We start from the raw sequence: 57671 nt of genomic DNA on the forward strand, positions 1-57671 counted from the left end.
TTACCGCGAGATTCAATAGGAACCCCGACCGCTCCCGGCCGGGAGGACATCACCCGACGGTGACGACCGGCTCGCCCGTACCGGACCCTTCGCCCATCTCCTCGGCGATGCGCATGGCCTCCTCGATGAGGGTTTCCACGATCTGATGTTCCGGGACGGTCTTGATGACCTGGCCCTTCACGAAGATCTGGCCCTTGCCGTTACCCGAGGCGACGCCCAGGTCGGCCTCACGAGCCTCACCCGGACCGTTGACGACACAACCCATCACGGCCACGCGCAACGGCACCTCGAGTCCGTCGAGTCCGGCGGTGACCTCGTTGGCCAGGGTGTAGACGTCGACCTGCGCGCGCCCGCAGGACGGGCAGGACACGATCTCGAGTTTGCGCGGACGCAGATTCAGCGACTGCAGAATCTGATCGCCGACCTTGACCTCCTCGGCGGGCGGCGCGGACAGCGAGACGCGGATGGTGTCGCCGATCCCCTCGCTCAACAGCGCGCCGAACGCCACCGCCGACTTGATGGTGCCCTGGAAGGCCGGACCCGCCTCGGTGACGCCCAGGTGCAGCGGATAGTCGCTCTGCGCGGCCAACTGCCGGTACGCCTCGACCATGACCACCGGATCGTTGTGCTTGACCGAGATCTTGATATCGCCGAAGCCGTGCTCCTCGAACAGCGAGGCTTCCCACAGCGCCGATTCGACCAGCGCTTCGGGGGTGGCCTTGCCGTACTTCTCCAGCATCCGCTTGTCGAGCGAACCGGCGTTGACGCCGATGCGGATCGGGATACCCGCGGCGCCGGCCGCCTTGGCGACCTCCCCGACGCGGCCGTCGAATTCCTTGATGTTGCCCGGATTCACCCGCACCGCAGCACATCCCGCGTCGATGGCGGCGAAGATGTAGCGCGGCTGGAAGTGGATGTCGGCGATCACCGGGATCTTGGATTTGCTGGCGATGGTGGCCAGCGCGTCGGCATCTTCCTGCCGGGGGCACGCCACGCGCACGATATCGCAGCCCGAAGCGGTGAGCTGCGCGATCTGCTGGAGGGTGGCGTTGATGTCGTGGGTTTTGGTGGTGGTCATGGACTGCACCGAGATGGGGTGATCGCTCCCCACCCCCACAGTGCCGACCATCAGCTGGCGCGTTTTGCGTCGCGGTGACAGGACCGCCGCTGGTGCGGCGGGCATACCCAATGCGATGGCACTGGTCACGTTCGGCTGCCTACTTTCCATATCTGCTCCACCGGATCTTTCGCCGAGTCTAGTGCTGCCGGATTGGCGGGCGCTGTGTGAGCCTCGATGCAGGGCAGGCTGGAAGGGCCCGCGGCAGGGATTGAGCCGTACAGGAAGGTATTCGGTGCGCTGCGACGCTTGGTTCTGTGCAACAGGTTTCACATCAGACGCGCCAGCGGGCCCGATTCGGGCCGCGGCGGCGGTGTGACCGATAACACACCCCAGCGCTCGACGGCGGTTCAGCCCAGATGGTGGAACGCTGCCCCGGTAGGGATCAGCAGGTGGGGTGCCCCTACCGGTCGAACCCACCCTCCGCGAGGCGATCGGTGAACACATCCCACTCCGCCGAACCGAAGATCAGTGCTGGACCGGCGGGATTCTTCGAGTCTCGGACGCCGACCTTGCCGCCGTTCAAATGGGCCACCTCGACGCATTCTCCGCCGCTCACGCTTCGGCTGCTCTTGAACCACCGCGCACCCGATAGATCGACGATCATGATCCGTACTCCTTCTGTCTCGCCTCGATGAGACTGCGAGTGTCGTTCTCGCTCAAGGCTACTCGCTCGATATCGGCCCGAGTGGCGCGATATATTTCGATCTCGGCAGGCTTGTCCAGGTAGAGCGCACCAGCAGAGTTCTCGATATAGATGACCGGCGACTCCGTGAGAGCAGGATTCGGATGCTCCGGAAATTCCAGGAAGACAAAGTCTTTGCTGTGCAGACCGAGGTGCACCGGAGCACTGAATGGAACGGTTCTGACTGAAACATTCGGGAGCCGAGCGATCTCGAGGAGATGTCGCATCTGCTGGACCATGACATCTTTGCCGCCGACGTTTTGACGCAGCGCCGATTCGTTCACGAGGGCTTTCAAGGTAAAGCTCGGATCGGCAACCCTTTCCTGCCGTTTCGCGAGTAGCCCGAGTTCACTCTCGATGTCCACCGGCTGCCCCTGCAGTTCCCACAGCGCTCGCCGGTACTCCGGAATCTGAAGCAACCCAGGCAGAATCGCCGACTGCCAGGTCGAATAACTGCAGGCTTCGGCCTCGAGACCGATATACAGCTCTACCCAGGCCGTAAACCCGCCCGCGAAGGACTGCCACCACCCATCCTTGCGCGACTCCGTCGCCAACCACAGCAGAATCCGTCGATCCTCATCGACGACCCCGTACAGGTCACACAGCAGATTGACGGTCACACGCTTGATCTCGCTACTGCGGCCGGTTTCCAACCGCCACAACGTCTGCGAGCCCATCTCGCATGCTCGGGCAGCGTGGGTCCGGCTCATCTTCCGCTCTTCGCGGAACTCACGCAGACGACGGCCGAGCACGCGGCGCGGCAGGGTGCTGTTGCTCAATCGAACGGACACTGGGAAACACCAACCTTTCATTTGCGGGACCACCGTCGTACGCGACGTACAGATTCATTCCATTTCAAATGGAATGCTCCGAACGTTCCAAACCATGTGGAGTGATTTCGTTCCCGGGCGAAATCCAACGGCGGCTCCCAACCGTACCCGTTCGGTGATTTACTGGCATACGTACGCGGCCATCGGATCTCACCGCTCAGTGGTCTATTTCGCCGATGCCACAACGTTTTTCCGCATTGCGCTTTTCCGCACCGACACCCGATCCATCGAGCAAAGAAACGGAAGATGCTGCACTACACCAGAACCGGCGACACCATCGTCATCCCGTCGCAAGTGCGCGAACACGCCGGACCCGACCTCGCACACGACCGGACGCAGCGCCACCTGGTCCACCGAATCAACCGGCGTCTCGCCCGAAAGTCGCACGGCCAGGGTGATGCCCGATGAACCCGATGTCCGCCTGGGACGAACTGTCGAGCATCGTCACCGTCCTCACCGGCTGCGCGGTGGCCCTGCTCGCCCTCGGCTGCCTGTGGCCGAACCCCCGCCCCACCCTGCAACCCCGTCGCCCACGCCACCCCCACGGCCCTACCCCACGACCTCGTCACCCACACCAACCCCACGGCCCCACCCCGTCGTCCTGCAGCCCACCCCCGAAACCGTTCACCCTCACCACCGCCCACCGCGACATGCAACTCCACCGCGACCACACCTGCGCCCGCAAACGCGCCGCCTTCGCCGCCCTGGTGGCCGCCGGCCACATCACCCCCGACTCCTACCGCCCCTGGCGCCACCCATGACCAACCGAGACGAACCACCGACCACCCCAACACAATTCCCCCCACTCCTGATCCGAGCAATCGCCCTCACCGCCCGAGCCACCACCCAGGGGTACCGCCTCGTCCGCCAAAACCCCACCCCCTACAAATGGCAACTACTCGACATCACCGACAACACTCCCATCCACACCGCAGATACCCTCGAGGAGATCGAAACCTGGCTCGACACATAGCCATCGCCGAACCGCAACCGCCGATGGATCTGTCGATCACGTCAGGTGCTCTGCCTGCTCGGGTCGTCGATCACCCAGGCGGCGATCTGCACGCGGGAGTTGAATCCGAGCTTGGCGAGAATGTGTTCGACGTGGCCCTGCGCTGTGCGTTGGGATATCACGAGTTTCGCGGCGATCTGCTTGTTGCTCAGGCCCTGAGCGACCAGGTCGGCGACCTGTCGCTCCCGATTGGTCAGGAGCTCGGAGGGGCGAGAGGTCGCGGTGGCGCTGTCTTTTCCGACCGCGAAGGCGAGTGCGGCATCCATGCCCATCGACTGACCGCGCCGAAACGCACCGGCGAATTTCCGATTGCCGAGCGCGCGACGTGCTGTCTCCCCGCATTCCCGGTGAAGAGGCGACATATCCGGAGAGATGATCGTGGCGCTGTTCCCCGCCGGCCAGATGGTGTCGGTGGCGCCCATCAGCACCGCGGCCCGTTCGGGATCGATATCCGCCACGATCCATGCCAAGGATTGAAGCACGAAAGAGGCACTGACCGGGCTGTTCAACTCGTTGCACAGACCCAGTGCGGTCTGGATCAATTGCTGTGCGCGGTCCCGATCGCCCTGCTGCCACGCTGCTACACCCATTCCGCGCAGCGCGGCACAGCGATAGGCCAGCTCGCCGGACGCTTCGGTGACAGCGAGTAGTTGTCGGGAGAATTCCTCCGCCCGTTCCCGGTCACCGTGCACCTCAGAGGCCCATCCGAGGTAGGTCAAGGCGCTGATGAACAGTCCGGATTCCTGGTGCGAGCGCATTCGCCGCACCGCGCTTTCGAGCGACGAGCATGCGCTGGCGGCGTCGCCGCTCAGGAGTGCGAAGGTGCCCTCGGCGTGATCGAGGTAAGCCTGGATCACGGGACTCCGGTCCCGTTCCGCGAGCGACTGCACCTCCGCCAGAGAAGCTTCAGCGGTACGGAAATCCCCGTGCGCGGCGGCGAGTTGGAGGTCGACCCAGAGCGCCGGTACACGATCGGGTATCGACCGGGCCTCGGGACACGCCAGCGCACGCTCGATCCACGATCGGCCTTCGCCGTACAGCCCACCGAAGAACCAGAACCCGTGCAGTGCGGCAGCAATCTGCAGGGCCGCGTGCGCCGACTCCGTGGTCCGATCGCCGATGAAGAATTCGAGTGCTTCGCGAAGGCTCGGCTTCTCCCTGCCGAGGCGGGCGAGCCAGTACGGTTGCCGGCTGCTGAGCCACTCGGCTTCGGCCTCCAGGGCGAGCTCTCGATACCATTCCGCGTGCCGTCGCCGCAGCTCCTGGTATTCACCGGATTCCTGCAACTTCTCCCGACCGTATTCGCGCAGGGTTTCGAGCATCCGGAAACGTACTGCGGTACCGACCTCCTCCCGGACCAGAATCGACTTGTCCACCAGCGACGACAGCACATCGAGCACGTCCTCCGGTGTCAGCGCGGCGCCGGACACCTGCGTGGCTGCGGTGAGTCCGAAAGACCCGGCGAAGATCGTCAGACGGGCCCACAGCTGTTGCTCCGCCGCCGTACACAGGTCGTAACTCCAGTCGATACAGGACCGCAGAGCCTGCTGCCGCGTGGGCGCGGCCCGGCTTCCGTGGGTCAGCAACGAGTAGCGGTCATCGAGGTGCCGCAGGATCTGCGTCGGCGACATCGAACGCAGGCGAGCCGCCGCCAGCTCGATCGCGAGCGGTAAACCGTCGAGTCGGGCACAGATCTGCGCTATCGCCGACTGGTTTCGCTCGTCGAGCTGGAATCCCGGCAGGGCTGCGACGGCGCGGTCGGTGAACAGAGTCACGGCGTCGAAACGGGGTATCCGCTGGGGAGTATGTTCCCGGTCCTGGTCCGGAATCGTCAATGGCGGCACCTGGACCACCGATTCTCCGGCGATGTTCAGCGCCTCGCGGCTCGTGGCGAGGATCCGCAGATCCGGGCAACTGCGCAGCAGGGTGTCGGCCAGTTTCGCTGTCGCATCCACCAGGTGCTCGCAATTGTCCAAGATCAGCAGCGTCTCGCGAGTGGCCAAGAACCGCATCACCACCTGGAGCAGCGATGCTCCCGGGACATCTCGGAGGCCGAGCACGGCTGCGATCGCGTCGACCAGGAGTGCCGGGTCGGATAGCTCGGCGAGTTCCACCAGCCATGTTCCATCGGCGAAGTCGCGTTGTTGGGCCGAGGCGGCCCGCAACGCCAAACGTGTCTTCCCGACACCCCCGATGCCGGTCAGTGTCACCAGCCTGGACGACGACAGGAGGTTCTTGACCTCTGCCATCTCGCTGCGCCGATTGATGAAACTGGTCAACTCCGACGGCAGATTGCCGCGGCCCCGGCCGCTTCCCGGCTCGCCCGGGGTCGCCGGATACTGCGACGGAACGGGAGTTTCCCGAACGTCGGCCTTCCGGCCCGGCTCGGTGGGCAGCGCCATGGCATCCACCGGGAATCCGTGACGCTGCTGAATCCGGCGCAGGGCGCTGCCGAAGGCGGTGGCGGTCGGGCGGGCGGTGCGGTCGCGGCTCATCGCCGCCGCCACGAGTGACACCACGTCATCGGTCAGGCCGCTGACCCGCAGATCCGGTACCGGCTCGGTGGTGATCCGCAAGAACTGCGTCATCACGTTCTCGCCCTCGCGGCGCTCGAACGGCGCGTGGCCGGTCAAGGCGCTGAACAGCGTCGCGCCCAGCCCGTACACATCCGAGGCAGGGCCCGGTGTGTCACCTTCGAGAACCTCCGGGGCGGTGTACGCCGGTGATCCCGTCAGGGTGCCCGCGGCTGTGCGGAAACCGCCGGTGATGTGCGCGATGCCGAAGTCCGTCAGGGCCGGTTCGCCGTATTCGGTGAGCAGGATATTCCCCGGCTTGACGTCACGGTGCACGATGCCGAGACGGTGAGCGCTCTCGAGCGCTCCGGCGATCTTGACCCCGATCGACAGCGTTCGCTCCAAGGAGAGCGGTCCGTGCTCACGGAGCCACACCTCCAAGGAGTCCGCCGAGTGGAACGGCATGACCAGGTACGGTCTGCCGCCGGCGGTGGTGCCGACCTCGAGGACCGTCACGATGTTCGGATGCCCGGTCAAGCGACCCATTGCCCGTTGTTCGCGCAGGAAGCGCGCTCTGCTGTCGGGGTCCAGGTCATCGGTCGACACCTTCACCGCGACCGTCCGGTCCAGCGCCGCCTGCCAGCAGCGGTACACCACGCCGAATCCGCCGCGGCCGACCTCCACCGCGTCCTCGAAACCTGCAGCTTCCAACTCCGCCGTGAGAGGTGTGACAACCTCACGACGGGTATGGAGAGAGTCGTCGTCACTCATCGGCCACTGGGACATCCGGCGGGTTCGTAGACAGTGGGCATCCTTTGCTGATCGTTCGCCGTGTCCACTTTATCGCCTGAAATCGGGGTTTCGGCCCGGATCGCGTGATCGTGCTGAACCGCGGATGCCGCGCTGCCGAGCACCAGGCAGGTGCTGTGCGCGCGCATTGTCACAGCCGTGGTCGTGCCGGACACGTTCACGCATCGCCCGGCAGTCCGCACGCAACGCGGAGTCTGCGGACCTTCCTGCATTCAGGCTTCGAAAGTCGTTGTCGTACAAGGGAATCATCCGTTCCGTCGGTGTCCGTAGGATGGCGAGGTGGACGTCTACCGTGCGGTGCAGACCAGACAGTCGATTCAGGCATTCACCGAGGAGCCGGTGGATCGGGCGGTCCTGGAGCGGGTGCTCGGGGCGGCGGCTCGGTCACCATCCGGGGGCAACCTGCAGCCGTGGCACATCTATGTGCTCAGCGGTGATCCGTTGGCGGAGTTGAAGAAACGGGTCGGCCGGCGGATCGCGGCGGGTGATTCCGGGGACGAGCGGGAGTTCGCGGTCTACCCGCCCGATCTGGCCTCGCCGTATCGGGAGCGCATTGCCGACATGGGTGCGCGCCGGTACGGCGCGATCGGCATCGCCCGCGACGACGCCGCCGGACGCGCCCGTGTCAGAGCCGAGAACTGGAACTGCTTCGGCGCATCCACCGCCCTGTTCTGCTACCTGGACCGCGACATGCCCGCCCCGCAATGGGCCGACGCGGGCATGTACCTGCAGACTGTGATGCTGCTACTGCGTCAGGAGGGGCTGCACAGCTGCGCCCAGATCGCCTGGTCCGAATACCACCGCGCCGTGGCCGAGACGATCGCGCCGCCACCGCAGCGAATCCTGTTCTGCGGCATGTCCATCGGCCATCCCGACCCCGAAGTCCCGCACCCGCACAGCATCCGGGCCCCGCTCTCCGAAACCGTGACGTTCCTCGACTGAGCGTCGGGTGATCCGCAATTGTTCCGAGAGGAGGGTGGCGGCGCTGCCCTCGGTCGGCTGATCAGCATCCTGGAGCCTCGACTCGGCGCCGACCGCATCCGTCTCATCGTCTGGTCCGACAACTGACGCGTGGTCGACGAACACCCCGACCAGGTAATTCACGGCTGAAATCTGGGTGAGTAGAACCCTTCTGAGCGCCCCCGGCGAAATCTACTGTGGCTGACCGAGTCGACGCTGGAGCAGAAGAGGATCACCCATGTCGTTGCTGGAATCCGCGTCGGTGCACGAAGGCGCGGTGGAAGATGACCGACATCTGACGGTCACCGAAACCCGGACCGCGATCGCGGCGAGCCTGATCGGGACCACCGTCGAGTGGTACGACTTCTTCCTGTACTCCACTGCCGCCGGAATCGTGTTCGGCAAGTTGTTCTTCCCGCATACGAGCAGTTTCGTCGGGACGATGCTGTCGTTCGCGACGTTCGCGGTCGGATTCCTGATGCGGCCCATCGGCGGACTCGTCTTCGGGCACATCGGCGATCGGATCGGGCGCAAACGGACACTCGCGCTGACGATGGCGCTGATGGGCGTGTCCACCGCGCTGATGGGCGTACTGCCCACTGCTAGCGCGATCGGGATCGCCGCGCCGATTCTGTTGCTGCTGTTGCGAATTCTGCAGGGGTTCGCACTCGGCGGGGAATGGGCCGGGGCGGTGCTGCTGGCGGTGGAATACAGTCCGCGACGCAAGGTCGGGATCTTCGGCAGTTATCCGCAGATCGGCCTGGCGCTGGGTCTGGCCCTGGGCACCGGAGTGTTCGCACTGCTGCGCTCGACGCTGAGCGAGCCCGCCTTCCTGAGCTACGGGTGGCGCATCGCGTTCGGTGCGAGCGTGGTGCTGGTCGTGATCGGCCTGATCGTGCGACTGCGGATCGACGAGACGCCCGCGTTCCGGGAGATCGACCGGCTCAACCGGATCTCCAAGGTGCCCGTGGTCGAACTGTTCCGCAACGTGCGCAACCGGCGCAATACGTTCCTCGGCCTGCTCTCGCGCTGGGGTGAGGGCGCGGCATTCAACACGTGGGGCGTCTTCGCGATCACCTTCGCCACCGGCCACCTGGGTTTGCGTCAGGTCCCGGTGCTCGTCTCGGTCACCATCGCGGCCGTGGTGATGGCCGCGCTGATCCCGATCTCGGGACTGCTCACCGACCGGTTCGGCCCGCGCCGGGTCTACATCGCGGGCATCGCCGCGTATGGGCTGTTGGTGTATCCGGTGTTCGCGGTGTTCGAGACCAAGAACATCGTGCTGTTCGCCGTGGCCATCATCGTGGTGTTCGGCGGCGCGCACGCGTTGTTCTACGGCGCGCAGGGCACGCTGTACGCGGGCCTGTATCCGCCCGAGGTGCGGTACACCGGGCTGTCTTTCGTCTATCAGTTCTCGGGGATCTACGCCTCGGGCATCACGCCGATGATCGTCACCGCACTGATCGCGGTGACACACGGTTCACCGTGGCTGGCCTGCGGATATCTCGTGGCGACCGCGGTGGTGAGCGTCATCGCGACGCGGTTCATCGACGAGGACGACCGGCTCACCGCCTGAGCATCCGGCCCGGAACCGGTTCCGGGCCGGATGCAACAGCATCATCCCAGGGTAGCCACCTTGGCCGTACCCTTCACGACGGTGTCGTTGCGGTCCACCAGTGCGGCGCGGACCTGAACACGCTGCCCTCTCGCCATCGGCGTGCCCTGCAGGATCACCACAGCCGAGTGCTGCGCCCCGTCGCAGGTGAACCGGTTCTGTGAACCGGTCGCGGACGGATGATCGGCATCCGGCGCACCTGCCATCACCTTCAGCGCGGTTACCCCGGCAGAGGGATCGCAGCTGTAGTTCACCATGACATTGGTGGGTCCGATGCCCGTGACATCGATGCCGTTGGCCGCGAACGCGGTGCCCGCGGCCAACGCCACGACCGCACCCACCCCACCTGCGACGGTGGTCAACCGAGCGGTATGCCGGAACTTGCCGAGAATCGACATGGTCATTCCTCCTGTGTAGCGGACATGGATCGCTGGACACACTCAGAACGCATTGCGGCGCCATACCGCGCGCCGCACGACCATGGTCCCGCACATCACCCCGCCGGCCACCACCCGGCCCCGGCCGATCAGCCCGCGACAGGCCGCATACAACCGCGCAACGAGTCGATATAGGCGGTCATGGCGTCGCGATTGCGCGTGAGCAGCTCGACGCGATCGGTCAGGCGATCACGCTGGGATTCCAGGACGGCCATGATCTCCGGCGTCGCCTCGGCGAAGTGGATATCGCTCGGATCGTGCAAGCACGGCAGGATCTGCTTGATGATTCGCGTCGGCAGGCCCGCGTCGAGCAGGCCGCGGATGTGCACCACCTGATCGACGAGTCGTTCGTCGTAGTCGCGGTATCCGTTGGCGCTGCGGCCGACGCGGATGAGCCCCTGCTCCTCGTAGTAGCGCAGCAGCCGTGGCGAGGTCTGCGTGCGCTCCGCCAATTCCCCGATCCGCATATGCCGCTCCTCACAACGACTTCCGGTTGACTCTCACATATGTGTGAGAGTTCGAGCATAGCGATATGAGCACAGACATCACCCTGTTCGACTACAGTCCGATCGTCGATCGCGCGCCGATCCAGTGGCCCGGCGGCAAGCGGGTGGCCTTCTACGTCGGACTCAATATCGAGCACTTCTACGTCGATCTGCCCGGTACCGCGATCTATCCGGGCACCACCGCACTGACACCGGACTCGCTCAACTACGGCTGGCGGGACTACGGCCCGCGGGTGGGCATCTGGCGGTTGATCGACACCCTGGACAAGTACGGCATCCGGGCCAGCGCACTGCTGAATTCCGATGTGGGCGAACGGTATCCGCAGATCATCCGCGCGGGCGTGGACCGCGACTGGGCATGGCTGGCGCACGGCAGCAGCAACAGCCACATGCACACCGGGCTGTCCCCGGAGCAGGAGCGAATCGCGTTGCGCGACATCGTCACCGATATCGAACGCAGCACCGGGCAGCGCCCGCGCGGCTGGATGGGGCCGGGCCTGACCGAAACCTTCGAAACGCCCCGGCTGCTCGCCGAACTGGGCCTCGACTACATCCTGGACTGGACCAACGACGATCAGCCCTATCCGCTGAACGTCCCGGGCATGCTCAGCGTCCCGTACTCGGTGGAGCTCAACGACATCGGCATCTTCGTCAGCAAGGGACTCACCGGACCCGATTTCGTCAGGATGGTCGTCGATCAACTCGACCAGCTCTACGAGGACTCGGCCGACAGCGGACGCGTACTGCCCCTGGCACTGCATCCGTTCGTCACCGGCCAGGCGTTCCGCCGCCGGTATCTGGACGAGGCTCTGGAGTACGTCACCAATCATCCGGGCGTCTGGGTCACCACCAGCGACGAAATCGCGGCGCACTACCGGAAAACCGCCGTGACCAGAGGATAGCCGCCGATGCCCGGGACCGCGATCACACATGCAGCCCGAGCACCCCCACGCCACCGACGTGCGGATCCGTGCTGCTCACCCGGTCACATCCGGCGTACCGCTGGATTCGGCGCATACGAAGGGCGACTCGGCGGAACTTCCAGACGACGCCAACCACCCGGTCACATCCGCCGGACTGCTGAATTCGGAGGATACGGTTGCGGCTGACTCCAACTTCCGGCCGACCCCGACCAGCGGCTCCGCACCGCTCGCTCAGCCGAATGCACGGGACCGCTAGATTGAGGACATGCGGCTGGCGATGACGGCGGAACTCCCGGACGATCCGGATGCGGCTGTGGCGCTACAGAATCGGCTGCGTGAGCAGGTGGACCGAAGCGATCCGCGGCCGCCACGGTTCGAGACGGTGGCGGGGCTGGATTCGGCATACGACGAACAGGGGAATGTCGTTGCGGCCGTGGTGGTTCTGGATGCCGCGACGCTCGAGCCGGTCGACACGGCCACCGCTCGGGGGACGACCGAATTCCCTTATATCCCTGGGCTGCTCGCGTTCCGGGAGTTGCCAACCGTCATCGCCGCGCTCGAAAAGCTCGGCACCACACCGGATCTGCTGATCTGCGACGGCCAGGGGCTGGCGCATCCACGCCGCTTCGGGCTGGCGTGTCATCTCGGGTTGCTGACCGGGGTGCCCACCATGGGCGTCGCGAAATCGGTGTGGGGCAACGCTTCCGAACCCCGCGACCAACGCGGCTCGGTCAGCGACATCCTCCTGGACGACGAGGTGGTCGGCCGGGCTGTCCGCACCCAGCCCGGCGTCAAACCCGTGTTCGTCTCGGTCGGACATCGGATCTCGCTGGATACCGCCTGCGAGACCACACTCGCCCTCGCGCCGCGCTACCGCCAACCCGAGACAACCCGCCGCGCCGACCATCTGTGCCGAACCCTGTTGCGCGAGAACGCCTGAGGCATGCCCCGATTGCTCGACTCACCGTATGCCGGGCCGACCCGCGTGCGGCGAAAAGCCTGTCTCAGAAGAGTTTGATCGGATTCACGATGTCCGCGACGAGCACCAGGATCATGTACGCCCCGCCGATCACCACGACGACATAGGTGGCCGGTAGGAGTTTCATGTAGTCGACCGGGCCGCCCGCCGCCAGACCGCGCCGACCCCGCAGCACATTGCGGATCTTCTCGTAGAGCACCACCGCGATGTGCCCGCCGTCCAGCGGCAGCAGCGGCAGGATGTTGAACGCGCCCAGGAAGAAGTTCAGGCTCGCCAGCACCAGGATGAACACGTTCCACAGGCCGTGCTCGACGGTCTCGCCGCCGATCTTGCTGGCCCCGTACACGCTGACCGGAGTATTGGGGTCGCGGGTGCCGCCGGTGACCGCATGCCACAGGTTCACGACCTTGGTGGGCATCTGCGCCAGCGATTCGAAGGTCTTGCCGAACATCTCGCCGGTGAACCCGATCGAGGCCGGGATCGCGGTGAGGACGTTGTAGTGCGAGGTGTCGTAGTAGTCCTGCGAGACGCCGATCTTGCTCGCCGTCACCGGGGTCGCGGCGGGCTTGTTCGTCTTCGAATCGACCGGGTAGGTGTTCACTCGCACCGGATCGACCGTGATGTGCAGCGTCTTGCCGTCCCGCTCGACCGTGTAGTCGATCGGTCCGGTGCGGTCCTTGGTCTCGGACGCGATCTGCTGGATGGTCTGCACCGCGACGCCGCCCACCGCGACGATCTTGTCGCCGCGCCGCATACCCGCCAGCTGGGCCGGACCCTCGCCGCTGCACTTCTGGTGCGTGCCGTCGGCATTGTCCGCGCCCACGCAGGCGACCGCGATCTGATTGTCCGGCGGCGAATCCAGCCGCGGCAGACCCCAGCCGACGGCCAGGATCACGATCAGGATGAAGCCCAGCACGAAGTTCATCACGATGCCGCCGACCATCACGACCAGGCGTTTCCAGGTCTTCTGCCGGTACATCGCCCGATCCAGATCCGCCGGATCGATCTCGTCCAGCGCGGTCATCCCGGCGATATCGCAGAAACCACCCAGCGGCAGGGCCTTGAGGCCGTACTCGGTCTCACCGCGGCGGAAGGAGAACACCTTCGGGCCGAATCCGATGAAATAGCGGCGCACCTTCATACCGGTGGCCTGGGCGGCCCACATATGCCCACACTCGTGCAGCGCCACAGACGCCGTGATACCGAGGGCGAACAGCACGAACCCGAACACGAACCCCATGCGGTGTCGAACCCTCCTGCATCAGTTGCCTACGTACTTGCGCGCACGCTGTCTCGCCCACGCGTCCGCCGCGAGCACCTCGTCCAAGGTACTGGGTTCCACGCGCCACTGGTCGGCCGACTCGACCACAGCCGCGACCGTCCGCACGATACCGGGGAAACCGATCAGCCCGTCGAGGAACGCCTGCACCGCGATCTCGTTGGCCGCGTTGTAGACCGCGGTCACGGTTCCGCCCGCCTGCCCCGCCTGCCGGGCCAGTTCGACCGCCGGGAAGACCTCGCTGTCGACCGGTTCGAACTCCCAGGTGTGCGACCGCGTGAAATCCAACGGCGCCAGGACGCCCGGCACCCGGTCCGGCCAGCCCAGAGCCAGGGCGATCGGCAGTTTCATATCCGGCGGGCTGGCCTGCGCGATCGTCGAGCCGTCGGCGAAGGTGACCATGGAGTGCACGATCGACTGGGGGTGCACGGTGACGTCGATGCGGTCGTAGGGGATGCCGAACAGCATGTGCGCCTCGATCAGTTCGAGGCCCTTGTTGATCAGGGTGGCCGAGTTCAGCGTGTTCATCAGGCCCATCGACCAGGTCGGATGCGCTTTGGCCTCGTCCGGGTTCACCGATTCGAGCATCTCGGTGGTCCAGCCGCGGAACGGGCCGCCCGAGGCGGTGAGCACGAAACGGTCCACCTCCTCGGCCCGCCCGCCGCGCAGGCATTGCGCCATCGCCGAATGTTCCGAGTCCACCGGGACGATCTGACCGGGCTTGGCCGCCCGCGTCACCAGCGAACCGCCGGCGACCAGCGACTCCTTGTTCGCCAGCGCCAGGCGGCGACCCGATTCCAGGGTGGCCAGGGTCGGTTCGAGTCCGAGCGAGCCGACCAGCGCGTTGAGTACGACGTCCGCGTCCGTGCGGCGCACGAGTTCGGTGACCGCGTCCGGACCGGCAAGGGACACACCGAGTTTCGCGGCGGCAGCGGGATCGGCGACGGCGACCTCCGTGGTGCCGGTGGCCCGGATCTGCTGCGCCAGCAGGTCGGTGTTGCCGCCCCGGGCGGCCAGCCCCACCACCTGGAAGCGGTCCGGGTTCTCGGCGATCACCTCGAGCGCTTGCGTACCAATGGAACCGGTGCTGCCCAGGAGCAGGACTCTCACTATGTCGGACACCACTTCATTGTTCCGCACTACGGAGCCCAACACCTGCTCACCCCACTGGCTACGACGGGCAGTCGTATGTAACGATGATGTCCGACAGTTCTACCTGTAACCGATGGGAGCGAGCAGTGGCCGGCACAGAAATGGAGCGCGCCGAGAGCGGCGGCGTCGTCACCAAGGTCGACCCCGCCGAGGTTCCCTCCGCCGCCTTCGGCTGGAGCGGTGAATCCCGACGCACCTTCAAGGTCGCGGCCGTGGTCGTGGCCCTCATCCTGCTCGCCATGCTGTACGAGAACCAGCAGGGCGCCTCCACCGGTTGGACCGGCTACATCTATCTGATCCTGTTCGCCGCGACCATCGTGGGCATCCTGGTCCGCGATTTCGTCACGCGGAACAAGCCCAAGTAGAGCTTGGTAATCAGCCGCCCGGAGCCCTGCGAGGCACGACGAGGAATCGTCACCGGGCGGCTTTCTGTTCTCCGGAGAAGTTTCCGAGGCCGCCCCGGTCCGCAGCAAGCCCAGCTGTGTCATCGCCGTCCGCGCGTTCCCCGGCTCTTCGCAGCGCCTGCCTTCACATTCGTCTTCCCGCCACCGGACTTCCCCGTCGAGGTCTTCCCTCCAGCAGACTTACCGCCTCCGGAACGCGCTCGCCCGGACTGTGCTCCCCTGCCGTCGTTTGCGCCGTCCTTGCCGTCGGCAGTTTTACTCTTGCCGCTCGACGGCGCGTCCTGCTGCCGGCCGCGGGTGCTGCGGGCGGTGCGGCCGCGGACGACGCCGATGAAATCCTCCACAGCCGGATTGTCGAGGTCGATCGGCCACGCCAGGGCTATCTCGGTCGGCGGGAGGTCGGTGACCGTCCGGTAGACGAGATCCTTGCGGTGGTGCAGGCGGGCCAGGGAATGCGGCATGATCGCCGCGCCGCCGACCGCCGCGACGAGTTCGAGCGTGCCGGCCAGCGCATCGAGATCGTCGGCTTCCTGCATCCGCTCGTCGGTGAGATCGGTGGTGGCGACCTCCTCGAACAGCGCGATCGGGTGGTCCTTCGGCACCACGACGACGGGCAGTTCGCGGTACAGCGGGATCGCGTGCAAACCCTCGCGGTCGATGGGCAGACGGACGAAGCACATGTCGACCTGACCGTCGCGCAGCGCGGACTCCTGCTGCGACTGCGGGATGCCGATCACGGCCAGTGAATCGTCCGCGAACCGCTCCGACCAGATCCGGGCCCACTTGGCGACGGTCACGCCCGGCACGTATCCGACCCGCAGCGCATCGGGAGCACACTCGTTCACCCGACCAAGGGTATGGGATACCTATCCGCGCCACCCAGAACGCGGGCACACCCATCGCAGATCCACCGTGGACGGGGCGGCCCTCGAGCGCCAGGGCGGTCTGCTCGGCGAGGTAGCCGCTGTACAGCGGACGCCACGGCATCCAGGTGTCGTATGACATCACCGCCAGCTGATCGACCCGGCGTGCGACATCGGCGAAATACCCTCGGGACCAATACTTTCCGTTCCCGGTCAGCAGTGCCTGACCCCAGGTTCCGGAGTCTGTGCCCTCACCGGGAAGGGGTCACCGACGGTCGGCTTGGTTGCGCGTGGAAGCTTCGGGCGGCGGCGTCCGGCCGGGTTCGGATTCTTCTCACCTGTCGCGTGCTCGGGAGTCCGGATCGATCTTGTCGGCGCGTTCGAAATCCTGCTTCAGCTCGTCGCGAGAGGCGACGGCTTCGCCGCGGTGAGCCGCTGCTCGTTCTTGCATGCCTGCCGCCTGCGCTGCCTTGATATCGGCCTCGGCCTGAGCGGCTCGAGCCTTGGCCGCGGTCTCGTCGGCGAGCGCTTCACGCTGGCCGGCCTCGTGGGACTGTTCGGTTGCCTTCTCGCGGATGCCCGCGGCTTCGACGCGGCGGTGTTCCTTGCGCTTGTTCAACACCACCCAGGTGAGCGCGGCGACGATCAGAATTGCCGCGATCACGACAACGACGATGATGACGATCGAGGTGGTAGTCATGTCAGCTCCGGGAAACTTGGTTCAGCGTGGTCCATGTGGTTGGCACCGGCCTCAGAAGTAGTGGCGTCGCCCGCCGACTGCGCGGCCCATCGACCCCAAAGCCAGGAGCACCAGACCGATGATGAGGACCACGATCCCGATGGTCCAGAGGATCTGGATCTTCAGCAGGAAACCGACGACGAGAAGAATGATTCCGAGAATGATCATGGTCGATACCAAGTTTCGGTGGGGGAGTGATGGGGCGGTGGACCACACTGGTGGTCGCGCGTGGCGTCAGTGTTTGAAGGCGTCCTTCATCTTCGCTCCGGCCTGCTTGGTATCGCCTTTGGCCTGATCGGTGCGTCCCTCGGTCCGCAGGCGAGTGTTGCCGGTGCCCCGGCCGACCAGTTTCTTGGCGGCCCCCTTGGCGGCTTCGGCCTTGTGCGCGATCTTCTTACCGATGCTCATGGTGGTGGTCTCTCTCGTGTTGTGCCGTCGCCGCGGATGTGGCGAACGTCTGTGCGAGTGCCGTCGGCCGCGCCCCGAGTGCGGGTCGGCAGGGGTGTCGGTCCCTGGATCGGTTGCCGAATCCGAAAAAGTGAAATCGGTCGGGACGCGAAGCACTGGATCTACGTCGTACTTACTCAACCACCGCATACCCATGGTGTCAACAGTGTAGAGCTACACTTTATGACTGCAGTGTAGATGCGGGGCTGACCTGTGTTGGTCCTGAAAAGGAAGGCGCGGCGCCGATGACCGAATCGCCGAGCGGTCGGACGGCCGCAATCCTGGCGAGCGGAAATGCGGCACCTGCGAGGGGAGAACACCCATACTGACAACGAGCGATCAAGATCTCCATCACCGCCCGCTTCAGCGGGGCACCTGGCGAGGACCGTCGCGTCGGTAGTGCTCGTCGGTAGATCACGCGGATTTGGAGGGAACCGGGATGACGGTGTCCGACAGTGTGCGAGACCTTGGCTATGCGGCAGGGTGGCGGATGGTGCGCGCGCTGCCGCACCCGTGGGCGGTGCGGTTGTTCGATGCCTGCGCCGATCATGCCGCCCGCCGCAACGGCGGCCCGGTGCAGTTGCGCCGCAACCTGGCCCGCGTGCTGGGCATGGCACCCGATCATGTCCCCGACGAGCTGATCCGTGACAGCCTGCGCTCGTATGCACGATATTGGCGCGAAGCATTCCGGCTGCCGACGATGGATCCGACAACGCTGGCCGACGAAGTCGAGGCCGCAGCGACCGGTATCGAACACGCCGCAGCGGCCATGGAACTCGGTCGCGGGGCGATTCTCGCCTTGCCGCACAGCGGCAACTGGGACATGGCCGGCGTGTGGGCGGCACAGCGGTTGGCCACCCCGACCGTGGTCGCCGAACGGCTCCGGCCCGAAGCGTTGTTTCAGCGGTTCGTCCGCTACCGCGAACGCCTCGGATTCGAGATCATCCCCCTCGCCGGCGGTGACCAACCGCCATTCGAGGGATTGGTCGAGCGGTTGCGGCAGGGACGGGTCGTGGGCCTGCTCGGTGAGCGCGACCTTACCGGCCACGGTGTGCCCGTCAGCTTTTTCGGCGAACCGACCCGGATGCCGGCCGGTCCCGCCCGACTCGCCATCGACACCGGGGCGCCACTGCTGCCGGTGCACTGCTGGTTCACCCCCAACGGGTGGGGATTCAGCGTCGAGCAGCCGCTGGACACCTCCGACGGCATCGTTGCGACCACCCAGCGCCTCGCCGACCGGTTCGCCGCCAACATCGCCTCCCATCCCGCCGACTGGCACATGCTGCAACCAGTGTGGCCCAACGGGTGAGGTCACCCAGGCGGTGATCACGGCCAACGCGTTGTGGACCGAACACGGATCGACTACGGCCGCCCGTGAGCGCGGTCAGCATGGCAGCGTACGGCGACCGGAATCAGAAGCGCCAACGCGATCCAGGGGGTCATTAGTAATGGCGTCGGGCGCCGACCGCGCGGCCCATCGCCCCCAACAGCAGTAACACTAGCCCGATGACCAGGACCACGATCCCGATCGTCCAGAGGATGGGGATACTGAATATGAATCCAACGATAAGAAGGATGACCCCGAGAACGATCACTACGCCCATCCCGACCACGGGAAGAACGAAGCCACGACGAGCAACCCGATGGCCGGCACATTCCAGTGGCCACCCAGGACCAGGGATATACACCTCTGTTTATCGAAGTCGCAGCTCGACAGTGTCACGGCGTTGCGCAAGCCGGCAGGGGAAATCAGAAGAGGGCGCACCGACTATTGCGCAACCCCGTGGATCCACGCCATGAACGAAGAGGACGACCAAGGACCAACCGAGGAGCGCCACACGCCGGACGGGGCTGAGCAGGGCCATGGTGACCTGGTCGGGCAACCCCACACCATCGACGAAGGCGGACCGATCGTCACCGCGGAAGCGGCGGCGGCGCAGGCCAGCACGACGCAGAACCCGCTGGGCAAGCACGGGCGGCGATTCGATCCGCGATCGCCGTTCATGGTCGGCATGGCAGGCGCGGCCGGAGTCGCGGTGACCTACGGCGCGATCCAAGCAGTGATCGCCGCCAGTCAGGTGCTGGTCTTGATCACCATCGCGCTGTTCCTGGCAATAGGTCTGGAACCTGTCGTGTCGTGGCTGGTGCGGCCGTGGTTTCCGCGATGGGCCGCCGTGACCGCGGTATTCGTGGTCGCGATCGGCTTGCTGGCCGGGTTCCTCGCGGCCGCGATACCTCCGCTGGTCACCCAAGGCAGCGCGCTGGTGCACAACGCTCCGGACTACCTCGACCATCTTGCGCACCGGTATCCCCTCATCGATGTGCTCAACACTCGTTTCCATCTCCGGGACCGAGTCCGGCAGGGGGTCGGGGCCGATTCCTCGAAGCTGGCCGGTGGTGTGCTGGGCGCGGGCCGGCTCGTGTTCAGCATCGTCAGCGGCACGGTGATCGTCGCTGTGCTGACCGGCTACTTCATGGCCAATTTCGCACAGGTTCGTGCCTCGATCTACCGGCTGTTTCCGCGTTCACGCCGACCGCGGGCGATACTGATCGGCGACGAGATCTTCGTGAAGGTCGGCGGCTACATCCTCGGGAATGTGGTCATTTCGGTGATAACCGCGGTGTTGACCTTCATCTGGCTGCTGATCTTCGACGTGCCCTACCCGCTGTTGCTGGCCGTCCTGGTCGCCGTCCTGGACCTGATCCCGGTGGTGGGTTCCACCATCGCCGGGATCATCGTGGCCGTGGTCGCACTCACCGTATCGGTGCCCGTCACAGTGGCCACCGTCGTCTTCTTCATCGTCCTGCGGTTGTTCGAGGACTACATACTCGTGCCCAGAATCATCGGCAGAACGGTCCGGGTGCCGGCGATTGTGACAGTGGTGTCGGTTCTGCTCGGCGGGGCGTTGCTCGGGATCGTCGGTGCCCTGCTCGCCATCCCGGTCGCCGCCGCGGTGCTGCTGATCATCAGCGAGACGGTGTTGCCGTCTCTGGACGAGCGCTAGGTTCCGCTGAACGAGGCGTGCGGGCCTTGCCGGTACGAGAGAACATAATCGAACGTTGGCGATGGACCTCGGCAATCGGCCGGGCCGCGTTCCGTCTGCTTCCATTCACGGTGACCGACAACGAAATCCGGGATGTGGTGATCGAAAGCCTCACCCGGTAGGCCGAACTGTCGGACGGCGAGGATGACCGCAACACCGCCGGGGAGGTCCGATCGGTGCTGCGACGGCTCGTCGGTTGAGATGAGGCGGCCCTGATTGTCATCGCGGATGGTGCGGGAGGACGTCGGCGGGGTGGCCGGTGTCGTCGAGGGCGTTGGTCAGGCCCTGTGGGAGCGGGGTGCCGTAGGGGGACGGGTCGCCCGGATCGGTCGGGGTTCGCAGGGTTGCGGCGATGTCGGTGAGGGTTGCGGCTAGGCGGGGGGCGTTGTGGCGGTGGATGTTCGGGTGGGGGGCGCCGTGGAAATCGTGCGGCATCCAGATGTCGTGGAAGGTCTCGGCGGTGACCGTGGCGTCGGGTCGGGCGAGATCGATGTCCAGCAACAGGATGTCGTCCTCGGTGTGCGGAATTGCGTTCTCGTCCAACCATGTTCCCGGGCCGGTGAGGACCAGGTCGCAGATCGTGGCAGCCGGATCCAGGTCGGAGGGACGAGCCTCGAGCAATGCCTCGGCGGTGGCGGGATCGTCCAAGCGGTGGTCCAGGGTGATCGTGGTCAGTACCCTGGGAACGATCCTGCCTGCCACACACCATTGGCAACGCAGCCGGTCGGGCCGCAGCAGTCCGTGCCGGGCGGTGATGTCGGCGAGCCGGGCGGCCACCTCGAACTGCGCCGCGGGACCGTCGGCAACCTCGGTGGGCCACCACGTCCAGGTGAGGCTGAAATGCGGGGCGCGCAACAGCGTCCGATCAGACATCGCTCACCTCACCCGCCAGGGAATACCGATCCGTCTCCGGGAATGGTACGGGTGGCGCCATCGGAAAATCGAAGGTAGTAGGTGAGACCACCGCGCTGAGCCGACTGCGCCAGACTCTGCGCGGTCGCATCGCTCAGTTGCGAGGCCGGGAAGGGCACGTCGAGGATGCCGACCTTGTGATCGGCGGGTGCGTTGACCAGTTGCCGCACAACGCTGTTCGAGGCGTTGCGCGGATTTCCGGTCTCCTTGAGCTGATAGCCGTACAGCAGGTGACCATCGGAGCCCTTCACCCCCACATCGATGTCGTAGACCCCGTCGACCTTCCGCTCGAAGACCAGATTTCGCTGACCGCGGCGATACAGCTCGTCACCGAAACGCAACTGCTGCGCCGCGGCGCTGCGCCCGGTGGCACTGGATTGGGCCAGCGCCGAGACCTGGTCGGCATAGCCCTCCATATCCTTCAGATGCTCCGAGCCAATGATCTCGGCGACCTCCGCACCCGCGGGCGTGCGATCACCGGCCCGCAGATTCGCCAGAATCTTGGCCCGGTCGCCCTGCTTGACCGACAGGCGATCCAGCGCCGCGGACACCGCCTCCTCCTGCTCGGACCGCATCCCGCCGGTGCCGGGCGCCCGTGAGGAGATCCGGTTGTACTCCCGGGTCCACTGCTGCTGCGGAATCGGACTGCCCGAATCGGTATGGCGTTGCGCGGCGTCGGCGGCGTCCTCGGGCTCGTCGGGATTCAGCGCCGGAACCTTCTGACCATTGCCGGTGACCTGCTTGCGCACCGCGTCGACCTGGGCGTTCCCCATCGCCCGAACGTGGCAGACGACCCTGGCCTCGATCGGGAAGGTCTCCCCCTCGTACGACGCCACCGGCGGGACGTAGGTCGCGGTGCAGGTCAACGTCTTCGAACCATTGGCGGGCATGACGGCCTCGCCCTGACACTCCGGCCCGAGATTCATCGCGACCTCGGCCGACATCGTGACCTGATAGGTGAAATCGACCGATTCGATGGTGATTCCGGGACCGGCCGTGACGGTGTTGGACACATCGAATTCCACGGTGCAGACGCCGTCGCACGGAGTCTGCAGGAAGTGTCCGGTGACGGTGCCGTTCAACTGAACTCGCGAATCGATGGCATCGGACAGGGTGTTCACCTGATCCGGCATCGCGTCGTAGAGATCCTCGGTCCTGTCGCCGTCCGCCGAACTGGTGTTCAGGTCCATCTGCGGCAACTGCGGCTCGCCCGGTGCACTCGCGCCCGCGTCGACCACGATCCGGTCGATATCGGGCACCGGGTCGCCGGACTCATTCGCAGACGGCTCGTCGGAACTCGGCACTCCGGAGGGAGCAGGACCGCGATGCGCCGGGGTGTACCGCGCGGGTACCACGGCCGACGATGATGACGAAAGCCTCAGGGACACAGGACCGGACGTCTGCGAGGGCGGTATCGCGACCGACGACGTGGCCCTCGACCGCACCTCGGGATACTGCGTCCGAGCCAATGTTGTTGCGACCGACTGCGTCCCCGGAGAGGGCTGCCGCGCGGGCGCCGACAGCGTCCCCGGCGACGACATTGCGGGCACCGACACCCCTGAAGGCGACACTGCAGGCGACGGCGCCCCCGGCGACATTGCGATCGTCGCTGCCACAGCCGACTGCGTCCCCGGGAACGACATGCCCACAGGTCGCGTCCCGGGCGACGGTGTCGCAGGCGGCGGCGCGACCGACGACGCCGCGGGCGGTTGCGGCGCGGGCGACGGTGTTGCAGGCGGTTGCGGCGCGGGCGTCGGTGTCGCGGGCGCGGGCAACACCGGAGTGGGGGTTGTGGGTGCCGGTGGCGGCGGTGACGCAGCCGACGTCGCAGTGCCCTGTGGTGCGGACGAAGTAGTCGGGGACGGCGTGGACCTCTGCGCGGTGTGCCGAACCGGATCGCTCAGGTAAACAGTGACATTCCCACTGGTCACCGGTGTCGAACGATGGCCGGCGATAGTCACCGGCGTGCCGATGCGCAGCGGTTTGTCATGTGCCGCAGCGGGATCCAGGGCGACGGCGAGATTGATCGGCGCCAGGACCGTGGCCGGGTCGGCGGTGAACAGGCTGGGCGGAATCAGCACCTTGTGTCCGGCGTAGTTCGCGGCGGTGTCGGCCGGGACGCCGAACGCGGTCCAGGCATCCGCCGCGCCCTCGAGGAAGGACTTCCCGCCCGTGGCGAAGTAGTTCAGCGACGCGCCCGAGGAGGTGCCGACCGTCCCGGTCGCCTCGCCGACGTTGGTCACCATCAGATCCACCTGCAACCACTGCGACGACGAACTCACGCCCCCGAGCATCCTGCCGGTGAAATGCACAGCAGGAGTGCGGGTCAGCCGCAACTGCGCCGTCGCCAGGTTCTCCCGCGCGACCTGCTGCCGCTGGGCGGTGGTGTCGGAGACCTGCCCGATCCGCACCACCGTGAACACCACCAGCCCGACGATCAGCAGGACGGACAGCACCGAGAGAACGATCGGCAAACCCCGGGAACGACGTTGCGGCCCGGGAGAATTCGACGGCGGAAATCCCGGCGCGTTCGACGGCTGCGGAACACCGAACGAATGACCCGGCGGCACCGGATATCCCGGCCTCGAAGCGTCGGTCACGGCCCCTCCTCGCGAGTCGGTCACCCCTCGCGCCGACCAGGACAATCGTACGACGGGGCACCGACAGGTACCAGGAAGTTTCGGTGCTGCAACGGGATCGAGCGACACGTCGACAGCGGATCGAAACTCCCGGCGCAGCCACCGAGAACTCCCGGCGACCGCGGCAACCGGCGGCCGTGCACTCGCCGACCGCGGCAGGGTCTTCGAGCCGCCGTCAGCCCGAAGACAACGACCCGTAGCCTCCGCCGCGGTCGAAGGGCTACCGGCAATGCGCAGTTCCGAGATTCCGGACCGGAAGGCCGATCGCTACGCGCTACAGTCCGTGCGCGCGTTCACCACCGGCCGCCGCGGCGACCTGAGCCTCCATCGCCGCGGAGAACGGCGATTCGTAGGCGGCCACGGCCTGCGCAGTCTCCTCGAGGATCAGGTCGGCGTTGATCTGCGCACCCGCCGTGGCTCCGGCCGCGGCGGCCGCGCCGACCTGTGCGAAGGGGTCGGTGACGTTGCCCGCCAACCAGACTCCCTCGACCTCGGCGCGCCCGACGGGATCGGACGGGATGTGATCGCCTGCGCCGCTGGGATGTTCGACCGGGTGCAGGTCGATTCCGGCGAGGAAGCCGGCGCGGGCGGCCAGCCGGGAGGCGACGGCCACGGCCGATCGCGGAACCAGCGTGCCGTCGGCCAGGCGCACACCGGTGATGTGCTTGTCGGTCACCTCCACCGCGGTCACCGTGCCCTCCACCACGCGGATACCGCGCGCGGCGAGCTGCACCGCCTGCTCGGTGGACAACGCGGGCGCGGTGTGCGCGAAGTAGACCACGTCATCGCTGAGCTGCCGGAACAGCTGCGCCTGGTGGATCGACATGGGCCCGGTGCCGAGCACCCCGATGGCCTGATCGCGGACCTCCCAGCCGTGGCAGTACGGGCAGTGCACCACATCGCGGCCCCACTGCTCCCACAGTCCCGGAATATCGGGCAGTTCGTCGACCACACCGGTCGTGACCAGCAGCCGCCGCGCCCGCACCGACCTGCCGTCGCCCAGACTCACCACGAATCCGTCCGCGTCCCGCCCGAGCGCGGTGACCTCACCGGTCACCACGATCCCGCCGTATCCGGCGACCTCCGCGCGACCGCGGGCCAGCAACTCACCGGGCGGGGTGCCCTCGCGGGCCAGCAGCCCGTGCACCCCGTCGGCGGACGCGTTGCGCGGTGCGCCGGAATCGATCACCGCCACCGATCGCCGCGACCGGCCGAGCATCAGCGCCCCGTTCAGCCCGGCCGCACCGCCACCCACCACGACCACGTCGTATCCGTCCTGCAATTGCTCGGTCACCATGACCACCTCCTCGACACACCACACTCCGGACGGCATCCAATTCCGGCAAGTAGTTTTGCTGAATCAGCAAAATGCGGCCGGACATCACCCCGCGCACATTGCCGGACGCGCACACCCCGTACCGATATGCCACCGTGGTGCGCGACCCGGTGAGCGCGCCGGGCGTGACCGGCGGGAGGCAGCGTGGTTCGCAGAGGCCGATGGGCCGGTCTACTCGGCAGCCTCGTCGCGACGATATGCCTGCTGCCTCTGCCGTCCGCGGCGGCAGCACCCGCCGCAGCGGGCCCGCCGATGGGCTGGAACTCCTGGAACTCCGGAATCGCGTTGTCGGAGAAGAATATCGAGACGACGATCGATGCGATGGTCGCCTCCGGCATGCGCGACGCCGGATACCGCTACGTCGATCTGGATGCGGGCTGGGCCGCCCTCGATCGCGACGCACAGGGCGATCTGCAAGCCGATCCGGAGAAGTTCCCGCACGGGATGGCAGCCCTGGCCCGCTACGCGCACCAGCGCGGCATGCTGCTGGGCCTGTATTCCAGCCCGTACAACGAGACCTGCGGGCAGAGCCTGCAGAATGCGAGCGCCGGGCACGAGGTGCAGGACGCGCGGACCTTCGCGGCCTGGGGCGTGGACTACCTCAAATACGACTGGTGCCGCGCGAGCAGCGACCTGAGCGATCAGGTGCGCAAGTTCACCGCCATGCGAGATGCGTTGCGCGCCAGCGGACGTCACATCGTCTACAGCATCAACCCGAACAGCTCGGATCGGGACACCGCTGCCGACTACGACTGGTCGCGCATCTCCGATGTCACCCGCAACGCGCACGATCTGTTCCCGTTCTGGCGCAACGCATTACCGCCGATCTCGATCAACCAGTTCGCCTCGCAGCAGTTCCTCGGCGTGGTCGATCAGGTGCGCGCCGCCGCGCCGCTGGCCGGGCGCAGCCATCCGGGGCACTGGAACGATCCGGACATGCTCGTGGTGGGCACCCAGCTCGCGGAATTCCTCGGCACCCATGTGGGCACGCTGCCCGGCACTCTGCTGAAGGTGTTTCCGCTGACCCAGGATCAGCAGCGGGCCGGGCGCACGGCGGTCGAACAACTCTCCGGAATGGTCACCCTGAGCCCGGAACAGATTGCCGCCCTGCGTAATCCGCAATACAGCCTGACCCCGGCCGAACAGCGCGCGCACTTCACGCTGTGGGCGATGCTGGCCGCGCCGCTGATCGCGGGCAACGATGTGCGCACCATGTCCGCGCAGACCCGGGCCGTGCTGACCGATCGCGACGTCATCGCGGTCGATCAGGATCCCGGGTCGGTACAGGGCGCGTTCCTGCCGACCGACGATCGGGTCATGACCAAAAGCCTGTCCGACGGGTCGACGGCCGTGGTGCTGCTCAACCGCGCCGATACCGCCGCCGACGTCGCCACCAGCGCCCACGCCGCGGGCCTGGCCCCGGCATCCTGTTACACCGTGCGAGACCTGTGGTCGCACGCCACGGCCACCACGACCGGCGCACTCACCGCGAAGACCTTGGCGCCGCACGACGCCGCACTGCTGCGGGTGACCCCGCACTGCGACTGAGCAGCGGGTCCTCGCTTTCGCCGCGGTGGCGCGTGGGAGACTCTTGCGCGTACCGATTCCGACTCACCGGAGGTGGCAGCACCGATGAAGAGCACCCGGATCGTCCTGGCCTCGCGCCCGGTCGGCATGCCCGAACCCGAGAATTTCCGGACCGAGACCGTCGAGCTGCCCGAACCCGATACGGGGCAGGCGCTGCTCGAGACGCTCTACCTCTCGCTCGACCCGTACATGCGCGGGCGGATGAGCGATGCGCCGTCCTACGCGCCCCCGGTGCAGCTCGGGCAGACCATGGTCGGCGCGACGGTCTCGCGCGTCCTCGAATCCCGTGATCCCGCACTGCGATCCGGTGACATCGCGCTGGGTTACGGCGGCTGGCAGACCCATTCGGTGGAGCAGGTGCGCTATCTGCGCCGCCTCGACCCGGCCGCCGCGCCGGTGAGCACGGCGCTGGGCGTACTCGGAATGCCGGGATTCACCGCGTATTCCGGTCTGCTCACCATCGGCCGGCCGCAGCCCGGTGAGACGGTGGTCGTCGCGGCGGCCACCGGGCCGGTCGGATCCGCGGTCGGGCAGATCGCGCAGATCCATGGCGCTCGGGCGGTCGGCATCGCGGGTGGTCCGCAGAAGGTCGCGCTGCTGCGGGAACGTTTCGGTTTCGACGCCGCACTCGACCATCGCGCACCGGATTTCGCCGAACAGCTCGCCGCCGCGGTGCCGGACGGTATCGACGTCTACTTCGAGAACGTCGGCGGCGCGGTCTTCGACGCGGTGTTCCCGCGGCTCAACTCCTTCGCGCGAATTCCGTTGTGCGGCTTGATCGCCGACTACAACGCCACCGGCCTGCCCGAGGGGCCGGACCGGCTGCCGATGCTCATGTCGGCGGTGCTGCGCAAGAGCCTGACCATCCGCGGCTTCATCCAGACCGAATTCGCCGGTGAGCAGATGCCCGCCTTCCTCGAGCAGATGTCGCAGTGGATCGCGCGGGACCGGGTGCACTACCTGGAGGACATGGTCGAAGGCTTCGACGGGACCATCGAGGCGTTCCGCGGACTGCTGGTCGGCAAGAACCTCGGCAAACTCGTTGTGCACGTAGCGGACTGAGCGGTCTGTGCTGCGGGCCGCGCGCCGATCGACGGCCGCGGCCCGTCGCGGCGGGGCCACGAAGTGACTTACCACCGGATGTGAAACATGCGCCCCGCGACGGCGATACCAGTCATGTGAGCACCATGTCATTACCCCTCGCGCCTACCGAGCGGCGTGCTGCGGTGCGACGGCTCGTCGCCATCTTCGGCTCGGTGAACGATCTGATCGATCTCCTCGACACAGATCCGCTCGACCCCGCCCTGGCCCGCGCCCGCGCCACCCGCGACATGATCGGCGAACTCGTCGTCGATCTGGCCGGAACCGCCATCCGCACCTCGGCCTGATTCGTCGCGGGCTCTCGTCTCGCACCCGCGGCGTCAACCGAGCCGGAACACCCTGGCCGTGCACGCCGTGCTGCACAGCGGAGTACACAGGCGGTTCCGCCACGACTTTCAGGCAATTCACAAAATTCGGCGCCGAACGATTGGACCTGGCATATAGGTATGCCTTACCTTTGGCAGTGTGAACTGGGCTGAGGCTGTACCGAACTTGCTGATCTGCCTTCGGGAAGGTCTCGAGGCCGGTCTCGTCGTAACGATCCTACTGGCGGCTGTGCGCAAGGCAGCGACCGCGGAACGTCCCGTCTCCACCGCACCGATCTGGCTCGGCCTGCTCGGCGCTATCTCGGTGGCGGGCAGTTTCGCAGCGGTGCTGACCTATTCGACCAGCGTGCTGTCCAGTTCGGCCCAGCAGGCGGTCGGCGGCATCCTCAGCGTGCTGGCCGTGATCATGGTGACCGCGATGATCTTCTGGATGCGGCGCACGGCGGCGACGCTGTCCAAACAGTTGCGCGGCGAGGTCGTGCGCGCCGCGGCCCTGGGCGCGGGCGCACTGGCGCTGACCGCATTCCTGGCGGTCGGCCGGGAGGGGCTGGAGACCACGCTGTTCGTCTGGACCGCGGTCAAGGCCTCCGGCGCCACGGTGGCCCCCCTGATCGGTGCAGCACTGGGCCTGCTCATCGCCGTCGCACTGTGCTGGCTGCTGTATCGGCAGAGCGTGCGGTTCAACCTCGGGGTGTTCTTCAACCGGACCGCGGTGCTGCTGATCGTCATCGCGGCCGGTGTGCTCGCGTACGGTCTGGGCGATCTGCAGGACGCGGGGTGGCTGCCCGGCGTGAACTGGATCGCCTTCGATATCAGCGCGCACGCGGACCCGAACTCGTGGTGGGTCGCGATCGTCTCCGGCATCACCGAACTCACGCCCAAGATGCGGGTGCTGCAGGTTGTCGCATGGGTGGGGTACCTGGCCGTGGTGATCCCGCTGTTCGTGCGGGCGGGCCGTCCGGCCGAGGCGCCTGCCGCCGCAACGACAGCGGCAGCCACCGCGCCCGGCACCGAAACCGCCGAGACCGCAACCGCATCCGCGACCGCTCCGGCCACGCAGGACGCCGAGCCCACGCCGGACTGGTGGGAGCGCGTCGCCGGGCCACGCCTGCCGCTCGTCGCCACCGCACTGGTCGTGGTCCCCGTCGTGGCCGCGGGCATCGCGATCGCACTGCTGCCCTCCAGCAGCAACGGTTCGGTCCAGGCCGTGTCGATCAGCGACAGCTCCTGCGCACCCGAGTGGAAGTCCGGCAAGTCCGGCACGCAGACCTTCGCGATCCAGAACAAGACGAGCAAGGCGGGCGAGATCAACCTGCTCGACGCGGGCGGCGCGATCGTCGGCGAGATCGAGACCATCGGCCCGGCCACCACCGCGGACATGACCGCGACGCTGGGCAACGGCAGTTACACCATCACCTGCCTGATGTCCGGCAAGCCCAAGACCACCTCACCGACGGTGCAGGTCAGCGGCGCGTCCGGGGATGCCCCGCCCGCGGTCAAACCGGTCACCGCGGATGATCTGACCCCCGCCAACAACGCCTACCAGGCAGCCGCCGACCAGGCGCTGAGCCGGCTCGCCGGCGCGGTCACCGCGATCGGCAACGACGTGCAGGCCGACAACATCCCTGCCGCGCAAGCGGATTGGCTCAACGCGCAGATGGAATGGGAACGTGTCGGCGCGTCCTACAACAGCTTCGGCGAAGCGGGCACGGCCGTGGACGGGCTGCCCGACGGCCTGCCCGGCGGCACCTCCGACGAGGGTTTCACCGGCCTGCACCGCATCGAATACGGCCTCTGGCACGGTCAGGGCCCCGATCAGCTGATGCCGGTGATCGATCGGCTCGGCGGCGACATCGCGAACATCCAGAAGAATCTGGGCAGCGACGATCTGGCGGGCGATCCGACCAACCTGCCGATCCGCGCGCACGAGATCCTCGAGGACGCCCTGCGCGATCACCTGTTCGGCAACGACGACGAGGGCTCCGGATCGGCCTACCCGCTGACCGACGCCGATATCGACATCACCCGCACGGTGCTCGACGAACTCGGTCCCCTGCTGGATGCCCGATCCCCCGGCCTGCGCACGGAATTGTCCGCCCACCTGGACACCCTGCACGCGGCGCTGCTGGCCACTCAGGACAACGGCAAGTGGCGCGCGCCCGCGCAGACGCCGCAGGCCCAGCAGCAGGCCGTGCGAGCCGCGCTCGGCGCGGCCCTGGAAGACCTCGCCCGGGTGCCACGGTTGCTCGAAGTTCCACTCGCGCACTGAGCTTCGGCCCCACACTCCACCCCCGACACAGTAAGTAGGACCTCACGATGGATGTCAGTCGCCGCCGATTCTTCTCGGGCGCCGTCGCGGGTGCGGCCGGAACCGCGTTGACCGCCGGAGTACTCGCCGAGGGCGCCCGCGTGGACGCGGCCGCGGCCGGTACCGGACAGAGCACGATGGCGTCGTCGTACCCGTTCCACGGCACCCATCAGGCCGGGATCCTGACCCCGGGGCCCTCGGGCAAGCAGAATGCGGCCTGCTTCGCCGCGTTCGACGTCACCACCGCGAACCGAGCCGAGCTGGTCGATCTGTTCAAGACGCTCACCGGCCGCGCGCGCTTCCTGACCGCCGGTGGCGCGGCGCCGGATCTCGGTGTGGGAGAACCGCCTTCGGACAGTGCGGTGCTGGGTGGGGATATCCCCGCCGACGGCCTGACCGTCACCACCGGCGTCGGCGCGAGCCTGTTCGACGACCGGTTCGGACTGGCGAAACTCAAGCCCGCCAAGCTGACCCCGATGCGCACCTTCCCCAACGACGCCCCCGATCCGGCGTGGATGCACGGCGATCTGCTGGTGCAGCTGTGTGCGAACCATCCCGATACGGTGCACCACACGATTCGCGACATCACCCGCCAGACCCGTGGTGCGCTCCAGTTGCGCTGGAAGATCGAGGGTTACAACTCCCCGCCGCGTCCGTCGGGCACCGGCCGAAATCTGCTGGGCTTCAAGGACGGCACCGCCAACCCGACCGGCTCGGAAGCCGAATCGCTGATCTGGACCGACGGCGCGGACGAGCCCGCCTGGACCCGCGGCGGCACCTATCACGTGGTGCGCCTGATCCGCATGCTGGTGGAGTTCTGGGACCGCGTCTCGATCACCGAGCAGGAGAACATGTTCGGCCGCCGCCGCGATTCGGGTGCGCCGCTGGACGGCAACCAGGAATTCGACACCCCGAACTACGCGGCGGACCCCAAGGGATCGGTCATCCCGATGGATTCGCATATCCGCCTTGCCAATCCGCGCACCCCCGACACCGCGCGACAGCAGTTGGTCCGCCGGTCCTACAACTACGACCTGGGCGTGGACCCGAACGGCAACCTCGCCACGGGCCACATCTTCTCCTGCTACCAGCAGGATGTGAAGCGTCAGTTCGAGGCCATCCAGACCCGTCTGATCGACGAACCGCTCACCGACTACGTCCAGCCCTTCGGCGGCGGATACTTCTTCGCCCTGCCCGGCGTCGCGGACAAGGACGACTGGTACGGCCGCGGGATGCTCGCCTGACCGAACATCCACCGGATCCCCGACCGGCGGTCAGTCCAACCCCAGATCGAGCTGATTCCAATCGATGCCGCGGGCCCATCGTCCTGGACCATCCGCACGATCCAGTAGGACGGAATGCCGAGACGGGCGTACTCGGCGCGCTTCCCGACCAGATCGGCCGTCACCGTATTCGGCGATACGACCTCGACCACCAGTAGGTGTCCGCAGCGGTCGGTTTGGTTTTCCATCGGGGTTGCGGCACCGATGTTCGCACCGCCCTGCGGTGTGGTCGGATCGCGGAGGCGATTGACCGGCGTGTCGCAGGTTTCGTATGGTTGTCTCAGCGGCGATTCGAGGAATCCGGTGTAACTCCGGAACGGTCGCGCCACTGTGAGCATCCGAACGGATGTGAGTCAGACCCCGTGCGCCGCTGGTTCCATCATCGATGGGGACGCGAGATCCCCCGAAGGCAAGGAGTTGCCGTGGCCACGTCGTACGTGCCGCGCACCGATACCGGTGCGATTCCTCTTTCCATTCCCACCACCGCGCTGTGGCTCGTCGGCACGACGGTGCTCGCGCTGCTCGCCTACTACTTCATCGGCGTGGACCAGGGCGCTGTGTCGATCTTCGGCAGCGATATGCACGTGCACGAATTCGTGCACGACGCCCGGCACTTCCTCGGGTTCCCCTGCCACTAGGCGCGGGAATCGAGTAGCACAATGGAAAAGCGAATCATCGGCCGAGGTGCGCTGGTCGGCGCACTCGGCGGATTACTGGCGTTCCTGTTCGCGCGCCTGCTGGCCGAACCCGTCATCGAGCGGGCGATCGACTACGAGAGCGGCCGGGACGAGGCCCAGCAGGCGCTGGACAAGGCCGCGGGACTCCCGCTGCCCGCGGACGGTCCGGACCTGTTCAGCCGGTCGGTGCAGTCCAGCGTCGGTGTCGGATTCGGCATGATCGTGTTCGGTATCGCGATGGGCGCGCTGTTCGCGGTCGTGTACTGCCTGTGCGTGGGCCGGGTCGGGCGGATCACGCCGCGGAATCTGGCGCTGCTGGTGGCCGGGGGAATGTTCCTGGTCCTGTACGCGGTGCCGTTCCTGAAGTATCCGGCGAATCCACCGTCGATCGGGCATCCCGAGTCGATCGAGGAACGCACCGCGCTGTACCTGCTGATGGTGGTGATCAGCGCGGTCGTGCTGGTGGCCGCGATCTGGCTGGGCCGCAAACTCCAGGCGCGCCTGGGCAATTGGAATTCGGCGCTGGTCTCCGCACTGGCTTTCGTCGTGGTCGTGGCCGTGGCCATCGTCCTGCTGCCCTCGCTGGGACATCTGTCGGTGAATCACGCCTACGGTGACTACGCCACCGAGACGCCACAACCGCTGAAGGATGCCGCCGGACATATCGTCTTCCCCGGATTCCCGGCCGACGATCTGTATCTGTTCCGGCTGTATTCCTTTGCGGCACAACTACTGTTGTGGACCGTGATCGGCGTCGGATTCGCCTCGCTGGCTCCGCGTCTGTTCGGCCGGGACACCGGGACCGCGAACTCGGACGCCACGACCGCCGCGCCGATCGTATGAATTCACCCACGCGGCTGACCCTGGTGACGCACGCGATCACCGACGCCGTACGGACAGCGCGCTTCCCGCTCGACGAACCGCTCGACGTCCGGGCGGTCGAGCGGGACGGCGAACTGCCCGAACCTCTCCGGGCCGATCTGGTGCTGATCGGCCCGGAGGTGCGGACCGCGCAGACCGCTGCCCTGTTCGGATTGGACGGCGTCACCGAACCCGCTCTGGCAGACCTGAATTCCGGTTCCTGGGCGGGCGCGAGCATGGACGCGATTCCCGGCGCCCAGCTGATGGGCTGGCTGACCGATCCCGAATTCCGTTCGCACGGCGGCGAATCCGTCACCGACCTGCTGGCGCGCACCAAGACGTGGCTGTCCGAGGTGGCGACGCGGCAGAGCCGGGTGGTGGCGTTCACCCATCCCGGTGTCGTACGGGCCTGCATTCTGCTCGCCCTCGACGCACCGCCGATCTCCTTCTGGCGCTTGGACATTCCGCCATCGAGCGCGACCACACTGCATTTCCGCGGGGGTTCGTGGACCGTGCGCGGCACCGCCCGGCCACTCTGAGGCGATCGCGTCGCGCGACCGGGATGCACGTCCACGGCACGGCGTCGTATGCTGGACGGTGCAGCTGGTTCGCCGCGGTGTAGCTGAGGAGCCCCGAACTCACCCTCCGGCGTCGAAGCCCGGTCGCCGACGGTCTCGTACCCCGGCTCCGGGTGAGAGGGAACCCGGTGAGAATCCGGGACTGTCCCGCAGCGGTGAACGGGAACGACTGCCGTCAGAGGCACTGGGTACGAGACCTGGGAAGCGACGGCCGCTAGGACCAGCCCGGCAGCACTGCCTGCCGTGGTCGATTCACACGAATCGGCGCCCGTGAGTCCGAAGACCTGCCGTCTGTGCCGGATACGCCGTATCCGGCGGTCGTCGCCCCGTGGACAGGGTGTGCGCCGAGTGGAACCAGGCACGGTGATCATGCTGTGAGGGCTCCGTCAGCGCACGTTCGATGGGTGGCGACCGTCCACTGTCGACCAGGAGCACAACCGTGCCTGATACGAACACCACATTCACCGCGACGGTGCTGGGCGCACCGCGCATCGGCCCGAACCGGGAACTCAAACGGGCCGTCGAAGCCTATTGGGGCGGGCGCATCGACGCCGCCGAACTGCATCGCGTCGCCGCCGACCTGCGCACCGCGCAGCTGACCTCGATGCACGCGGCCGGATTGGATTCGGTGCCGGTGGGCACCTTCTCCTACTACGACCACGTCCTGGACACCGCGGTGCTGCTGGGTGCGCTGCCCGAACGCGTGCAGGGCATCGAGGACGAGTTGGACCGGTATTTCGCCGCGGCCCGCGGCACCGATACCGTCGCGCCGCTGGAAATGACCAAGTGGTTCGACACCAACTATCACTATCTGGTGCCGGAAATCGCTGCGGGGACACAGTTCTCGCTGCATCCGGACAAGCCGCTGGCCGAATTGCGCGAGGCGCAGGCGCTGGGGATCCCGGCTCGTCCGGTGGTGGTCGGCCCGATCACCTTCCTGAAGCTGGCCAAGGCGATCGACGGCGCCGATCTGCTGGATCGGCTGGAGAATCTGCTTCCGCTCTACGAGCAGTTGCTCACCCTGTTCGCCGAGGCGCGCGCGGACTGGGTGCAGATGGACGAGCCGTCGCTGGTCACCGACCTCAGCGCGGCCGAACTGGCCGCCATCGACACGGTGTACCGCCGTCTCGCCACGTCGTCCTCGCGACCGAAGATCCTGGTCGCCACCTATTTCGGCCGTCTCGGCGAGGCGCTGGAACCGTTGGCGCGCACCGGCGTGGACGCCGTCGCGGTGGATCTGGTGGCCGGTGGGACGGCCGATCTGCCGGTCGCCCGCACGCTGACCGAGACGTTGATCGTGGCCGGTGTGGTCGACGGGCACAACGTGTGGCGAACCGATCCGGATGCGGCCTTGGCCGCGCTCGCCGAGCTGTCCGACGGCGGCGCATCGGTGGCGGTATCCAGCTCCTGCTCGCTGCTGCACGTGCCGTATTCGCTCGAGGCGGAGACCGACCTGGAGCCGCGCCTGGCCTCGTGGCTGGCATTCGGCGCGGAGAAGGTCGCGGAGATCGTCACCCTGGCCACGGCCGTCCAGCAGGGGCCTGCCGCGGTGGCCGACCGGCTCGAGATCGCGCGCACGGCGCTGCGGGACCGCCGCGCGGATCCGCGTCTGCGCGTGGAGCCGATTCGCACCCGGCTGACCGCGCTCGAGGCCGCCGACACCCGACGGGCTCCGGCCGATCAGCGACGCGAACTCCAGCAGGCACGCCTGGGCCTGCCGCAGCTGCCGACCACCACCATCGGCTCGTATCCGCAGACCGGCCGGATCCGGCTGGCGCGCGCCGCGTTGCGCCGCGGTGAGATCGACGGCGCCGAATACGACGCCCGGATGCGTGCGGAGATCGCCGAAGTCGTTGCGCTGCAAGAGGACATCGGCCTGGACGTGTTGGTGCACGGCGAGCCGGAACGCAACGACATGGTGCAGTATTTCGCCGAGCAGCTGGACGGATTCGCCGCGACGAGCAACGGTTGGGTGCAGTCCTACGGCACCCGCTGCGTACGGCCGCCGATCATCTACGGCGACGTCGCCCGGCCCGCCGCGATGACCGTCGAGTGGATCTCGTACGCGCAGTCCTTGACCGGCAAACCGGTCAAGGGCATGCTGACCGGCCCGGTGACCATCCTGGCCTGGTCGTTCGTGCGCGACGATCAGCCGGAGTCCGACACCGCGCGGCAGATCGCGCTGGCCATCCGGGACGAGACGATCGATCTGGAAGCCGCGGGCACCGCGATCATCCAGGTGGACGAGCCCGCCCTGCGCGAGTTGCTCCCGCTGCGCCGGGCCGATCAGCCCGACTACCTCGCGTGGGCGGTGGCCGCGTTCCGCCTGGCAACCTCCGGGGTGGCCGATACGACCCAGGTGCACACCCACCTGTGCTATTCGGAATTCGGCGAAATCATCGGCGCCATAGCCGAACTCGACGCCGACGTGACCTCCGTCGAGGCGGCGCGCTCGCACATGGAAGTACTCGACGATCTCAACGCCGCAGGCTTCGACCTCGGTGTGGGCCCGGGTGTGTACGACATCCACTCCCCCCGCGTCCCCGCCGCGGAGGAGATCACCGAGTCCCTGAGTCGGGCACTGAAAGCGGTTCCCGCCCAACGTCTCTGGGTCAATCCGGACTGCGGCCTGAAAACCCGGGGCACCGACGAGGTCGTCGCCTCACTCCGCAACATGGTCACCGCCGCCACGGCGCTACGCCAAGCATGACCCACCCCGCCGGTCGGCGTCCCTCGACGCCGAACGGCGGGATCGGCCCCGGGGCGAGCTGATTCCGATGTCACGGTCGGGATCTACTGCACACCGCCGCCACGTGGCCACGCCGGTGCCGAATCATGTTGCGGCACCGGCGATCGAGGGCTCGTCAGTCCATGTGTTCGATCTGGCGGATCTTGTTCATGGCATCCAGCGCGGCGACCTTGTAGCACTCGGCCAGGGTCGGATAGTTGAACACCGCGTCGACCAGATAGTCGACGGTGCCGCCGCAGCCCATCACGGCCTGGCCGATGTGAACGAGTTCGGTTGCGCCGGTGCCGAACACGTGGACGCCGAGCAGTTCACGGGTCTCGCTGCAGACCAGGAGTTTCAGCACGCCGTAGGAGTCGCCGATGATCTGGCCGCGAGCCAGTTCGCGGTAACGGGAGATGCCCACCTCGTACGGTTTGCGTGCGGCGGTCAGCTCGTCCTCGGTCCGGCCGATGAAACTGATCTCCGGAATGGTGTAGATGCCGATCGGCTGCAACGAGGACAGCGCCTGCACCGGTTCGCCGCAGGCGTGATGGGCGGCCAGGCGGCCCTGCTCCATCGACGTCGCGGCCAGCGCCGGGAAACCGATGACGTCGCCGACCGCGTAGATGTTCGGCACCTCGGTGCGGAAGTACTCGTCCACCGAGACACGTCCGCGCTTGTCCGCGCTCAGACCGGCCTTCTCCAGGCGCAGCGTCTCGGTCATGCCCTGCCGTCCGGCCGAGTACATCACCACCTCGGCGGGAATTCGCTTGCCGCTCTCCATGACTGCGATCGCACCGCGCGGATGCCGCTCGACCGCGGCGACCGTCTCCCGGAATCGGAAGGTCACCGCCAGATCGCGCAGGTGGTACTTGAGCGCCTCGACCACCTCGATATCGCAGAAGTCCAGCATCCGCTCGCGCGACTCCACCACGGTCACCTTGCAGCCCAGCGCGGCGAACATGGACGCGTACTCGATGCCGATGACACCCGCACCGACCACGATCATCGACTGCGGCACCCGCTCGAGCTGCAGGATTCCGTCCGAATCGATGATGGTCTTCCCGTCGAAGTCCACCGTTTCCGGCCGCGCGGGCTGGGTTCCGGTGGCGATGACGATGTTCTCGGCGGTCACCCGGGTCTCCCGGCCGGTGCCGTCCATCACCTCGATCGTGTGCTCGTCCAGGAACGACCCCATCCCGGGCAGCACCGTGACGTGGTTGCGGGACAACTGATTCCGGATCACATCGACCTCACGGCCGATCACGTGCTGCGCCCGGGAGAGCAGATCGGTGACGGTGATGTCCTCCTTCACCCGATAACTCTGCCCGTACATCTCGCGCTGGCTCAGGCCGGTCAGATACAGCACCGCCTCGCGCAAGGTCTTGGACGGGATCGTGCCGGTGTTGATGCACACCCCGCCGATCATGTCCCGCCGTTCCACCACGGCGGCTCGTTTACCCAGTTTCGCGGTCGCGATCGCCGCCTTCTGACCGCCGGGACCTGATCCGAGAACCAGAACGTCGTAGTCGTACATGCGGCCAGTGTGACAGCGAAAGGTGAAATCCACAGGTGCAACAGCGGGTCCGGATCGATCGGGCCCGGCGCTACGCCCCGGAACCGCTCTCCACCGGGACCGCTCCCGACCGCAACACCTCGAGCAGTTCGATCGGCAGATATCCCTGTTCGGCCAGTCGGGCCAGAACTCCGCCGCTGGCCAGGATTTCCAGAATCAGCGGCGGCAGCGGGGTGGTGCGGCCGGTCGTGGTCGTGGTGTCGTTGCGGTACTCGCCGGTGGCGATGTCGACGGTGACCTCCTCGCCGTCGCGGAAGACGGTCCGCGCGCCGGGCACGGTCAACGCCGGCAGACCGGCGTTGACGGCGTTGCGGAAGAACAGTGAGTTGAAATCCTCGGCCAGCAGGGCGGCGACGCCGAGCGTGCGGAACAGGGTGGCGACCGGGCGCGAGGATCCTACGCCGAAATTCCTTCCCGCGACGACGATGTCACCGGGCCGGACCTGATCGGTCCACCCCGGCCGGAGTTGGTGGAACACGTGCCGGGCGGCTTCGGGGACATCCATCTTCATGGCGAACGCGGGATACATCGCGTCGGTGTCGATCGAGTCGCCGAAGACCCAGACCCGGCCCGAGATGACGGTCGACGGCACGGTCATGCGGTCACGCTCCGGGGATCGGTGATGCGGCCGGTGATCGCCGAGGCGGCGACCGTGGCCGGGGAGGCCATGTAGATCTCGGCCTCGGTGCTGCCCATGCGGCCGGTGAAGTTGCGGGTGCTCGAGGTCAGGCAGACCTCGCCGGGCCCGAGCACGCCCATGTGGTAGCCGAAGCACGCACCGCAGGTCGAATTCGTCACCACGGCACCGGAATCCGCGATGTCCTGTAGGTAGCCCAGGCGCATCGCGTCCCGGTAGACCTGCTGTGAGGCGGGCGTGACCAGCAATCGCACGCCCGCCGCGACGCTGCGGCCGCGCAGGATGTCCGCCGCGATACGCAGATCCTCGAGTTGCCCGTTGGCACACGAGCCGATGAACGCCTGATCGATCCGGCGCTGCTCGATCCGCGAGACGGGAATTCCGTTGCGGCTCACCGTTCCCGGCCGCGCGACGTACGGTTCGAGCGCGCCGAGATCGATGGTGCGCACCTGTGCGTACTCGGCGTCCGGATCGGCGACGGCGGGTTCGTAGTCGTGCACGCCACGTTCGGCCAGGAAGTCCGCGAGCACCTCGTCCACCGCGAAAGTGGCGAAGTCGGCGGAGATCTCGGCGGCCTGCGTGGCGATCGTGCGGCGGTCGTTGAGCGGCACACTGGCCAGACCCGGCCCGCCGAATTCGAGATTCTGGTTGGTGGCGTCGCCGTAGGTCGCGGCCAGCGCGAGAAAGACGTCCTTACCACTGATTTCGCGCGGCAATGTACCGATCAGTTCGTAGCGGACGGTCGGCGCGATCTGATACCAGGTCGAACCGGTACACATGATGGAGTAGACCTCCGCCGGGCCCAGTCCGCGCGCGGCGGTGTTGTACGCGCCACCCGCGCAGGTGTGTGAATCGGTGCAGGCCAGCACTTCTCCGGGCCGGGCCAGGCCGTTCTCGGCGATGACCTGATGGCAGATGCCGTGCCGGCCGACGTCGAAGAACTTCTCGATCCCGAAGTCGGCCACGAACTTTCGCGCCCGCGGACCGCCTGCCGCGTCCTTCGGCGTCGGCGCCGGAACCGCGTGATCCATCACTACCGCGATCTTGTCCGGGTCGTGGATCCGATTCGGTGTCAGCCACTGCGTGGCGAACTGCAGGTCGATCATGACGCACATGTCGACCTCGACGGTGACGATATCCCCGGGCCGGACGCGCCCGACGCCGCCCTTGCGCGCGAGCAGGTTCTCGATCATGGTCATGCCCATGGCTGGGGTGCTCCTGTGCGGTAGTGCTCGCCGAGTGCGGACCATTCGGCCAGACCGACGAGTTCGAAGAATCCCATGGGTCCGGACGGCAGTAGGTCGGCCACCTCGCGACCGGCCAGTTCACCGAGGCCGGTGAGCATGGCGTAAGCGCCCGCGGCCAGCGGCAGCGTGGGATGAATCGCGATCGCATACCCGAGTTCGGCCAGGCGCGCAGTGGATTCGATCGGAGTCAGACCACCGGCCACCAGGTTGATCAGCAGCGGAGCGGAGACCTCGGCACTGATCCGCTCGATCTCCTCGATGCTGCGCGGGGCCTCCACGAAGATCACGTCGGCACCCGCGTCCGCGTACGCGTTGGCGCGTTCGATCGCTGCGTCCAGACCCAGCGGACCCCGCGCGTCGGTCCGCGCGATGACCACCAGACCCGGATCGGTGCGGGCCTCGAGCGCGGCGGTCAACCGGGTGCGGAATTCCTCGGTATCGATGAGTTCCTTGTCCGGCAGATGCCCGCACTTCTTCGGAAAAGCCTGATCCTCCAACTGAATTGCGGCCACCCCGGCGGCCTCGTATTCGCGCACGGTGCGAATCACGTTGAGCGTCGCGCCGTATCCGGTGTCGGCGTCGGCGATCAGTGGGATGTCGCCGAGTACGCGGGTGATCATCCGGCCGCGTTCGGCCATCTCGGTCTGGGTGACCAGTCCGATATCCGGCAGCCCGAATCCCGAGGCCGCGACGCCCGCGCCGGTCAGATAGGCGGCGGAGAATCCCAGGCGCGCGACGAGCGAGGCCGAGATTCCGTCGAAAACCCCTGGTGCAGTGAGCAGTTCACCGGAGTCGAGCGCAGCTCGGAGTCTGCGGCGGGCATCGTGGGCGGTCATCGATCGCCCTCCTTTCCATCCAGCGCACCGGCCACGGGTGCGGCCAGCAACTCGGTCAGCTCGCGGATATCGGACAGCTCGTCGATGCCGAGCACGGCCCGCTGGATCGCGTCGAGCCGGGCGGCGGGCAGTAGCGGCCCGGCCAGCGAGCGGTACTTGGCGACCAGTTCGGCATCGGTGACCGGATCCGAGGGGCCACCGTGCGGCTCGATGACGCGCCTGTGCAGTACGGTGCCGTCGTCCAGGGTGAGGGTGAGTTCGGTGGCGAATCGCTCACGCGCGGAGGCATTCTCGATCGCCTCGTCCAGGACCACCTCGACCCGGCCGAGCAGATCCCACACGTCGTCCGCGTCCAGGCGCTCGGGCGTGAACTGCGGCGGCAGGACCTGTCCGTCCAGCAGGGCGACCGCGGCGGCGTAGCCCAGATTCATCTGTGCGCCGATACTGGTCAGTGGACGTTCGGGCGTCCACCAGCCATGGTGGTAGATCGCGTGGCCGACTCGAATCTCGATGCGGGACACCGTCTTCGGATCGATCGCGAATTCGTTGCGCAGTGCCAGCGCGGCCTGGATGACGCCGTGCAGCCCGCCCTGGGCGGCATAGGACTTCACCATGATCACCTCGGTCTGCCAATCCCGGCCCAGTCCGGCGACCACCTGCGCCGGATCCGGATCGTGCCCCTCGCCGAACACCGCCAGGTAGCCGCCGTACGGGCGGTCGAAGACCTGTTTGATCCCGGTGTACCCCGCCGCGGCCAGCCCCGCGGCGTAATAGCCGTTCCGAGCGGCGAATCCGTGCTGCATACGTTTGGACATCGCCTCGTACTGGGCGGCCATCAACCCGGCCGATTGCGTGCCCGCCATGCCGACCGCGTCCTCCAGCCGATCCGCGTCCAGTCCGAGCAACTTCCCGGCGACCACCGCGGCGGTGTGCGTGCCGAAGACCGGGCCGCTGTGCCAGCCGCGCGAGAGCATCTGCGCACCGTGCAGCGCCGCGCCCACTCGCGGACCGACCTCGAATCCGGCGACCGCGGCCGTCAGGGCGTCCAGGCCGGATACGCCGCCGAGGTGGTGCGCGGTCGCCAGCAGCACCGGCAGCACCAGCGAATTGCTGTGCAGCGGAGCCAGCGGATGGAAGTCGTCGAGTTCGAAACCCTGCACGAACGTGCTGTTGAGCAACACCGCCGCGGGCGCGCTGGTGGTGCGGCCGGTGCCGATCACCGCCACATCGCCGGCGCCTTCCAGGTCGAGCACCGCCCGGGTGGCGACCCGGGACCACGGCAGTTGCGCGCCGACCAGTCCGCAGGCCACACCGTCGAGCAGCAGGTGCCGGGCCCGGGAGAGCACCGCGTCAGGGATCTGTTCCGGGGTGAGCTGTTCGACCCAGCGCACCAGCGGAACGGTCACGCCCGAAGTCGTCGATTCCGTCATGCGTCTCAGTGAACGCCCGGCCCAGCCCGGCCCGGCAAAATCGCCGGAAATACGGCCACAATCGAATACCTATGTCGGAACTCGACGAGATGATCCGACATAGTGCAGGTATTCGCAGCACACAACCGATACCGATCGAGAAGGAACATGCCCCCGCAACCGCCGGACCCCCCGGCCTCTCGCGCGTTCGACGAGACCGACATCCAACTGCTCGACGCCCTGCACGCCAATCCCCGGGCCAGCTTCGAACGGCTCGGACCGGCGCTGGACATCTCCGCGGTCACCGCGGCCCGGCGCTGGCAGCGTCTGGTCGAATCCGGGCGCGCCTGGGTCTCCTCGGTGCCGGGACCGCAGTTGGCCCTGGCGGGGGCGTCGCTCGAGATCCGGGCACAGCCGGGACGCGCCCTCGAGGTCGCCCGCGCGCTGGCGATGGTCCCGCAGGTGATGAGCGTCTACGCCACCGACGGCGCGTTCGATCTGCAAGCCTTGGTGATCACCGACACTGTGGCATCGCTCAGCCGTCTGCTGCTCGAACATCTCACCGGCATCCCCGAGATCGCCACCGCGCAGAGCCAGGTGTGCCTGGAGTGGTACAGCGGCACCCGGTGGCGACTCGGCGCGATCGACACGACCCAGCAACATTCGGTCACCGACGGCTCGGGCAACCGGCCCCCTTCGGTCGGTAAGCAACTCGCCTTCCGGAATCGGACACTCACCCCCGAGGACCGCGCGCTGTTCCTGGCCCTACAGCACGACGGCCGCGCCCGGTACCGGGACCTCGCGACGCAACTGGGCATGACCGAACAGCAGGTGCGGCGACGTCTGGACACTCTGGTGCGACACGGCGTACTCGGCTTCCGCACCGATTTCACCCGTTCGGAGGGCGGCTGGCCCACCGAATACGCGTTGCGGATCTCGGTGCCGCACCACGCCCTCGCCGAAGTCGGCACGGAAATCGGCCGATGGCCGCAGACACGCATCTGCACGGCCACGACGGGCCCGGCGAACCTGCTGGTCATGGCGCAGGTCCATCACACGAGCGACCTCACCGGCCTGTTCGACCGCATCCGATCCGGCACACCCGTGGCCCAGGTCCTCGATCATCGGCTCGTCCTGCGTGCGGTCAAGTCCTGGGGTCGGCTGCTGGACGAAAACGGACACTCGAGCGGCATCGTCCCGGTCGATCCCTGGGCGTCATGGCATTCGGCGACCGCGCCGCAGCCCGATCGCCGGTCATCCGCACCGGCTCGCAGCTAACCTGAGGCGATTGTCGGAGCGGCGAGGAGAAGTAACGGTGGCGCGGTCCATGCTCGATGTGAACGAGATTCGCACACTGCGACACCGAATTCGGACCTCCCGCTTCCTTCCGGCTACCGCGCTGCTGTTCATTCTGGCGATTGCGGCCTCGTTGTTCGCCGGGTCGTACACCTACGTACTGGCCGCGCCGACGCCGCACCACATTCCGGTGGCGGTGGTCGATTCCGGCTCCGATCAACGCACCGAGACGGTCGTGGCCGCGATGAACCAGAAGCTCGGAAACACGCTCTCGGTCCGTCGCGTCGACGCGACGCAGGCGCGCGAATCACTGTTGCAGCAGCAGATTTTCGCGATCATCTCCACACGACAGGACCATGTGGCGGTCGATACGGCCGGAGCCGCGGGCGAATCGCTCGCCGAGACCCTCTCCACCACCGCGACGGCCGTCGCCGCCACGACGCACGTGCCGGTGACGACCACCGACCTGGTGCCGCTACAACACGGCGATCCGCGCGGACTCGGCCTGTTCTACATCACACTGGCCGCGGTGATCGTCGGATTCGTCGGCGCGATCCAGCTCAACGTCAACGCCGCGGCTCTGCGACATGTCGAACGCATCCTGTTCACCGCCGCATACTCCCTGCTCGGCGGGTTCGGCATCGCCGTGACCGTGGACTGGATCCTGGACGCGATCCGGCTGCCGTTCGTCGAATCCTGGCTCATCCTGGCCTTGACCATGTTCACCTCGGGCATGGTGTGCTCCATGTTCACCGCGCTGCTGGGCCGCTGGGCCATGGTGCCGACCTGGGTGGTCATGGTGCTGGTGGGCAATCCGTCCTCCGGCGGGGCGGTGTCCTGGCCGATGTTGCCGAAACTGCTGGGCCTCATCGGCCGCTGGCTGCCGCCCGGCGCCTCGGTGTCGGCACAGCACACCGCCGTGTATTTCCGTTCGTACCAGCATATTTCGCCGTTCCTGGTGCTGGCCGGATGGGCACTGGCAGCCATGATCGTGTACTGGATCTTCCGCGACCGCCAGCAGACGCGCGCCGATGCCAAGGCCGCCGCCTCCTGACTCGCGGACTTCGCGGCCCCGAACCATTTGCCCAGGTGAGGGTGCGAATGTCGGGAAATATGTTTCGGGATCGATCGCGCGGTTACTCGGGGGAGAACGCTGACACAGTGGTCGGCGTCGAAAGGGTTCGACAGCTGGCCCACGCAATCGAAGACCGGTCACACCCGTGACCGTCCGTCCCGACAGCGGAAGGAACCAGACACATGCTCATGCTCACCCCCACAGCCATCGAGGCCGTTCGCACGATCACCTCCGGTGACGGCTCCCCCGCGGAGGCCGGGCTGCGGATCTTCTCCGCAACCGAGAATGCACAGGCCCTCCAGCTAGCGGTCGCCGCGGCCCCGGCGGAACAGGATCAGGTACTCAGCGCCGACGGCTCGCGCATCTTCCTCGATGAGAAAGCTGCCGCGTTCCTGGACGACAAGATCCTCGACACCGGCGTGGACGACGAGGGTCAGAGCACATTCGTGGTCGCACCGCAGGGCCAGAACCAGCCGGGTCAGGACGCGCCGCAGGGGTAGTCCCCCGGCGCGGTCCTGCCACACCGAACACCAGCCGCACCGCGTACGACGGTGCGGACCGGTGCGGACCGGTGCTGCGCGGTCAGCCGCGGGCGAAATCGTGGCCGTGCTGCTGGGTTCCCGGCGAAATCGACGCGAGAAAGTCCTGCACGACGGTGTCGAACGCGCCGGGCTTCTCCATACTGGGCGTGTGACCGGCCTCGGGGAGGATCGCGAGCCGAGCGTCCGGAATCAGCTCGGCCAGTTCGTCGGCCAGCACGCCGCGATCGAACGCATCCTCCGCACCGGCCAGCACGAGGACCGGAATATCCAGTCCCCGTGCGGTTTCGGTGTAGTCCGGTCGTGCCGCGCGCCCGCGCAGCGCGGCCGCGGCGGTCACCGGATGAGCGGCGGTCATCATCTCCCGGGCGTGCGCGACGACCGCCGGACGCTCGCGCATACTGCGTTCGCTCAACACCAGCGGCAGGAACTCCTCGGCGTAGTCGTGCACGCCCTCGGCTTCGAGCCGATCGGCCAGAGCCAGGCGCGCCGCGCCCGCCCCGGGAGTGTCCAGACCGGCGAAGGTGTCGGAGAAGACTGCGGCACTTGCCCTTTCGGGATGCCGATCGAGCAGATCGAGCACCACCTGTCCACCCATCGAATATCCGACCAGCACCGCCTCGTCGATTCCGCGATCGTCCAGGACGGCCAGTACCGCCCGGGACTGCGCGGCCATCGTGATGACGCCGCAGGCCGCGGCGCTGCCACCGAATCCGACCAGATCGACGCAGATCACCCGGTAGCCGATCGCCACGAAGGAGTCGATCTGTGGCTGCCACATGCGTTTGTCGAACAGGAATCCGTGGACGAGGACCAGCGCCGGTCCGGTCCCGTGATCGGTGTATCCGACGGGACCGAATTCGGTGGCGAGTATCGACACGATCGGCTCCGCTCAGATCTTGGACGGATGGGTGGCCAGTGGTGTCACCGTGATGCTCATATACTCGAAAAGCGGTAGCCCGGAGAGCAATTCGTGCAGTTCGTCGGTGGACTCCACATCGAAGATCGAGAAGTTGGCGTACTCGCCGACGATGCGCCACAGCTGCGGCCACTTGCCCGCCCGCTGCAACTCCTGGCTGTATGCCTTCTCCCGGGCCACGATCTGCGCGCGGGCCTCGGGCTCGAGATCACGCGGCAGCCGGACATCCATCCGCACGTGGAACAGCATGTAATCCTCCTGGACTCGAAAGGTGTTCGGACCGGGCCCGCTCAGGCGCGGTCGAGCACGAAATCGTAGGTGATGGCGTCGCCGCCGTCCGGGCGCGGCTGCGGGTCGAGGATGAGCTCGGGCTTGACCGCGGAGGCGATGTCGTCGTCGTTGTGCTGATCGTTCGGGAAATACAGCTGCGCGGTGAGCAATTCGTGCCCCGGCGCGGAGACCTTCACGTGCAGGTGCGCCGGGCGCCAGGCGTGCCAACCCGCCGCGGCGATCAGCTTGCCACATGCGCCGTCGGTCGGGATCTGATATGGCGCGGGACGCATGGTGTGGATTTCGAAGCGGCCCTCGGCGTCGGTGCGGAACGCGGCGCGCAGATTCCACTCCGGAATGCCGGGCGCGAACTGCGAGTACAGGCCGTCGGAGTCGGCGTGCCAGAGTTCGATCGTGGCGTCGCCCACGGCGGCGCCGTCGGTCGAGGTGACCCGGCCGGTCCACACCAGCGGGCGGCCGGATTCGTCCTCGCGCATGGGAACCGAGTCGCCCACACCGCGTTCGGGGGCGCCGGGCACATAGTAGGGGCCCTCGATGGTGCCCTTGTTGCCGTGCCGGTGCTCGGTGGCGACCTCCTCCACCACGTGCTCCACCCAGACGTCCAGGAACAGCGGCCATTCGCCGTCCTGCCCGACGTTGATCAGCCACGCCTTGAGCGCGTTGTACTCGGCGTAGGTGAGCTTGTGCCGCCGGATGGTGCCGGCCACCGCGTCGAGTACCTCGCGGGCGAGCAGATCCACCCGCTCGGGCGGGGTGTTCGCGACGTTCATCTTGTCGGCGGCGAAACGTTCGGTGGCACGGGCGCCGGAATCGGCGGCGGTCGCGGCCGGGTTGATCGCGGTCATCGGATCCTCCTTGATTACTGACCTGTATTCGGTTGTCGGGCTGCTGTTTTCGGAAGGTAGCGTCAGATGTCCTGGCGGTACCGGGCGAGTTTGTCCGGATCCAGGTCGACGCCCAGACCGCCGCCGGGCCGGATGGTGAGTTCGCCGCCGCGGATCTCCAGGGGTTCGGTGAGCAGGTCGTCGCTCATATCCAGGAAGTTGGACAACTCCCCGGCGCGTCGCGAGGTGAGCCGGTAGGCCGAGCCGAAGACCACCGAGCACATCGAACCGAGCTGGCCGTCGATCTGGTTGCCCATCACGACCTCGAGGCCGAGCCCTTCGGCGAGGTGGTGCACGCGCTGCGATCCGGTGAATCCGGTGCGCGCGGTCTTGATGCTGATCGCGGTGGCCGAGCCGCCGAGCACCTCCCGGGTCACATCGGCCGGGGTGGGCACCGATTCGTCGGCGATGAACGGGATGTCGATACGCGAGACCAGCCAGCGCCGCCCCAGCACGTCATCGGCGGGGCAGAGTTCCTCGGCGAACAGCAGATTCAGATCGGCCATCTGCTTCATGGCCGCGGCCGATTCCGACGCGGTCCAGCCGCGGTTGCCGTCGATGTAGAGTTCCACGCTCTCGCCCAGCGCCGTACGCAGCGCACGCACCACCGCGACGTCCAGCTCGACCGGACGTCGACCGACCTTGACCTTGAAGGTGTTGATGCCGTGGCGATCTCGCATCTTCTCCGCCTCGGCGACCATCGCGGCGGGGTCGTCGAAGCCGAGCATGTGCGAGACCCGCATGCGGTCGGTGTAACCACCGAGCAGTTCGGTGACCTGGATGTCCAGGGTGCGGCCCAGCGCGTCCCAGACGGCCATATCGATCGCGGCCTTGGCCACCGGATTGCCGACCGTGCGCGCGAGCCGGGCGTGAATCGTCTCGCGCTGCAACAGATTCAGCCCGATCACCTGCGGGGCGAAGATCTTCCGGATCACCGCCACCACGCCGTCCTGCGTCTCACCGTAGGTGAACGGGCGCGGCGGGGCCTCGGCGATGCCGATCACACCGTCGTCGGTGTGCACCCGAACCAGGACGTGTTCGGCGACCTGCACCTCCCCGGAGGCGAACGTCAGTGGTTTGCGATAGGGAATGGCGAACGGAATCGCCTCCACGGCTGTAATTTTCATCGTCCGGCCTCCGCGGGCTCGTCGTGCTGTGTCGGGGGTGGGATATCCGGTCGCTCACGGGCGGCAGAGCCGGCGCGAGCGCGTCGAGTACGGAATGCACTACCGGGGAATCGATGTCGCGCCGCCAGGCCAGGGCCAGCTCGACTGTCTCGGCGTCGGCCAGTTCCCGGAACACGACCCCGGCCAGCGGCAGCGCGCGAGCCGAAGCGGGCAGCACCGCGACGCCCAATCCCCCGGCGACCAGCGCCAGCAGCACTCCGGTTCCACTCGCCTCGTGGGCGATCTGCGGACCGAATCCCGCTGCGCGGCAACTACGGACGACCGCGGCGTTGACCACCGAATCGCGACCCGAATAACAGACGAAACTCTCCGCGCGCAGATCGGCCATGGCGATGACCGGTTCGACGGCGAGGCGATGGTCCGCGGGAATGGCCAGGATCAGCGGTTCCACTTCCAGCACACGCAGTTCCAGATCGTCGCCCCGCAGCGGCGGCCGCAGCACGCCCAGGTCCAGACTGCCCGCGCGCAGCCGGTCGCACTGTTCGGAGGTGAGCAGGTCGGAGTGGATCTGCAGGGCGACGTCGGGCAGTTCGTACTGCAACCGGCGGGCCATCCGGGGCAGATGCGAGAGGGTGGCGGTCCCGGTGAAACCCATCCGGACCTGCCCGAGCCGCCCGTCGGAAATCCTGCGGACCCCGCGCACACTGTCCTCGACGGTGTCCAGGACGCGCTGCGCCTCGCCGAGCAGGAATTCCCCGGCCGGGGTGAGCGCGACCTGCCGGGTGGTGCGGGTGAACAGCGGCGCGCCGAGTTCGGCCTCGAGTTGCCGGATCGACTGCGACAGGGCGGGCTGGGCCATGCGCAGGCGTTCGGCGGCCCGGCCGAAGTGTCTGGTGTCCGCGACGGTCGCGAAGTACCGCAGGTGACGAAGTTCCATCTCCGGGTCTCCTTCCGATGCACCGCGACGCCTCGATGTGTATTGAGTCACGGTAGATATGAATATTGAGTCAGGACAAATACTATTTTCGGTCCGATTGATATGCCAGATTTATCAATAGCGCCCTAGGTCAGGACTGGGCATTCACCTGGGGTGATCGGGGTCACATGCTGCCACGATCGGGACACAGGCCACTGCGGCGACGCATCGTCCCCGGCACGAGGACTCCGCCGCAGGCCGTTCCCGACGCGGTTGGAGGACCCCATGACCAGTACGTTCGAACACCTGACACAGGTGCTCGCCGATGCGATCGTCGACGATCGGGAGGCCGGGGTCTTCCGCACGAATCGCCGGATCTTCACCGACGAGGAAGTCTTCGAACTCGAGATGAAATACATCTTCGAAGGCAACTGGATCTACCTGGCGCACGAGAGCCAGATCCCGAATCCGGGCGACTACTTCACCACCTACATCGGCCGCCAGCCGGTGGTGATCACCCGCGACCGGGACGGTGAGCTGCACTGCTTGATCAACGCCTGCGCGCACCGCGGCGCGATGATCTGTCGCCGCAAGACCGACAACCGCACCACCCTGACCTGCCCGTTCCACGGCTGGACATTCCGCAACGACGGCACCCTGCTCAAGGTCAAGGACCCCGACGGCGCCGGTTATCCGGACACGTTCGACAAGAACGGCTCGCACAACATGACCCGCGTCGCCCGCTTCGAGAGTTACCGCGGATTCCTGTTCGGCAGCCTGAACCCGGACGTGCTGACGCTGCGCGAACATCTCGGCGACACCACCGCCGTGATCGATATGCTCGTCGACCAGTCCCCGGACGGTCTCGAGGTGCTGCGCGGATCCTCCACCTACACCTATGACGGCAACTGGAAGGTGCAGGCGGAGAACGGCGCGGACGGCTATCACGTCACCGCGACGCACTGGAACTACGCGGCCACCACCTCCCGCCGCGACACCGGCGCGTCCAAGAACGACACCAAGACGCTGGACGCGGGCAAATGGGGTAAGGCCGGCGGCGGCTACTGGTCGTTCCCGCACGGGCACCTGTGCCTGTGGACCTGGGCGCCCAACCCGCAGGACCGGCCGCTGTGGCCGCGGATCGAGGAACTCAAACGCGAATACGGCGAGGCCCGAGGCGAATTCATGGTCAAGGGCTCGCGCAACCTGTGCCTGTATCCGAACGTGTATCTGATGGACCAGTTCAGCACGCAGATCCGGCACTTCCGCCCGATCGCGCCGGACAAGACCGAGGTCACCATCTACTGCATCGCTCCCAAAGGCGAGAGCCCCGACGCGCGAGCCTGGCGAATCCGGCAGTACGAGGACTTCTTCAACGCCTCCGGTATGGCGACTCCCGACGATCTGGAGGAATTCCGTTCCTGCCAACTGACTTTCCGCGCTGAGGCGGCCCCCTGGAACGATATGAGCCGCGGCGCCGAGCACTGGCTCACCGGACCCGATCCGGTCGCCGAATCCCTCGGTATGCACGGTGTGGTCTCGGCCGGAGTGAAGAACGAGGACGAGGGCCTGTTCCCGATCCAGCACGGCTACTGGCTGTCCCGGATGCGAGAGAGCCTGTCGCACGAGCGATCTCGATCGGCCGGGGAATCCGGAACCGATCGCGTCGAGGTCTGAGGAGATTACGATGATCATCACCACCGACACCCCCGCGGGCTCGAAACTCATCACCCACAACGACATCGAGCAGTTCCTGTATCGCGAGGCTCGCTACCTCGACGATCGGGAATTCGAGAACTGGCTGGACTGCTACGCCGACGACGTCGTGTACTGGATGCCCGCCTGGGGCGACGACGATCTGCTGACCGAGGACCCGCAGACCCAGATCTCGCTGATCTACTACTCGAACAAGGGCGGCCTGGAGGATCGGGTCTTCCGCATTCGCACCGAAAGGTCTTCGGCCACATCACTTCCCGAGCCGCGCACCAGCCACAACATCAGCAATGTGGAGGTGATCGAACGTCGCGGTGATCTGGTGGACATCCGATTCAACTGGCACACCATGTATTTCCGGTACAAGACCGTCGATCCGTACTACGGGACCTCGTTCTACACGATCGACTTCTCCGGGCCCGCGCCCCTGATCCGGCGCAAAACCGTGGTGCTCAAGAACGACTACATCCACCACGTCGTCGACGTGTACCACTGCTGAGCCGCGAAAGAGCCCGTCATGAACCACCGGATCGCGCTGTCGTTCGAGGACGGCGTCACGCGCTTCATCACCTGCGCCGCGGATCAGACCGTGGCCGACGCCTCGTACCGGGCGCGCATCAACATTCCGCTGGACTGCCGCGACGGCGCGTGCGGCACCTGCAAGGCGTTCTGCGAGTCCGGTGACTACGACGGCGGGACCTACATCGACGACGCGCTCAGCGCCGACGAAGCCGCGAACGGCTACGTGCTGCCGTGCAGTATGAAGCCGAAATCCGATCTGGTACTGCAGATTCGGAGTTCCTCGGCGGTGGCCAAGACCCAGCCGACCAGGTACACCGCGACGATCACCGCCCTGGATCGGCTCTCCCCGACCACGGTCGCGCTGACCGCGGAGATCGCCGACCGCGACAAGCTGGCCTTCCTGCCCGGCCAGTATGTCAATATCGCGGTGCCGGGGACCGATCAGAGCCGGTCGTACTCGTTCAGCAACGGACCGACCGACAAGAGCCTGACCTTTCTGATCAAGCTCACCCCGGGCGGGGTGATGTCGCAATACCTCACCGAACGCGCGGCGGTGTCGGACGAACTCACCCTCCTCGGCCCCAACGGCAGCTTCTTCCTGCGGGAGACCGAACGTCCGGTGTTGCTGCTGGCCGGCGGCACCGGGCTGGCTCCGGTGCTGTCGATTCTGCGGGCGATGCGGGCGGCGGGCACGAGCCGTCCGGCCCATCTGATCTACGGCGTGAGCACCGACGACGATCTGGTGGAGCTGGACACGCTCGCGGAGCTGGAGCTGGATGGATTCACTTGGGACTATTGCGTTTCCGCGCCGGGGAGCGCCGCGCCGAACAAGGGATACGTCACGAGTCTGATCCGCGACGAGCACCTCTACGACGGCGACGTCGCGGTATATCTGTGCGGACCGCCCGCGATGGTGGAATCGGTGCGCAAGGAATTCGCCACGCGCGGAATCGAACCCACCGGATTCTATTACGAGAAGTTCGCGCTCTCGGGCACCGCGACATCGCCATCGCCGAGCCGGGCCGACGCGACGCCGGACGAAGTTGCCGATGATGCGGCCGTCGCTGAGCCGCAACCGGTCCACGTCCCGGCAGACGAACCGAAAATCACTGCGCAGCAACCTGGTTCGACGTCGACACAGTGCGATGAATCCGTCTCCGCCACACTGGCTTCCGGCGGACGCGCGATCGCAGGTCAGGAGATCTTCACCGCGGCCTCCCTGGCTCCGCTCGAGGTGGCGAATCAGGTGCCGGACGATTCGGTCACGTTGCGCTCGATCGCCGGTCACGCCGTATGGCCCGGCACCGGCGGTTCCCGTGCACTCGATCCCGGCGATCCGCTGCTGACGACCGAATCTGCGCGCAATATCGCCGGGCAGCAGATACTTCCCGCCGACCAGGCCCTCGCACCGCTGGTCGCGCCGAGCGAGACCACCGGCGGATACGAGATCGGTGAGGAGCATCCCTCGATCCACGAATCCGATGCGGTGTTCGAGGCCCGCGAAGCCCTCGAACTGGGCGCACTCGAACTCACCATCGGCCGCCTGGACACCCGGCACCTGGCCGGATACCGGCTGCTGGCCGAATCCACGCTGCCGTACGTGGACGGCGACCGGTTCGTCGACGCGGCGGCGTACACCGAGGCCAATGCCGCATTCCACGACTATCTGTTCACCCTCACCGGCAACGAACATCTGCTGCATGCCTATCGCGCACTGGGAGTGCAGGGCCGGATGGAAGAGACGCTGCGCAATGCGACGTGGTGTCATCCGCGCTGCGCCCAGGATCACGTCGATATCGTCGCCGCCTTCGAATCGGGTGATCGGCAGACCGCGCGGCAACTGATCGTGGAACACGCCGAACGGTCCAAGACCACCATGCGCCGCGCGATGACCGACGCGGCCGCGCAGAAGCGTCCGGCGTTCATCTCCCCCGGCCGGTTCGACGGCAAGGTCGTCGTGGTGACGGGTGCGGCACAGGGCATCGGCGAGCGCACCGCCCGGCGGATCAGCGCCGAGGGTGGGTCGGTCGTCCTGGTCGACCGATCCGAACTGGTGAATCAGGTGGCCGGTGAGCTGCCTCGATCGAGTGCGGTCACCGCCGACCTGGAGACCTGGGCGGGCGCCGAGCAGATGATCACCCGGTCGCTGGCCCGGCACGGGCGGATCGACGTGCTGATCAACAATGTCGGCGGGGCCATCTGGTTCAAACCGTTCACCGAATTCACCCCCGCGCAGATCCAGGCCGAGATCACCCGCTCGCTCATGACGACGCTGCTGGCCTGTCGCGCGGTCCTGCCGGGCATGGCCGAACGCGGCAGGGGCGTCATCGTGAACGTCTCTTCCGCGGCCACGCGCGGTATCCACCGCATCCCGTATTCGGCGGCCAAGGGCGGGATCAACGCGCTGACCGCCTCGCTCGCACTGGAATACGCCGATGCCGGAATCCGCGTCGTCGCCACCGCGCCCGGCGGCACCGACGCCCCGCCCCGCCGTATCTCGCGCGGCGGATCGGCGCTGGAGAGCGAGCAGGAGCAGAAGTGGTTCCAGGCGCACATCGATCAGACGATCGACTCCAGCCCGATGAAACGCTACGGAACGCTCGACGAGCAGGCCGCGGCGATCACCTTCCTGGCCTCCGACGAGGCGTCCTACATCACCGGCACGGTCCTGCCGGTCGCGGGCGGAGATCTGGGCTGAGCCGAGCACGCGCCACGTCCCCGCGATCGCGTTCCCGCGCCGGGCGCGGGGATTACCGTGAGGGTGTGACTGGAACGGACCCGTCGGGCGCGGTACATCCGGCCGCCCTCGCGGCCCTGGTCACCCGGCTGCGCGAAGTCCACGACCGAGGCCCCGGCCTCATCCTGCTCACCGGACGTCCCGGCGACGGCCGCACCACAGTGCTGCGCGAACTGGCCGCCCACCACGACGGGCCGGTCCGCTGGTCCACCGCCGCATCCTGGGAAACCGGTTACCCCTTCGGCGTCATCGGCCAACTCTTCCCCGAACTCGCCTGCGCCACCCAACCCCGCAGCGCCACAACGGCTCTCGCAACAGCTGCGGACCCAGGCCACGGCGCAGCGACGAATCCCATTGCCGCAGTGGCGGAATCCGCAGCATCCGAGCACCCGGACCCGGCCGCTGCGGTTCCAGAGGAAACAGCCGGTGCCGGTCCGGCCGCGACGATCTCGGATCACGGTGGGGGCCGAGGGCCCGTCGAGGTCGCGGCGATGATCGCGGAACGGATCGGTACTGCGGAGACGGTTCTGGCGGTGGTGGATGACGCGCAGTGGGCCGATGTCGTTTCGTTGCAGGCGTTGGCCTCGGTGGTGCGCCACTATCGCGATGCTCGGCTGCTGATCGTCGCGGCGACGGTCGTCGGGGATGCGGACGTCGCACCGGGCGCGGTCGAGCTGTTGCCGCGGATCGCCACGGGCACAGTGCGAATCGCGCCGCTCACCGTCGCGGAGGTCGGGCAGGTCGCGGCGCACCGCGGGCTCGCGCTACATCCCTCGATGGCCGAGCGGCTGTGCACGCATACCGGCGGAGTGGTGCGCGATGTCGAACGGTTGCTGACCGAGGTTCCGCCGCAGGTGTGGGCGGGCTTCGATCCGGACCTTCCCGCTCCGGCCGCGATCACCGCGAAAACACGTGCAGCACTGGGTGACTGCACAGCGTCGGCGCGGCGGTTGATCGAGGCGACGGCCGTGCTCGGGCCCGGCACCGCGGTGGGTGATGCGGCGGCGCTGGCGGGTATCGACGGCGATCTGCTCACGGTGCTGGACGAAGCAGCCCGGACCGGCTTGGTGCGACTGGGCCCGCAGGGGCTCACCGAGATCGGCCCGGCCGACCCGATGCTGCGGGCCGCGGTACTCGCGGATATGGGTCCGGCGGCGACGGCCGAACTGCGTTGTCGTGCAGCGGAATCGACCGAGGATCCGGTGCGGCGGCTACGACTGCTGGTCGCGGCCACGCCGGTTCCGGACGCCGGTCTGGCGGACCGGCTGGACGCACTGGCCGACGAGCAGGCGGCACGCGGCGCGTGGGGAACCGCGGCCTCACTGCTGCGAGATGCCGGCCGCCTCACCGTCGACCGGCTCACCCGCGAAGGGCGATTGACCCGGGCGGTGGACGCACTGGTCGGCGCGGGTGACATCTTCGCCGCCACGGCCCTGATTCCCGAGGTGGAAAGTCTGCGGGAGACGCCGCTGCGCAATGCGGTCCTGGGCTATCTGGCGATGGTGCGAGGGCGGCCCGCCGAGGCGGAGATCCGGCTGGCCCGAGCCTGGGATCTGGTGAACGCCGAACGGGAACCCGAGGTGGCGGCACTGATCTGCCAGCGTTACGTGTTGCATGCGCTGTGCCGTTGTCGGCCGACGGATCTGGTGGACTGGGCGGATCGAGCGATCACGCTGGTCGGTTCCGATGATCCGGCGGCGGTCGAGGCGGCCGCGATTCGCGGACTCGGCCTGGTCTACGGGCATACCGCCGCGGCCCGGCGATCGTATTCCGAAATTTCCCAACAGATCCGGACCGGGGCTCAGGTGCAGCGCATCACCATGGGGCGCGGCTGGCTGAATCTCATCACCGACGAATTCGACGACGCCCGCTCGGATCTGGAAAGCTCCGTCCCGACAACCTATCTCGGCGGTTCCACGCGAATCTCGCTGTGGGCCAGGGCATGGCTGGCCCGCGTCCAGTTCCTCACCGGCGACTGGGACGACGCGCTACACACCGTCGCCGAGGCTGCCGAACTGGTGGAGCACACCGGCATCGTGCTCTCGGCCCCGCTGCTGCACTGGACCGCGACGTCCGTGCACTGCCTGCGCGGCGACTGGACCGCGGCGCAGATCTCCCTCCAGCATGCGACGACGGGACCGCAGGACTACGAAATCATGCGGGTGCCTTCCTATCTGGCCCGCGCCCAGTGGGCCGAGGCGCGAGCGGACTCGGCCGGAGTGCTGCGCGCACTGCATCCGATGACCCAGGCGTGGGCATGGAACGGCCCCGACGATCCGGGCCAGTGGCCGTGGGCCGACATGTACGCACACGCGCTGATCGCCGAGAGCAGATACGACGAGGCCGAGGCATTCCTGGCTCGGCACGAGCGGCACGCCGCGGAGTTGGCTCGCCCCTCGGCCCAGGCCCGCCTGCGCGCGGTGCGCGGCCAATTGTCCGGGGTGCGAGGCGATCTCGACGGTGCCCGCGCGGCCTTCGCCGAGGCCCTCGAACAACTCGACGGTATGCCGCTGCGATACGACCGCGCCCGGATGAGCCTGAGCTACGGGCAGATGCTGCGTCGCGCCGGTAAACGGCGCGAGGCCGACGCCGAACTGTCCACCGCCCGCGACCTTTTCGCCGCCCTGGATGCACGCACCTATGTGACTCGCTGCGACCGCGAACTCAAGGCCGGAGGGGTACGAGCCCAGCGCGCGGGCCGGACCGGCGACCAGCTGACTCCACAGGAGAACGCCGTCGCGACCCTGGTCGCCCGCGGACTGCCCAATCGGGAGGTCGCGGCCGAGCTGTACATCACCACGAAAACCGTTCAGTACCACCTGACTCGGATCTACACCAAGCTCGGCATCCGCTCCCGAGCCGAGCTGGCAGCCCTGCGCGAGAACACCTGACCCCGCGAAATCGGCTGTCGGGCTGGGCCTGTTGTCCGACGCTCACGCACCCTTCCCGTACCGGGCGGTACCTAGCGAACAATGCCCGCACCCCGACGGATATCCCTCGTAACGCGCCGACTCGCAAAACGCGATCCTGGAATCGCCGATCCGTACATAAGCATTTGCTGGCTAGTGACTAATTCTCCGACTTCGGGTATGTTCTGAAGGGTGGCGGATGCTAGAGAGTTGCTCACCTATCAGGTGACGATCTCGCGGCCCGACAACTACGGAGAGCCGTGGTGGCGGGTCGGTAATGCGGGCACCCCTGCTCAAGCCGCCGCCGCACTGTCCGAACTGGCCGTTCGATGCGCCCTGGAAGCGACCTCGCCCACCGGCCGCTGCTGGTTCGTCTGTGATGTCCGT

The 57671-nt window shown here is 67.2% G+C and carries 52 protein-coding genes, 1 pseudogene and 1 riboswitch (1 of these 54 running past the window's edge); of the genes and pseudogenes, 26 read left to right on the forward strand and 27 right to left on the reverse strand.

What is annotated here, in order from left to right:
- Positions 1-49 precede the first annotated feature (49 nt).
- The 3 genes from ispG to ON40_RS23025 form a co-directional block, all read right to left on the reverse strand.
- A complete protein-coding gene (ispG, locus tag ON40_RS23015; protein ID WP_040826072.1) occupies positions 50-1207 on the reverse strand; it encodes a flavodoxin-dependent (E)-4-hydroxy-3-methylbut-2-enyl-diphosphate synthase in 1158 nt (385 codons plus the stop codon).
- A 313-nt stretch (positions 1208-1520) separates the two neighbouring features.
- A complete protein-coding gene (locus ON40_RS23020) occupies positions 1521-1724 on the reverse strand; it encodes a DUF397 domain-containing protein (protein ID WP_040826073.1) in 204 nt (67 codons plus the stop codon).
- Positions 1721-2581, reverse strand: a complete 861-nt coding sequence (locus tag ON40_RS23025; protein WP_169541894.1) for a helix-turn-helix domain-containing protein — start codon at positions 2579-2581, stop codon at positions 1721-1723. The genes ON40_RS23020 and ON40_RS23025 overlap by 4 nt, the downstream gene beginning before the upstream one ends.
- A gap of 455 nt (positions 2582-3036) precedes the next feature.
- On the opposite strand from ON40_RS23025, the gene ON40_RS52020 reads away from it, so the two are divergent.
- Together ON40_RS52020 and ON40_RS23030 are read left to right on the forward strand one after the other, a co-directional pair.
- Positions 3037-3393, forward strand: coding sequence for a hypothetical protein (locus tag ON40_RS52020; protein WP_157186384.1), 357 nt, complete (start codon positions 3037-3039; stop codon positions 3391-3393).
- Positions 3390-3605 (forward strand): hypothetical protein, encoded by a 216-nt coding sequence (locus ON40_RS23030; protein ID WP_040826075.1) that lies wholly within the window; start codon positions 3390-3392, stop codon positions 3603-3605. The genes ON40_RS52020 and ON40_RS23030 overlap by 4 nt, the downstream gene beginning before the upstream one ends.
- Before the next feature lie 41 nt (positions 3606-3646).
- On the opposite strand, the gene ON40_RS23035 is transcribed toward ON40_RS23030, so the two are convergent.
- Positions 3647-6928: a protein kinase domain-containing protein gene (locus ON40_RS23035; RefSeq protein WP_040826076.1), complete on the reverse strand. Its 3282-nt coding sequence runs from the start codon at positions 6926-6928 to the stop codon at positions 3647-3649.
- Between the two features lie 318 nt (positions 6929-7246).
- On the opposite strand from ON40_RS23035, the gene ON40_RS23045 reads away from it, so the two are divergent.
- Positions 7247-7909 carry a nitroreductase gene (locus ON40_RS23045; RefSeq protein ID WP_040826078.1) on the forward strand — a complete coding sequence of 221 codons (663 nt, stop codon included), beginning with the start codon at positions 7247-7249 and terminating at the stop codon, positions 7907-7909.
- 256 nt (positions 7910-8165) lie between these two features.
- The gene (locus ON40_RS23050; RefSeq protein ID WP_083895857.1) at positions 8166-9503 is read left to right on the forward strand and encodes an MFS transporter; all 1338 of its coding nucleotides are present in this window, start codon (positions 8166-8168) and stop codon (positions 9501-9503) included.
- A 41-nt stretch (positions 9504-9544) separates the two neighbouring features.
- On the opposite strand, the gene ON40_RS23055 is transcribed toward ON40_RS23050, so the two are convergent.
- Both ON40_RS23055 and ON40_RS23060 read right to left on the reverse strand, forming a co-directional pair.
- Complete coding sequence (locus tag ON40_RS23055; RefSeq protein ID WP_040826079.1) at positions 9545-9946, reverse strand: hypothetical protein; 402 nt, start codon at positions 9944-9946, stop codon at positions 9545-9547.
- 122 nt (positions 9947-10068) lie between these two features.
- Complete coding sequence (locus ON40_RS23060) at positions 10069-10446, reverse strand: MerR family transcriptional regulator (RefSeq protein ID WP_040826080.1); 378 nt, start codon at positions 10444-10446, stop codon at positions 10069-10071.
- Between the two features lie 65 nt (positions 10447-10511).
- On the opposite strand from ON40_RS23060, the gene ON40_RS23065 reads away from it, so the two are divergent.
- Positions 10512-11387, forward strand: coding sequence for a polysaccharide deacetylase family protein (locus ON40_RS23065; protein ID WP_040826081.1), 876 nt, complete (start codon positions 10512-10514; stop codon positions 11385-11387).
- A 286-nt stretch (positions 11388-11673) separates the two neighbouring features.
- Positions 11674-12348, forward strand: coding sequence for a deoxyribonuclease V (nfi, locus tag ON40_RS23075; RefSeq protein WP_040826083.1), 675 nt, complete (start codon positions 11674-11676; stop codon positions 12346-12348).
- A 64-nt stretch (positions 12349-12412) separates the two neighbouring features.
- Here nfi and ON40_RS23080 read toward each other — a convergent pair whose 3' ends face one another.
- Both ON40_RS23080 and dxr read right to left on the reverse strand, forming a co-directional pair.
- Positions 12413-13627: a M50 family metallopeptidase gene (locus ON40_RS23080; protein ID WP_040826084.1), complete on the reverse strand. Its 1215-nt coding sequence runs from the start codon at positions 13625-13627 to the stop codon at positions 12413-12415.
- A gap of 21 nt (positions 13628-13648) precedes the next feature.
- Complete coding sequence (gene dxr, locus ON40_RS23085; protein WP_040826171.1) at positions 13649-14788, reverse strand: 1-deoxy-D-xylulose-5-phosphate reductoisomerase; 1140 nt, start codon at positions 14786-14788, stop codon at positions 13649-13651.
- A gap of 116 nt (positions 14789-14904) precedes the next feature.
- Between dxr and ON40_RS23090 the strand changes: the two genes are divergently transcribed.
- Complete coding sequence (locus ON40_RS23090; protein WP_040826085.1) at positions 14905-15183, forward strand: DUF2631 domain-containing protein; 279 nt, start codon at positions 14905-14907, stop codon at positions 15181-15183.
- Positions 15184-15302: 119 nt separating this feature from the next.
- Here ON40_RS23090 and ON40_RS23095 read toward each other — a convergent pair whose 3' ends face one another.
- The 4 genes from ON40_RS23095 to ON40_RS50070 all read right to left on the reverse strand — a co-directional run bounded on the left by ON40_RS23095 (position 15303) and on the right by ON40_RS50070 (position 17232).
- Positions 15303-16067 (reverse strand): LysR family substrate-binding domain-containing protein, encoded by a 765-nt coding sequence (locus ON40_RS23095; RefSeq protein ID WP_040826086.1) that lies wholly within the window; start codon positions 16065-16067, stop codon positions 15303-15305.
- A gap of 352 nt (positions 16068-16419) precedes the next feature.
- On the reverse strand, positions 16420-16785 hold the full coding sequence (locus ON40_RS23100; RefSeq protein ID WP_051193449.1) for a hypothetical protein: 366 nt from the start codon (positions 16783-16785) through the stop codon (positions 16420-16422).
- Between the two features lie 51 nt (positions 16786-16836).
- Positions 16837-16992: a DUF6131 family protein gene (locus ON40_RS53280; RefSeq protein WP_085997776.1), complete on the reverse strand. Its 156-nt coding sequence runs from the start codon at positions 16990-16992 to the stop codon at positions 16837-16839.
- 66 nt (positions 16993-17058) lie between these two features.
- Positions 17059-17232, reverse strand: a complete 174-nt coding sequence (locus ON40_RS50070; RefSeq protein WP_083895858.1) for a CsbD family protein — start codon at positions 17230-17232, stop codon at positions 17059-17061.
- A gap of 478 nt (positions 17233-17710) precedes the next feature.
- Between ON40_RS50070 and ON40_RS23105 the strand changes: the two genes are divergently transcribed.
- Positions 17711-18580, forward strand: coding sequence for a phosphatidylinositol mannoside acyltransferase (locus tag ON40_RS23105; protein ID WP_040826087.1), 870 nt, complete (start codon positions 17711-17713; stop codon positions 18578-18580).
- Between the two features lie 133 nt (positions 18581-18713).
- Here the strand turns inward: ON40_RS23105 and ON40_RS54735 are convergent, their stop codons facing one another.
- Positions 18714-18866: a DUF6131 family protein gene (locus ON40_RS54735; protein ID WP_085997777.1), complete on the reverse strand. Its 153-nt coding sequence runs from the start codon at positions 18864-18866 to the stop codon at positions 18714-18716.
- A 201-nt stretch (positions 18867-19067) separates the two neighbouring features.
- Here ON40_RS54735 and ON40_RS23110 point away from each other — a divergent pair, with 201 nt between their 5' ends.
- Entirely contained in the window at positions 19068-20276 is a 1209-nt protein-coding gene (locus ON40_RS23110) for an AI-2E family transporter (RefSeq protein WP_083895859.1), read from the forward strand.
- A 258-nt stretch (positions 20277-20534) separates the two neighbouring features.
- Here ON40_RS23110 and ON40_RS23115 read toward each other — a convergent pair whose 3' ends face one another.
- The 3 genes from ON40_RS23115 to ON40_RS23125 all read right to left on the reverse strand — a co-directional run bounded on the left by ON40_RS23115 (position 20535) and on the right by ON40_RS23125 (position 25163).
- A complete protein-coding gene (locus ON40_RS23115) occupies positions 20535-21188 on the reverse strand; it encodes a hypothetical protein (protein WP_040826088.1) in 654 nt (217 codons plus the stop codon).
- Between the two features lie 8 nt (positions 21189-21196).
- Positions 21197-23827, reverse strand: coding sequence for a hypothetical protein (locus ON40_RS23120; protein ID WP_157186387.1), 2631 nt, complete (start codon positions 23825-23827; stop codon positions 21197-21199).
- 313 nt (positions 23828-24140) lie between these two features.
- On the reverse strand, positions 24141-25163 hold the full coding sequence (locus ON40_RS23125) for an NAD(P)/FAD-dependent oxidoreductase (protein ID WP_245567953.1): 1023 nt from the start codon (positions 25161-25163) through the stop codon (positions 24141-24143).
- 183 nt (positions 25164-25346) lie between these two features.
- Here ON40_RS23125 and ON40_RS23130 point away from each other — a divergent pair, with 183 nt between their 5' ends.
- The 5 genes from ON40_RS23130 to efeB all read left to right on the forward strand — a co-directional run bounded on the left by ON40_RS23130 (position 25347) and on the right by efeB (position 31768).
- Positions 25347-26750: a glycoside hydrolase family 27 protein gene (locus tag ON40_RS23130; RefSeq protein ID WP_040826090.1), complete on the forward strand. Its 1404-nt coding sequence runs from the start codon at positions 25347-25349 to the stop codon at positions 26748-26750.
- Between the two features lie 84 nt (positions 26751-26834).
- The gene (gene curA, locus ON40_RS23135) at positions 26835-27851 is read left to right on the forward strand and encodes an NADPH-dependent curcumin/dihydrocurcumin reductase (protein ID WP_040826091.1); all 1017 of its coding nucleotides are present in this window, start codon (positions 26835-26837) and stop codon (positions 27849-27851) included.
- A 125-nt stretch (positions 27852-27976) separates the two neighbouring features.
- On the forward strand, positions 27977-28177 hold the full coding sequence (locus ON40_RS52025; RefSeq protein ID WP_157186388.1) for a hypothetical protein: 201 nt from the start codon (positions 27977-27979) through the stop codon (positions 28175-28177).
- 178 nt (positions 28178-28355) lie between these two features.
- Positions 28356-30485, forward strand: a complete 2130-nt coding sequence (efeU, locus tag ON40_RS23140) for an iron uptake transporter permease EfeU (RefSeq protein WP_040826092.1) — start codon at positions 28356-28358, stop codon at positions 30483-30485.
- A 47-nt stretch (positions 30486-30532) separates the two neighbouring features.
- Positions 30533-31768, forward strand: a complete 1236-nt coding sequence (efeB, locus tag ON40_RS23145; RefSeq protein WP_040826093.1) for an iron uptake transporter deferrochelatase/peroxidase subunit — start codon at positions 30533-30535, stop codon at positions 31766-31768.
- On the opposite strand, the gene ON40_RS50075 is transcribed toward efeB, so the two are convergent.
- The gene (locus ON40_RS50075; RefSeq protein ID WP_444543723.1) at positions 31678-32145 is read right to left on the reverse strand and encodes a Uma2 family endonuclease; all 468 of its coding nucleotides are present in this window, start codon (positions 32143-32145) and stop codon (positions 31678-31680) included. The genes efeB and ON40_RS50075 overlap by 91 nt on opposite strands.
- A 99-nt stretch (positions 32146-32244) precedes the next feature.
- On the opposite strand from ON40_RS50075, the gene ON40_RS23150 reads away from it, so the two are divergent.
- The 4 genes from ON40_RS23150 (at position 32245) to metE (ending at position 36633) form a co-directional block, all read left to right on the forward strand.
- Positions 32245-32445 (forward strand): CbtB domain-containing protein, encoded by a 201-nt coding sequence (locus tag ON40_RS23150; RefSeq protein WP_040826177.1) that lies wholly within the window; start codon positions 32245-32247, stop codon positions 32443-32445.
- A 21-nt stretch (positions 32446-32466) separates the two neighbouring features.
- A complete protein-coding gene (locus tag ON40_RS23155) occupies positions 32467-33327 on the forward strand; it encodes a CbtA family protein (RefSeq protein ID WP_040826094.1) in 861 nt (286 codons plus the stop codon).
- The gene (locus ON40_RS23160) at positions 33324-33884 is read left to right on the forward strand and encodes a histidine phosphatase family protein (protein ID WP_040826095.1); all 561 of its coding nucleotides are present in this window, start codon (positions 33324-33326) and stop codon (positions 33882-33884) included. Before ON40_RS23155 ends, ON40_RS23160 begins: the two co-directional genes overlap by 4 nt.
- Positions 33885-33997: 113 nt before the next feature.
- Positions 33998-34229: riboswitch (cobalamin riboswitch) on the forward strand.
- A 94-nt stretch (positions 34230-34323) separates the two neighbouring features.
- Positions 34324-36633 (forward strand): 5-methyltetrahydropteroyltriglutamate--homocysteine S-methyltransferase, encoded by a 2310-nt coding sequence (gene metE / locus ON40_RS23165; protein ID WP_051193450.1) that lies wholly within the window; start codon positions 34324-34326, stop codon positions 36631-36633.
- Between the two features lie 154 nt (positions 36634-36787).
- On the opposite strand, the gene sthA is transcribed toward metE, so the two are convergent.
- The 5 genes from sthA to ON40_RS23190 form a co-directional block, all read right to left on the reverse strand.
- The gene (gene sthA / locus ON40_RS23170) at positions 36788-38188 is read right to left on the reverse strand and encodes a Si-specific NAD(P)(+) transhydrogenase (protein WP_040826097.1); all 1401 of its coding nucleotides are present in this window, start codon (positions 38186-38188) and stop codon (positions 36788-36790) included.
- A 70-nt stretch (positions 38189-38258) separates the two neighbouring features.
- Positions 38259-38804 carry a LeuD/DmdB family oxidoreductase small subunit gene (locus ON40_RS23175; RefSeq protein ID WP_174435064.1) on the reverse strand — a complete coding sequence of 182 codons (546 nt, stop codon included), beginning with the start codon at positions 38802-38804 and terminating at the stop codon, positions 38259-38261.
- Between the two features lie 17 nt (positions 38805-38821).
- Complete coding sequence (locus ON40_RS23180) at positions 38822-40069, reverse strand: 3-isopropylmalate dehydratase large subunit (RefSeq protein ID WP_040826099.1); 1248 nt, start codon at positions 40067-40069, stop codon at positions 38822-38824.
- A complete protein-coding gene (locus ON40_RS23185; RefSeq protein WP_040826100.1) occupies positions 40060-40947 on the reverse strand; it encodes an isocitrate lyase/PEP mutase family protein in 888 nt (295 codons plus the stop codon). The genes ON40_RS23180 and ON40_RS23185 overlap by 10 nt, the downstream gene beginning before the upstream one ends.
- Complete coding sequence (locus ON40_RS23190) at positions 40944-42377, reverse strand: MmgE/PrpD family protein (RefSeq protein ID WP_040826101.1); 1434 nt, start codon at positions 42375-42377, stop codon at positions 40944-40946. The genes ON40_RS23185 and ON40_RS23190 overlap by 4 nt, the downstream gene beginning before the upstream one ends.
- Positions 42378-42524: 147 nt before the next feature.
- Between ON40_RS23190 and ON40_RS23195 the strand changes: the two genes are divergently transcribed.
- From ON40_RS23195 to ON40_RS23205, 3 genes are all read left to right on the forward strand, one after another.
- Complete coding sequence (locus ON40_RS23195; protein WP_063713071.1) at positions 42525-43634, forward strand: Lrp/AsnC family transcriptional regulator; 1110 nt, start codon at positions 42525-42527, stop codon at positions 43632-43634.
- Positions 43635-43671: 37 nt separating this feature from the next.
- Positions 43672-44706 (forward strand): ABC transporter permease, encoded by a 1035-nt coding sequence (locus tag ON40_RS23200; protein ID WP_245567954.1) that lies wholly within the window; start codon positions 43672-43674, stop codon positions 44704-44706.
- A 203-nt stretch (positions 44707-44909) separates the two neighbouring features.
- Entirely contained in the window at positions 44910-45227 is a 318-nt protein-coding gene (locus tag ON40_RS23205) for a hypothetical protein (protein WP_040826102.1), read from the forward strand.
- An 82-nt stretch (positions 45228-45309) separates the two neighbouring features.
- Here ON40_RS23205 and ON40_RS23210 read toward each other — a convergent pair whose 3' ends face one another.
- The 5 genes and pseudogenes from ON40_RS23210 to ON40_RS23230 all read right to left on the reverse strand — a co-directional run.
- Positions 45310-46146, reverse strand: coding sequence for an alpha/beta fold hydrolase (locus ON40_RS23210; RefSeq protein ID WP_040826103.1), 837 nt, complete (start codon positions 46144-46146; stop codon positions 45310-45312).
- Positions 46147-46158: 12 nt separating this feature from the next.
- The gene (gene catC, locus ON40_RS23215; RefSeq protein WP_040826104.1) at positions 46159-46434 is read right to left on the reverse strand and encodes a muconolactone Delta-isomerase; all 276 of its coding nucleotides are present in this window, start codon (positions 46432-46434) and stop codon (positions 46159-46161) included.
- A gap of 41 nt (positions 46435-46475) precedes the next feature.
- On the reverse strand, positions 46476-47321 hold the full coding sequence (gene catA, locus ON40_RS23220) for a catechol 1,2-dioxygenase (RefSeq protein ID WP_040826105.1): 846 nt from the start codon (positions 47319-47321) through the stop codon (positions 46476-46478).
- Between the two features lie 62 nt (positions 47322-47383).
- The gene (locus tag ON40_RS23225) at positions 47384-48487 is read right to left on the reverse strand and encodes a mandelate racemase/muconate lactonizing enzyme family protein (protein WP_040826106.1); all 1104 of its coding nucleotides are present in this window, start codon (positions 48485-48487) and stop codon (positions 47384-47386) included.
- A 52-nt stretch (positions 48488-48539) separates the two neighbouring features.
- Positions 48540-49424, reverse strand: a pseudogene (locus ON40_RS23230) (LysR substrate-binding domain-containing protein); the annotation flags it as partial.
- A gap of 264 nt (positions 49425-49688) precedes the next feature.
- Here ON40_RS23230 and benA point away from each other — a divergent pair.
- The 5 genes from benA to ON40_RS23255 all read left to right on the forward strand — a co-directional run.
- Entirely contained in the window at positions 49689-51080 is a 1392-nt protein-coding gene (gene benA / locus ON40_RS23235; protein ID WP_040826107.1) for a benzoate 1,2-dioxygenase large subunit, read from the forward strand.
- 10 nt (positions 51081-51090) lie between these two features.
- On the forward strand, positions 51091-51615 hold the full coding sequence (gene benB / locus ON40_RS23240; protein WP_040826108.1) for a benzoate 1,2-dioxygenase small subunit: 525 nt from the start codon (positions 51091-51093) through the stop codon (positions 51613-51615).
- Between the two features lie 18 nt (positions 51616-51633).
- Complete coding sequence (gene benC, locus ON40_RS23245) at positions 51634-54336, forward strand: benzoate 1,2-dioxygenase electron transfer component BenC (protein WP_040826109.1); 2703 nt, start codon at positions 51634-51636, stop codon at positions 54334-54336.
- Between the two features lie 65 nt (positions 54337-54401).
- Positions 54402-57266: a LuxR C-terminal-related transcriptional regulator gene (locus ON40_RS23250; RefSeq protein WP_157186389.1), complete on the forward strand. Its 2865-nt coding sequence runs from the start codon at positions 54402-54404 to the stop codon at positions 57264-57266.
- Positions 57267-57476: 210 nt separating this feature from the next.
- A protein-coding gene (locus tag ON40_RS23255) for a hypothetical protein (RefSeq protein WP_157186390.1) crosses the window boundary here: on the forward strand, positions 57477-57671 show its 5' portion. It continues 156 nt past the right edge of the window; the window shows 195 of its 351 coding nt (coding positions 1-195); the start codon lies at positions 57477-57479; its stop codon lies off the right edge, out of view.

Source organism: Nocardia jiangxiensis NBRC 101359, from assembly GCF_000308615.1.
GTDB lineage: Bacteria > Actinomycetota > Actinomycetes > Mycobacteriales > Mycobacteriaceae > Nocardia > Nocardia jiangxiensis.

Bases quoted from the DNA above. Each gene is read 5' to 3' on its own strand.
- catA (WP_040826105.1), bottom strand. From the start codon at position 47,321: ATGACCGCGATCAACCCGGCCGCGACCGCCGCCGATTCCGGCGCCCGT.
- benB (WP_040826108.1), top strand. From the start codon at position 51,091: ATGATCATCACCACCGACACCCCCGCGGGCTCGAAACTCATCACCCAC.
- ON40_RS23050 (WP_083895857.1), top strand. From the start codon at position 8,166: ATGTCGTTGCTGGAATCCGCGTCGGTGCACGAAGGCGCGGTGGAAGAT.
- ON40_RS23105 (WP_040826087.1), top strand. From the start codon at position 17,711: ATGACGGTGTCCGACAGTGTGCGAGACCTTGGCTATGCGGCAGGGTGG.
- ON40_RS23180 (WP_040826099.1), bottom strand. From the start codon at position 40,069: ATGGGCATGACCATGATCGAGAACCTGCTCGCGCGCAAGGGCGGCGTC.
- ON40_RS23185 (WP_040826100.1), bottom strand. From the start codon at position 40,947: ATGACCGCCCACGATGCCCGCCGCAGACTCCGAGCTGCGCTCGACTCC.
- benA (WP_040826107.1), top strand. From the start codon at position 49,689: ATGACCAGTACGTTCGAACACCTGACACAGGTGCTCGCCGATGCGATC.
- ON40_RS23100 (WP_051193449.1), bottom strand. From the start codon at position 16,785: ATGACTACCACCTCGATCGTCATCATCGTCGTTGTCGTGATCGCGGCA.
- catC (WP_040826104.1), bottom strand. From the start codon at position 46,434: ATGCTGTTCCACGTGCGGATGGATGTCCGGCTGCCGCGTGATCTCGAG.
- ON40_RS23110 (WP_083895859.1), top strand. From the start codon at position 19,068: ATGAACGAAGAGGACGACCAAGGACCAACCGAGGAGCGCCACACGCCG.
- ON40_RS23035 (WP_040826076.1), bottom strand. From the start codon at position 6,928: ATGAGTGACGACGACTCTCTCCATACCCGTCGTGAGGTTGTCACACCT.
- ON40_RS23055 (WP_040826079.1), bottom strand. From the start codon at position 9,946: ATGACCATGTCGATTCTCGGCAAGTTCCGGCATACCGCTCGGTTGACC.
- benC (WP_040826109.1), top strand. From the start codon at position 51,634: ATGAACCACCGGATCGCGCTGTCGTTCGAGGACGGCGTCACGCGCTTC.
- efeB (WP_040826093.1), top strand. From the start codon at position 30,533: ATGGATGTCAGTCGCCGCCGATTCTTCTCGGGCGCCGTCGCGGGTGCG.
- metE (WP_051193450.1), top strand. From the start codon at position 34,324: ATGGGTGGCGACCGTCCACTGTCGACCAGGAGCACAACCGTGCCTGAT.
- ON40_RS23195 (WP_063713071.1), top strand. From the start codon at position 42,525: ATGCCCCCGCAACCGCCGGACCCCCCGGCCTCTCGCGCGTTCGACGAG.
- ON40_RS23080 (WP_040826084.1), bottom strand. From the start codon at position 13,627: ATGGGGTTCGTGTTCGGGTTCGTGCTGTTCGCCCTCGGTATCACGGCG.
- curA (WP_040826091.1), top strand. From the start codon at position 26,835: ATGAAGAGCACCCGGATCGTCCTGGCCTCGCGCCCGGTCGGCATGCCC.
- ON40_RS53280 (WP_085997776.1), bottom strand. From the start codon at position 16,992: ATGATCATTCTCGGAATCATTCTTCTCGTCGTCGGTTTCCTGCTGAAG.
- ON40_RS23125 (WP_245567953.1), bottom strand. From the start codon at position 25,163: ATGGTGACCGAGCAATTGCAGGACGGATACGACGTGGTCGTGGTGGGT.
- ON40_RS23205 (WP_040826102.1), top strand. From the start codon at position 44,910: ATGCTCATGCTCACCCCCACAGCCATCGAGGCCGTTCGCACGATCACC.
- ON40_RS23115 (WP_040826088.1), bottom strand. From the start codon at position 21,188: ATGTCTGATCGGACGCTGTTGCGCGCCCCGCATTTCAGCCTCACCTGG.
- ON40_RS23190 (WP_040826101.1), bottom strand. From the start codon at position 42,377: ATGACGGAATCGACGACTTCGGGCGTGACCGTTCCGCTGGTGCGCTGG.
- ON40_RS50070 (WP_083895858.1), bottom strand. From the start codon at position 17,232: ATGAGCATCGGTAAGAAGATCGCGCACAAGGCCGAAGCCGCCAAGGGG.
- ON40_RS50075 (WP_444543723.1), bottom strand. From the start codon at position 32,145: ATGCTCACAGTGGCGCGACCGTTCCGGAGTTACACCGGATTCCTCGAA.
- ON40_RS23065 (WP_040826081.1), top strand. From the start codon at position 10,512: ATGAGCACAGACATCACCCTGTTCGACTACAGTCCGATCGTCGATCGC.
- ON40_RS52020 (WP_157186384.1), top strand. From the start codon at position 3,037: ATGAACCCGATGTCCGCCTGGGACGAACTGTCGAGCATCGTCACCGTC.
- ON40_RS23020 (WP_040826073.1), bottom strand. From the start codon at position 1,724: ATGATCGTCGATCTATCGGGTGCGCGGTGGTTCAAGAGCAGCCGAAGC.
- ON40_RS23160 (WP_040826095.1), top strand. From the start codon at position 33,324: ATGAATTCACCCACGCGGCTGACCCTGGTGACGCACGCGATCACCGAC.
- ON40_RS23225 (WP_040826106.1), bottom strand. From the start codon at position 48,487: ATGAAAATTACAGCCGTGGAGGCGATTCCGTTCGCCATTCCCTATCGC.
- sthA (WP_040826097.1), bottom strand. From the start codon at position 38,188: ATGTACGACTACGACGTTCTGGTTCTCGGATCAGGTCCCGGCGGTCAG.
- ON40_RS52025 (WP_157186388.1), top strand. From the start codon at position 27,977: ATGTCATTACCCCTCGCGCCTACCGAGCGGCGTGCTGCGGTGCGACGG.
- ON40_RS23155 (WP_040826094.1), top strand. From the start codon at position 32,467: ATGGAAAAGCGAATCATCGGCCGAGGTGCGCTGGTCGGCGCACTCGGC.
- nfi (WP_040826083.1), top strand. From the start codon at position 11,674: ATGCGGCTGGCGATGACGGCGGAACTCCCGGACGATCCGGATGCGGCT.
- ON40_RS23060 (WP_040826080.1), bottom strand. From the start codon at position 10,446: ATGCGGATCGGGGAATTGGCGGAGCGCACGCAGACCTCGCCACGGCTG.
- ON40_RS23030 (WP_040826075.1), top strand. From the start codon at position 3,390: ATGACCAACCGAGACGAACCACCGACCACCCCAACACAATTCCCCCCA.